Origin of the sequence: Amycolatopsis sacchari, assembly GCF_900114035.1 — a bacterium.
Classification (GTDB): Bacteria; Actinomycetota; Actinomycetes; order Mycobacteriales; family Pseudonocardiaceae; genus Amycolatopsis_E; species Amycolatopsis_E sacchari.
Genome location: NZ_FORP01000005.1, coordinates 111,711 through 165,826 on the forward strand (window position 1 = coordinate 111,711; position 54,116 = coordinate 165,826).

The 54,116-nt window shown below is 71.0% G+C and carries 59 protein-coding genes and 1 tRNA gene (2 of these 60 cut by a window edge); 26 read left to right on the forward strand and 34 right to left on the reverse strand.

What is annotated here, in order from left to right; all coding sequences use genetic code 11:
* Together BMZ92_RS10895 and BMZ92_RS10900 are read right to left on the reverse strand one after the other, a co-directional pair.
* A protein-coding gene (locus BMZ92_RS10895; protein WP_091505817.1) for an Lrp/AsnC family transcriptional regulator crosses the window boundary here: on the reverse strand, window positions 1-841 show its 5' portion. The gene continues 164 nt to the left of window position 1, outside the view; the window shows 841 of its 1,005 coding nt (coding positions 1-841); the start codon lies at window positions 839-841; its stop codon lies off the left edge, out of view.
* Window positions 842-909: 68 nt separating this feature from the next.
* Window positions 910-1,512, reverse strand: a complete 603-nt coding sequence (locus BMZ92_RS10900; protein ID WP_091505819.1) for a TetR/AcrR family transcriptional regulator — start codon at window positions 1,510-1,512, stop codon at window positions 910-912.
* 107 nt (window positions 1,513-1,619) lie between these two features.
* Between BMZ92_RS10900 and BMZ92_RS10905 the strand changes: the two genes are divergently transcribed.
* Together BMZ92_RS10905 and BMZ92_RS10910 are read left to right on the forward strand one after the other, a co-directional pair.
* The gene (locus tag BMZ92_RS10905) at window positions 1,620-2,453 is read left to right on the forward strand and encodes a carbon-nitrogen hydrolase family protein (RefSeq protein WP_091505821.1); all 834 of its coding nucleotides are present in this window, start codon (window positions 1,620-1,622) and stop codon (window positions 2,451-2,453) included.
* Window positions 2,453-3,811 (forward strand): APC family permease, encoded by a 1,359-nt coding sequence (locus tag BMZ92_RS10910; protein WP_091505822.1) that lies wholly within the window; start codon window positions 2,453-2,455, stop codon window positions 3,809-3,811. The genes BMZ92_RS10905 and BMZ92_RS10910 overlap by 1 nt, the downstream gene beginning before the upstream one ends.
* Before the next feature lie 22 nt (window positions 3,812-3,833).
* Here BMZ92_RS10910 and BMZ92_RS10915 read toward each other — a convergent pair whose 3' ends face one another.
* Window positions 3,834-4,754, reverse strand: coding sequence for a MurR/RpiR family transcriptional regulator (locus BMZ92_RS10915; RefSeq protein WP_091505824.1), 921 nt, complete (start codon window positions 4,752-4,754; stop codon window positions 3,834-3,836).
* A 79-nt stretch (window positions 4,755-4,833) separates the two neighbouring features.
* Here BMZ92_RS10915 and BMZ92_RS10920 point away from each other — a divergent pair, with 79 nt between their 5' ends.
* The 5 genes from BMZ92_RS10920 (at window position 4,834) to BMZ92_RS10940 (ending at window position 9,771) form a co-directional block, all read left to right on the forward strand.
* Entirely contained in the window at window positions 4,834-6,225 is a 1,392-nt protein-coding gene (locus BMZ92_RS10920; protein ID WP_091505826.1) for an MFS transporter, read from the forward strand.
* A complete protein-coding gene (locus BMZ92_RS10925; protein WP_091505828.1) occupies window positions 6,222-6,647 on the forward strand; it encodes a GAF domain-containing protein in 426 nt (141 codons plus the stop codon). The genes BMZ92_RS10920 and BMZ92_RS10925 overlap by 4 nt, the downstream gene beginning before the upstream one ends.
* Complete coding sequence (locus tag BMZ92_RS10930) at window positions 6,644-7,846, forward strand: metal-dependent hydrolase family protein (RefSeq protein WP_091505829.1); 1,203 nt, start codon at window positions 6,644-6,646, stop codon at window positions 7,844-7,846. The genes BMZ92_RS10925 and BMZ92_RS10930 overlap by 4 nt, the downstream gene beginning before the upstream one ends.
* 387 nt (window positions 7,847-8,233) lie before the next feature.
* A complete protein-coding gene (locus BMZ92_RS10935) occupies window positions 8,234-9,412 on the forward strand; it encodes a VanZ family protein (RefSeq protein ID WP_245782996.1) in 1,179 nt (392 codons plus the stop codon).
* A complete protein-coding gene (locus BMZ92_RS10940; RefSeq protein ID WP_245782997.1) occupies window positions 9,409-9,771 on the forward strand; it encodes a TIGR03618 family F420-dependent PPOX class oxidoreductase in 363 nt (120 codons plus the stop codon). Before BMZ92_RS10935 ends, BMZ92_RS10940 begins: the two co-directional genes overlap by 4 nt.
* Here the strand turns inward: BMZ92_RS10940 and BMZ92_RS10945 are convergent, their stop codons facing one another.
* From BMZ92_RS10945 to BMZ92_RS10990, 10 genes are read right to left on the reverse strand one after another with little or no spacing between them, the layout of a single operon-like run.
* Window positions 9,772-10,737, reverse strand: a complete 966-nt coding sequence (locus BMZ92_RS10945) for an Ldh family oxidoreductase (protein WP_091505833.1) — start codon at window positions 10,735-10,737, stop codon at window positions 9,772-9,774.
* Entirely contained in the window at window positions 10,737-11,525 is a 789-nt protein-coding gene (locus BMZ92_RS10950) for an N-acyl homoserine lactonase family protein (protein ID WP_091505834.1), read from the reverse strand. The genes BMZ92_RS10945 and BMZ92_RS10950 overlap by 1 nt, the downstream gene beginning before the upstream one ends.
* Window positions 11,522-12,277, reverse strand: coding sequence for a carboxymuconolactone decarboxylase family protein (locus BMZ92_RS38125; protein WP_091505836.1), 756 nt, complete (start codon window positions 12,275-12,277; stop codon window positions 11,522-11,524). The genes BMZ92_RS10950 and BMZ92_RS38125 overlap by 4 nt, the downstream gene beginning before the upstream one ends.
* Entirely contained in the window at window positions 12,274-13,173 is a 900-nt protein-coding gene (locus tag BMZ92_RS10960) for an NAD(P)-dependent oxidoreductase (protein WP_218153439.1), read from the reverse strand. The genes BMZ92_RS38125 and BMZ92_RS10960 overlap by 4 nt, the downstream gene beginning before the upstream one ends.
* Complete coding sequence (pcaC, locus tag BMZ92_RS10965; RefSeq protein ID WP_091505837.1) at window positions 13,170-13,565, reverse strand: 4-carboxymuconolactone decarboxylase; 396 nt, start codon at window positions 13,563-13,565, stop codon at window positions 13,170-13,172. The genes BMZ92_RS10960 and pcaC overlap by 4 nt, the downstream gene beginning before the upstream one ends.
* Before the next feature lie 11 nt (window positions 13,566-13,576).
* Complete coding sequence (locus BMZ92_RS10970) at window positions 13,577-13,969, reverse strand: cupin domain-containing protein (RefSeq protein ID WP_091505839.1); 393 nt, start codon at window positions 13,967-13,969, stop codon at window positions 13,577-13,579.
* Window positions 13,966-14,868, reverse strand: coding sequence for an NAD(P)-dependent oxidoreductase (locus BMZ92_RS10975; protein ID WP_091505840.1), 903 nt, complete (start codon window positions 14,866-14,868; stop codon window positions 13,966-13,968). The genes BMZ92_RS10970 and BMZ92_RS10975 overlap by 4 nt, the downstream gene beginning before the upstream one ends.
* On the reverse strand, window positions 14,865-15,686 hold the full coding sequence (locus BMZ92_RS10980; protein WP_091505842.1) for an SDR family NAD(P)-dependent oxidoreductase: 822 nt from the start codon (window positions 15,684-15,686) through the stop codon (window positions 14,865-14,867). The genes BMZ92_RS10975 and BMZ92_RS10980 overlap by 4 nt, the downstream gene beginning before the upstream one ends.
* A complete protein-coding gene (locus BMZ92_RS10985; protein ID WP_091505844.1) occupies window positions 15,683-16,489 on the reverse strand; it encodes an N-acyl homoserine lactonase family protein in 807 nt (268 codons plus the stop codon). Before BMZ92_RS10985 ends, BMZ92_RS10980 begins: the two co-directional genes overlap by 4 nt.
* Complete coding sequence (locus BMZ92_RS10990; RefSeq protein WP_091505846.1) at window positions 16,489-17,814, reverse strand: MFS transporter; 1,326 nt, start codon at window positions 17,812-17,814, stop codon at window positions 16,489-16,491. Before BMZ92_RS10990 ends, BMZ92_RS10985 begins: the two co-directional genes overlap by 1 nt.
* Before the next feature lie 155 nt (window positions 17,815-17,969).
* On the opposite strand from BMZ92_RS10990, the gene BMZ92_RS10995 reads away from it, so the two are divergent.
* On the forward strand, window positions 17,970-18,761 hold the full coding sequence (locus BMZ92_RS10995; protein WP_091505848.1) for an IclR family transcriptional regulator: 792 nt from the start codon (window positions 17,970-17,972) through the stop codon (window positions 18,759-18,761).
* Window positions 18,762-18,832: 71 nt separating this feature from the next.
* Here BMZ92_RS10995 and BMZ92_RS11000 read toward each other — a convergent pair whose 3' ends face one another.
* Complete coding sequence (locus tag BMZ92_RS11000; RefSeq protein WP_091505849.1) at window positions 18,833-19,129, reverse strand: hypothetical protein; 297 nt, start codon at window positions 19,127-19,129, stop codon at window positions 18,833-18,835.
* 226 nt (window positions 19,130-19,355) lie between these two features.
* On the opposite strand from BMZ92_RS11000, the gene BMZ92_RS11005 reads away from it, so the two are divergent.
* Entirely contained in the window at window positions 19,356-22,259 is a 2,904-nt protein-coding gene (locus tag BMZ92_RS11005) for a S8 family serine peptidase (protein WP_091505851.1), read from the forward strand.
* A 52-nt stretch (window positions 22,260-22,311) separates the two neighbouring features.
* Here BMZ92_RS11005 and BMZ92_RS11010 read toward each other — a convergent pair whose 3' ends face one another.
* On the reverse strand, window positions 22,312-24,441 hold the full coding sequence (locus BMZ92_RS11010) for a hypothetical protein (RefSeq protein WP_245782998.1): 2,130 nt from the start codon (window positions 24,439-24,441) through the stop codon (window positions 22,312-22,314).
* A gap of 226 nt (window positions 24,442-24,667) precedes the next feature.
* Window positions 24,668-25,354 carry a TetR/AcrR family transcriptional regulator gene (locus tag BMZ92_RS11015; protein ID WP_091505853.1) on the reverse strand — a complete coding sequence of 229 codons (687 nt, stop codon included), beginning with the start codon at window positions 25,352-25,354 and terminating at the stop codon, window positions 24,668-24,670.
* Window positions 25,355-25,454: 100 nt separating this feature from the next.
* Here BMZ92_RS11015 and BMZ92_RS11020 point away from each other — a divergent pair, with 100 nt between their 5' ends.
* The 4 genes from BMZ92_RS11020 to BMZ92_RS11035 all read left to right on the forward strand — a co-directional run bounded on the left by BMZ92_RS11020 (window position 25,455) and on the right by BMZ92_RS11035 (window position 28,083).
* Window positions 25,455-26,186, forward strand: a complete 732-nt coding sequence (locus tag BMZ92_RS11020) for an SDR family oxidoreductase (RefSeq protein WP_091505855.1) — start codon at window positions 25,455-25,457, stop codon at window positions 26,184-26,186.
* 3 nt (window positions 26,187-26,189) lie between these two features.
* Window positions 26,190-27,083 (forward strand): SDR family oxidoreductase, encoded by an 894-nt coding sequence (locus BMZ92_RS11025; protein ID WP_091505856.1) that lies wholly within the window; start codon window positions 26,190-26,192, stop codon window positions 27,081-27,083.
* Window positions 27,084-27,093: 10 nt separating this feature from the next.
* Window positions 27,094-27,933, forward strand: coding sequence for an LLM class F420-dependent oxidoreductase (locus tag BMZ92_RS11030; RefSeq protein WP_091505858.1), 840 nt, complete (start codon window positions 27,094-27,096; stop codon window positions 27,931-27,933).
* A 76-nt stretch (window positions 27,934-28,009) separates the two neighbouring features.
* Window positions 28,010-28,083: transfer RNA gene (locus tag BMZ92_RS11035), tRNA-Pro, on the forward strand.
* A gap of 106 nt (window positions 28,084-28,189) precedes the next feature.
* Here the strand turns inward: BMZ92_RS11035 and BMZ92_RS11040 are convergent.
* The 12 genes from BMZ92_RS11040 to BMZ92_RS11090 all read right to left on the reverse strand — a co-directional run bounded on the left by BMZ92_RS11040 (window position 28,190) and on the right by BMZ92_RS11090 (window position 35,712).
* Complete coding sequence (locus BMZ92_RS11040; protein ID WP_091505859.1) at window positions 28,190-29,395, reverse strand: tyrosine-type recombinase/integrase; 1,206 nt, start codon at window positions 29,393-29,395, stop codon at window positions 28,190-28,192.
* Window positions 29,395-29,571 (reverse strand): helix-turn-helix transcriptional regulator, encoded by a 177-nt coding sequence (locus BMZ92_RS11045; protein ID WP_091505860.1) that lies wholly within the window; start codon window positions 29,569-29,571, stop codon window positions 29,395-29,397. Before BMZ92_RS11045 ends, BMZ92_RS11040 begins: the two co-directional genes overlap by 1 nt.
* The gene (locus BMZ92_RS11050; protein ID WP_091505862.1) at window positions 29,568-30,908 is read right to left on the reverse strand and encodes a replication initiator; all 1,341 of its coding nucleotides are present in this window, start codon (window positions 30,906-30,908) and stop codon (window positions 29,568-29,570) included. Before BMZ92_RS11050 ends, BMZ92_RS11045 begins: the two co-directional genes overlap by 4 nt.
* A gap of 85 nt (window positions 30,909-30,993) precedes the next feature.
* Window positions 30,994-31,671: a DUF2637 domain-containing protein gene (locus BMZ92_RS11055; RefSeq protein ID WP_091505863.1), complete on the reverse strand. Its 678-nt coding sequence runs from the start codon at window positions 31,669-31,671 to the stop codon at window positions 30,994-30,996.
* A gap of 18 nt (window positions 31,672-31,689) precedes the next feature.
* A complete protein-coding gene (locus BMZ92_RS11060) occupies window positions 31,690-32,094 on the reverse strand; it encodes a hypothetical protein (protein WP_091505865.1) in 405 nt (134 codons plus the stop codon).
* A complete protein-coding gene (locus BMZ92_RS11065; RefSeq protein WP_091505866.1) occupies window positions 32,094-32,333 on the reverse strand; it encodes a hypothetical protein in 240 nt (79 codons plus the stop codon). Before BMZ92_RS11065 ends, BMZ92_RS11060 begins: the two co-directional genes overlap by 1 nt.
* A 3-nt stretch (window positions 32,334-32,336) precedes the next feature.
* On the reverse strand, window positions 32,337-32,708 hold the full coding sequence (locus BMZ92_RS11070) for a hypothetical protein (protein ID WP_091505868.1): 372 nt from the start codon (window positions 32,706-32,708) through the stop codon (window positions 32,337-32,339).
* Window positions 32,708-34,075 carry an FtsK/SpoIIIE domain-containing protein gene (locus BMZ92_RS11075; RefSeq protein ID WP_091505870.1) on the reverse strand — a complete coding sequence of 456 codons (1,368 nt, stop codon included), beginning with the start codon at window positions 34,073-34,075 and terminating at the stop codon, window positions 32,708-32,710. The genes BMZ92_RS11070 and BMZ92_RS11075 overlap by 1 nt, the downstream gene beginning before the upstream one ends.
* Before the next feature lie 102 nt (window positions 34,076-34,177).
* A complete protein-coding gene (locus BMZ92_RS11080) occupies window positions 34,178-34,360 on the reverse strand; it encodes a hypothetical protein (RefSeq protein ID WP_091505872.1) in 183 nt (60 codons plus the stop codon).
* 1 nt (window position 34,361) lies between these two features.
* Window positions 34,362-34,625 (reverse strand): hypothetical protein, encoded by a 264-nt coding sequence (locus tag BMZ92_RS11085; protein ID WP_091505873.1) that lies wholly within the window; start codon window positions 34,623-34,625, stop codon window positions 34,362-34,364.
* Window positions 34,626-34,650: 25 nt separating this feature from the next.
* Complete coding sequence (locus BMZ92_RS36835) at window positions 34,651-34,899, reverse strand: hypothetical protein (RefSeq protein ID WP_143249845.1); 249 nt, start codon at window positions 34,897-34,899, stop codon at window positions 34,651-34,653.
* Between the two features lie 450 nt (window positions 34,900-35,349).
* Complete coding sequence (locus BMZ92_RS11090) at window positions 35,350-35,712, reverse strand: hypothetical protein (protein ID WP_091505875.1); 363 nt, start codon at window positions 35,710-35,712, stop codon at window positions 35,350-35,352.
* A 104-nt stretch (window positions 35,713-35,816) separates the two neighbouring features.
* Here BMZ92_RS11090 and BMZ92_RS11095 point away from each other — a divergent pair, with 104 nt between their 5' ends.
* The 5 genes from BMZ92_RS11095 to BMZ92_RS11115 all read left to right on the forward strand — a co-directional run bounded on the left by BMZ92_RS11095 (window position 35,817) and on the right by BMZ92_RS11115 (window position 40,045).
* A complete protein-coding gene (locus tag BMZ92_RS11095; protein ID WP_143249846.1) occupies window positions 35,817-36,584 on the forward strand; it encodes a GntR family transcriptional regulator in 768 nt (255 codons plus the stop codon).
* Complete coding sequence (locus BMZ92_RS11100) at window positions 36,581-37,327, forward strand: glycosyltransferase (protein WP_091505878.1); 747 nt, start codon at window positions 36,581-36,583, stop codon at window positions 37,325-37,327. The genes BMZ92_RS11095 and BMZ92_RS11100 overlap by 4 nt, the downstream gene beginning before the upstream one ends.
* 435 nt (window positions 37,328-37,762) lie before the next feature.
* Window positions 37,763-38,032, forward strand: a complete 270-nt coding sequence (locus BMZ92_RS11105; RefSeq protein ID WP_091505880.1) for a carbon-nitrogen hydrolase family protein — start codon at window positions 37,763-37,765, stop codon at window positions 38,030-38,032.
* Window positions 38,033-38,041: 9 nt separating this feature from the next.
* Window positions 38,042-39,598, forward strand: a complete 1,557-nt coding sequence (locus BMZ92_RS11110) for a long-chain-fatty-acid--CoA ligase (protein WP_245782999.1) — start codon at window positions 38,042-38,044, stop codon at window positions 39,596-39,598.
* Between the two features lie 87 nt (window positions 39,599-39,685).
* Window positions 39,686-40,045, forward strand: a complete 360-nt coding sequence (locus tag BMZ92_RS11115) for an AQJ64_40280 family protein (protein ID WP_091505883.1) — start codon at window positions 39,686-39,688, stop codon at window positions 40,043-40,045.
* 28 nt (window positions 40,046-40,073) lie between these two features.
* On the opposite strand, the gene BMZ92_RS11120 is transcribed toward BMZ92_RS11115, so the two are convergent.
* Window positions 40,074-40,811, reverse strand: a complete 738-nt coding sequence (locus tag BMZ92_RS11120; RefSeq protein ID WP_091505885.1) for an SDR family oxidoreductase — start codon at window positions 40,809-40,811, stop codon at window positions 40,074-40,076.
* Between the two features lie 106 nt (window positions 40,812-40,917).
* On the opposite strand from BMZ92_RS11120, the gene BMZ92_RS11125 reads away from it, so the two are divergent.
* Window positions 40,918-41,511 (forward strand): TetR/AcrR family transcriptional regulator, encoded by a 594-nt coding sequence (locus BMZ92_RS11125; RefSeq protein WP_091505887.1) that lies wholly within the window; start codon window positions 40,918-40,920, stop codon window positions 41,509-41,511.
* 77 nt (window positions 41,512-41,588) lie between these two features.
* On the opposite strand, the gene BMZ92_RS11130 is transcribed toward BMZ92_RS11125, so the two are convergent.
* A complete protein-coding gene (locus tag BMZ92_RS11130) occupies window positions 41,589-42,770 on the reverse strand; it encodes an MFS transporter (RefSeq protein WP_177228640.1) in 1,182 nt (393 codons plus the stop codon).
* Window positions 42,771-42,869: 99 nt separating this feature from the next.
* Here BMZ92_RS11130 and BMZ92_RS11135 point away from each other — a divergent pair, with 99 nt between their 5' ends.
* Window positions 42,870-43,955: a helix-turn-helix domain-containing protein gene (locus BMZ92_RS11135; protein WP_091505890.1), complete on the forward strand. Its 1,086-nt coding sequence runs from the start codon at window positions 42,870-42,872 to the stop codon at window positions 43,953-43,955.
* Between the two features lie 66 nt (window positions 43,956-44,021).
* Here BMZ92_RS11135 and BMZ92_RS11140 read toward each other — a convergent pair whose 3' ends face one another.
* Window positions 44,022-46,037 (reverse strand): AAA family ATPase, encoded by a 2,016-nt coding sequence (locus BMZ92_RS11140; RefSeq protein ID WP_245783000.1) that lies wholly within the window; start codon window positions 46,035-46,037, stop codon window positions 44,022-44,024.
* 174 nt (window positions 46,038-46,211) lie between these two features.
* On the opposite strand from BMZ92_RS11140, the gene BMZ92_RS11145 reads away from it, so the two are divergent.
* The 4 genes from BMZ92_RS11145 to BMZ92_RS11160 all read left to right on the forward strand — a co-directional run bounded on the left by BMZ92_RS11145 (window position 46,212) and on the right by BMZ92_RS11160 (window position 50,254).
* Window positions 46,212-46,679 (forward strand): cupin domain-containing protein, encoded by a 468-nt coding sequence (locus BMZ92_RS11145; RefSeq protein ID WP_091505892.1) that lies wholly within the window; start codon window positions 46,212-46,214, stop codon window positions 46,677-46,679.
* 100 nt (window positions 46,680-46,779) lie between these two features.
* Entirely contained in the window at window positions 46,780-47,730 is a 951-nt protein-coding gene (locus BMZ92_RS11150; RefSeq protein ID WP_091505894.1) for an NADP-dependent oxidoreductase, read from the forward strand.
* Window positions 47,731-47,732: 2 nt separating this feature from the next.
* Window positions 47,733-48,662 (forward strand): alpha/beta hydrolase, encoded by a 930-nt coding sequence (locus BMZ92_RS11155; RefSeq protein WP_091505895.1) that lies wholly within the window; start codon window positions 47,733-47,735, stop codon window positions 48,660-48,662.
* An 80-nt stretch (window positions 48,663-48,742) separates the two neighbouring features.
* On the forward strand, window positions 48,743-50,254 hold the full coding sequence (locus tag BMZ92_RS11160) for a long-chain-fatty-acid--CoA ligase (protein ID WP_091505897.1): 1,512 nt from the start codon (window positions 48,743-48,745) through the stop codon (window positions 50,252-50,254).
* A 12-nt stretch (window positions 50,255-50,266) separates the two neighbouring features.
* Here BMZ92_RS11160 and BMZ92_RS11165 read toward each other — a convergent pair whose 3' ends face one another.
* Both BMZ92_RS11165 and BMZ92_RS11170 read right to left on the reverse strand, forming a co-directional pair.
* The gene (locus BMZ92_RS11165; protein WP_091505898.1) at window positions 50,267-51,166 is read right to left on the reverse strand and encodes an alpha/beta fold hydrolase; all 900 of its coding nucleotides are present in this window, start codon (window positions 51,164-51,166) and stop codon (window positions 50,267-50,269) included.
* Entirely contained in the window at window positions 51,163-52,182 is a 1,020-nt protein-coding gene (locus BMZ92_RS11170) for an NADP-dependent oxidoreductase (RefSeq protein ID WP_091505900.1), read from the reverse strand. Before BMZ92_RS11170 ends, BMZ92_RS11165 begins: the two co-directional genes overlap by 4 nt.
* Window positions 52,183-52,286: 104 nt before the next feature.
* On the opposite strand from BMZ92_RS11170, the gene BMZ92_RS11175 reads away from it, so the two are divergent.
* On the forward strand, window positions 52,287-53,054 hold the full coding sequence (locus BMZ92_RS11175; protein ID WP_091505901.1) for an alpha/beta fold hydrolase: 768 nt from the start codon (window positions 52,287-52,289) through the stop codon (window positions 53,052-53,054).
* A 3-nt stretch (window positions 53,055-53,057) separates the two neighbouring features.
* Here the strand turns inward: BMZ92_RS11175 and BMZ92_RS11180 are convergent, their stop codons facing one another.
* Window positions 53,058-53,645: a QsdR family transcriptional regulator gene (locus tag BMZ92_RS11180; protein WP_091505903.1), complete on the reverse strand. Its 588-nt coding sequence runs from the start codon at window positions 53,643-53,645 to the stop codon at window positions 53,058-53,060.
* A gap of 206 nt (window positions 53,646-53,851) precedes the next feature.
* Here BMZ92_RS11180 and BMZ92_RS11185 point away from each other — a divergent pair, with 206 nt between their 5' ends.
* Window positions 53,852-54,116, forward strand: the 5' portion of a protein-coding gene (locus BMZ92_RS11185) for an oxidoreductase (protein ID WP_091505904.1). Its footprint extends 506 nt past the window's final position; 265 of the gene's 771 nt are visible here — the first part of the coding sequence; its start codon is at window positions 53,852-53,854; the stop codon falls past the right edge of the window.

Consider the following 54,116-nt stretch of genomic DNA (forward strand, 5'->3'; position numbering starts at 1 on the left):
CGGCGAGGTTGAACCGGCCGGTGGTCGCGGACAGGTACTTGGTGGCGGGGTGGGCTGCCAGCTGCTGCCCGGCGGCGTCCAATGCGGACGGCAGCACCGAAAGCCACAGCATGAACTCCACCGTGAAGCCGAACAACGCCGGTTCGGCGAGCGTGCGGAACCGCAGGCAACCCCGGCGCACCAGGGACTCCATGCGACGGGACACAGTGGACTCACTCGTGCCCACCTGGCGCGCCAGGTCCTTGGCGGACATACGGCCGTCCTCGCCGAGCGCGGCGCAGATCGCCAGGTCCAGCTCGTCCAGTTTCTCGGGCGGGCTTTCCCAGTGCTGCTCCTCGAACGGCCGCGCGTCGCCGCCCCGCAGCTCCGTCACCGCGGGCTCGCCGAGTTCGCCGGAGTTCCAGTCGTGGTTGGAGGTGAACGTGCGGATCACCGCGAGCGTCTCGGTCTCCAGCAGCGAACTCCCCGCGGGCAGCCGGAACTCGGCGAGGTCGGCGTAGGAGGGCAGGACGAGTTCCGCGACGCAGTCGGCACTGCCGGCGAGCACGCTGACGTACCGGGCGTCGGGCCGCGCCGCGAACGCCTCGGCGACGTCACCGACCGTGCCGGGAGCGCACCGCGCGCGGACGAGCACGGGCACGCCGAGGCCGCAGCGGAGCACGTCGACCACGCCGATCACCCGCAGCTGCCCCGACTCGGTCAGCTGCGCGGCCCGCCGCAGCACGGTGGACTCGCTCGCGCCGACGTGCCGCGCGATCGCGCCCCAGCCGGCCCGGCCGTTGAGCTGGAGCGCCGCGGCGATGCGCCGGTCGAGGTTGCGCCCCTTGACGTCGTTCTGCACAACGCCGATTCTTCGTGCAAGAATCCGTCACGTCAAGATGCAGGATGAAGGAAAATTGCATCGCCGCGTTACGTGGTGAGGTCTACCCCCAGCGTGAGGCGGGCGTGGAGCAGCAGTCGCCGCTCCACCTCGTCCGCGGCGAGATCGCCGGTGAGCACGTCCAGCCCGTAACCGTCCTCGAGCGCGACGAAGCTGCGCGCCAGCACGGCCACGTCGTCGACGGGACGGAACTCGCCCGAGCGCTCACCGTCGGTGAGCACGCGGTGGTAGAGCGCGGTCTGCCGGTCGATGAACCGCTTGTACTCCGCCGCCGCTGTCTCGTTGCGCAGCACCACGGGCGCCAGTTCGTACAGCACCCGGCTGGCGTCCGCCGTCTCGCCCGGGCGCGGGACGCCGGACCGGATGCACGCGCGGAGCCGGTCCGCCGCCGTCGAAAACCGCGCGATCTCCTGCTCGCGACCCTCGCAGTACGTCACGCTGCCCTGCGTCAGCACGGCGGTGAACAGCTCGTGCACGTCGGGGTAGTAGTACAGCACCGAGGCCGGGGTGAGCCCGGCCTGCTGCGCGATGTCCCGCAGCCGCGCCTGCGCCGCGCCGTGCTCCAGCACGGTCTGGGTGGCGGCGGCGATGAGCTGGGCCCGGCGGGCGGTCTGGTTGCGGGGGCGCGGCATGTCCGAATCGTCGCACGGCGTTCCTGAGACCCCTGTTGACAGGCCCGAGTTCGTTATCTAAATTTCGTTTAACTTTTCCGGCTCCCTCCGTTCCGAGGACCCCTCCCATGAGCAGACCCCTTCCGCTGGCACTCGTCCAGGCGCCGACGCGGACTTTCGACGAGTACGCCGCCGAGGTGCGGCAGCTGGGCCAGGACCGGCCGCACGTGCGCCTCGTCGTCCACCCCGAACTGCACCTGTGCGAGCGGATGGAGGACGCGGAACCGCTCGACGGCCCGCGTGACCGCGCGCTCGCGCAGCTCGCGGGCGACCTGGGCCTGTGGCTCGCGCCGGGCAGCGTGTACGAGCGCGGCGACGACGGCGAGATCTACAACACCGCCGTCGTGTACTCGCCGGAGGGGCGCCGCGTGGCGTCCTACCGCAAGATCTTCCCGTGGCGGCCCTACGAAAAGACCAAGCCCGGTGACCGGTTCGTCGTGTTCGAGATGCCCGGGTACGGCCGGATCGGACTGTCCATCTGCTACGACGCGTGGTTCCCGGAAAGCACCCGGCACCTCGCGTGGATGGGCGCCGAGCTGGTGCTGAACTTCGTGCAGACGCCCACTGTGGACCGCACGCAGGAGCTCGTGCTGGCCCGTGCGAACGCGATCGTCAACCAGGTGTTCGTAGCGAGCCTCAACGCCGCCGCGCCGCACGGCGTCGGCCGCAGCCTGCTCGTCGACCCCGAGGGCAATGTGCGGGCGGAGGCCGCGGGCGCCGAGGCGACCGTGCTCACCGACGTGGTCGACCTGGCCGCCGTCGAGACCGTGCGGCAGTACGGCACCGCGGGGCTCAACCGCCCGTGGGCGCAGTGGTCGCCCGACGAGAAGCCCCTGGAACTGCCGCTGTACTCGGGGGTACTCGACCCCGCCCGCTGGGCGCCGGAAGACAGGAGCCTGTGATGGCCGCCCAGGACGCGAAACTCACCGCACGGCTGACCCTGCCCGGGGTCGTCGTGTTCGGGCTCTGCTACATGTCGCCGTCGATCGTGGTGTCGACGTTCGGCGTCATCGCGGTCGCCACCCACGGGTCCGCGCCGAGCGGGTACCTCGTGGCCACGCTCGCGATGCTGCTCACCGCGCTCAGCTACGGCAAGATGGCGAAGCTCTTCCCGGTTTCGGGCTCGGTCTACACCTACGCGCGCAAGATGCTCGACGCGCGCGTCGGGTTCCTCGCCGGCTGGGCGATCCTGCTGGACTACTTCTTCCTGCCGATGGTGGCGTGGCTGATCCAGTCGGTGTACCTCAACGCGCAGTTCCCCGCCGTGCCGGTGTGGGCGTGGCTGGTGGTCAACATCGTGCTCACCACGGGGATCAACGTGCTCGGGCTCGTGGTGGCCGACCGCGTCAACCGCGTGCTGATGGGGCTGACGATCCTCGGGTTGCTGGTGCTGGTGGGCTTCTGCGTGCACTACCTCGCGGGTGGTTCGACCGGCTCGGCCGGCACGGCGTTCTGGAACCCCGCTTCGGGCATCACGACGATCTCGGCCGGCGCGGCGATCGCGGCGTACTCGTTCCTGGGCTTCGACGCGGTGAGCACGCTGAGCGAGGAGACGCGCAACCCCCGGCGGACGATCCCGCGGGCGATCGTGCTGACCGTGCTCGCGGGCGGCGTGATCTTCGTGGGGCTGTCGTTCGTGATGCAGTGGGTGCACCCGGGCGACCAGTTCGACGACCCGTCCTCGGCGGGCTACGCGCTGTCGAACCTGGTGGGCGGCAAGGTGTTCGCGGACGTCATCAACGTCGTGACGCTCGTCGGCGGGTTCGCGTCCGGGCTGACCATCCAGGCCAGCACGAGCCGCCTGCTCTACGTCATGGGCCGCGACGGCGTGCTGCCGCGGCGGTTCTTCGGGCACCTGCACTCGAAGCTGCGCACGCCGGTGCCGAACCTGCTGCTGATCGGCGCGGCCGCGCTGCTCGCGCTGAACCTGTCGGTGGAGACGGCGACCTCGTTCATCAACTTCGGCGCGTTCCTCGGCTTCACGCTGGTGAACCTGTGCGTGATCGCGTACTTCATCCGGCAGCGGCGCAAGGGCGGGCGGCCCTCGGTCCTCACGCATGTGCTGGTGCCGCTGGCCGGTGCCGCGGTGGACGTGTACCTGCTGACGCAGCTCAGCCCGGTCGCGCGTTACCTCGGGCTCGGCTGGCTCGCGCTCGGGGTGGTCTACCTCGCCGTGCTGACGCGGGGTTTCCGCAAGGCGCCGCCGGAGTTCGACATGAGCGAGCAGGCGCCGGAACCGGTGCGGGAAAGCGCTTCCTGAGCACCGGTGCGCCCGGTCAGAGTCACTGCTGCACCGGCTTGCCGCCCGGCCGCCGGTGCAGCAGGTCGAACCGGGACCACATCGCCTCCGCGGCCTCGATCGACCTGCCGGTCCTGGCCGGGTCCACGGCCGCCAGCTGGGCCACGATCGCCTGCGCCAGCGCGATCCCGCCGGTCAGCGACGGGAAGAAGGTCACGCCCTCGGCGGGCACGATCAGCACCCGCTCCGCCGCCTCCGCCAGCGCCGGGCTCGCCGCGTCCGTGATCGCGAAGACGCGGGCGCCCCGGTCGTGCGCCTCGTTCGCGGCCAGCACCGTGCTCTCGTACAGCCGCCAGAAGCTGATCGCCACGAAGGCGTCCTCCGCGGTCAGCTTCGCCGTCGCGTTCGCCAGTTCCGCGTCGCCCGCCGTGATCGCGTGCACGTCGTACCCGGCGAGCCGCGCGTTGTGGGCGAAGGCGATGCCCACCGCCGCGTAGCTGCCGTCCGCGATCACCACCGTGCGCCGCGCGGCGGCGATCGCCTCCGCCACCTCGCGGATCTCCGCCTCGTCGAACCGCCGGTTCAGCAACGCGAGCCCGTCGAGGTCCCGGCGCAGCGCCGCCGACGCGGGGGAGCCGACGCCGTGGTGCTCCTCGGCGACCTCCGGCGCGCTCAGCGACGACAGGTACCGCGCACGCAGTTCCTGTTGCAGCGCGGGCCATCCCGCGAACCCGAGCGCCTGCGCCGTCCTCGTCACCGTCGCGACGTTGACCCCGGCGAGCCGGGCGAGATCCGCCGTCGAGCCGAACGACGCCTCACGCGGCCGCGAGACCAGGACCTCCACCACCGCAGCCGACTTCGGGCGCAGCCCACGCTCCGGCACGCGCGCGCGTAGCCACTCCTCGAACCCGTCGAGGTTCCTCCTGTCCGCCACCCGCGCACCGTATCCCACTGTTACAAGCATGCAAAGCGTATTGCAGTTTCGCGAATCTGCAGGATACGTTGTCGGAACTCCTGGTGGTCCCCTTCCGGAAGGCGTTGGGATGACGCTCCTGGCACGACTCGACCGGCTGCCGCTGGCCCGGCCGCACTACCTCCTGCTGCTCATCGGCGGGCTCGGGTACACGTTCGACGGCATGGACTCCGCCGTCGTCGCGTTCCTGCTGCCCAGTGTCAAGTCGGTGTGGCAGCTCAGCAACGGCGAGCTGGGGCTGATCGGCTCCGCGACGCCGTTCGGCTTCCTCTTCGGCGCGATCGCGGCCGGCCTGCTCGGCGACCGCGTGGGCCGCAAGAAGGTCATGATATACGCGCTGGCGTTCTACGCGGTGTTCTCCGTGATCGCCGCGTTCTCCCCGAACTACGAGATCTTCCTGGTCTCGCGCGTGCTCGCCGGGGCCGGTGCGGGCGCGGAAAGCGCGATCATCGCCCCGTTCCTGTCGGAGTTCGTGCCCGCGAAACGCCGCGGCTGGTTCGTCGGCGCGCTCGCCGGGTTCTTCTCGTTCGGGTTCGTCGCCGCCGCGCTCATCGGCCGGTTCGTCGTGTCGGCCGTGCCCGAGGGCTGGCGGGTGGCGCAGGTGATCACCGCGCTGCCGATCGTGCTCCTGCTGTGGTGGCGCCGTTCCCTGCCGGAATCGCCGCGCTTCCTGCTCGCGCACGGCCGGACCGCCGAGGCCGAACAGGTGGTCGCGCGGCTGGAACAGGCCGTCGAAAAGGCCACGAAGGCACCGTTGCCGCCGGTACCCGAGGCCGCGGCCCAGCCCATGACCGAAACCCCGAAGGTCAACCTGCTCACAGCGCTGAAGTTCCTGTGGAGCCCGGCGATGGCCCGGCGCACAGCGGTGATCTGGGCCGTCTGGTTCGTCATTACCTTCTCGTACTACGGTTTCTTCTCCTGGATCCCCACCCTGCTCGTGGAACGCGGGATCACGGTGACGAAGAGCTTCGAGTTCTCCATCATCATCTACCTCGCGCAGGTGCCGGGCTACTTCTCCGCGGCGTGGCTGTCCGAGCGGCTCGACCGCAAGCACACGATCGCGCTGTACCTGACGGGCTCCGCGGTAAGCGCTTTCTGGCTGAGCCAGATGAACGCGCCGTGGTCGATCACGCTCGCGGGAGCGGTGTTGTCGTTCTTCCTCAACGGAACCTACGCCGGGGTGTACTCGTACACGCCGGAGGTGTTCCCGACGTGGATCCGCGCCACCGGCACGGGGTTGTCGAGCGCGTTCGGCCGCGTCGGCAGCATCCTCGCGCCGACGATCATCGGCGTGTCCGCCGCGAGCCTCGGGTTCGGCGGCGTGTTCGGCCTCACCACCGCGGTACTGGTGCTGGGCGTGTTGTGCGTGGTGGTCTTCGGGTTGTCCACCGCGGGCCGCTCGCTGGAGGAACTGACCGAGTCCGGCGCACCCGTCGCCGTCACGAAGGAGCTGAACAAGTGACTGATCTGTCCACTGTGGAGGAAAAGGTGCGCGCCGAGGTCGGTGCGCGGCTGTTCACCGTGCTCGCCTGGGTGCCCGAGCGGCGCACGATGCGCCGGGTGTACACGAGCCACCCCGAGCAGTACCCGGTCGGCGGCGAGAAGAGCGTCGAGATCACCGGTGGCTGGCTGGAGCGGTGCATCGTCCGGCAGGAGCCGTTCTTCGGGCCGGACCTGGCGTCGGTGCGCGAGGTGTTCGCCGACCACGAGCTGATCGACTCGCTCGGCTGCGGCGCGGTGATCAACGTGCCGGTGGTCGACGGGGGCGAGACGCTGGGCGCGCTCGCCATCCTCGACGCGGAGGGCGCCTACGACGAGGCGTCCGTCGAGGCGGCGGTGAAACTCGCGCCGCTGGCCGTGCCCGCGCTGCGGGAGCTGCGGTGAACCTGCTGCTGCGCAACGCACTGCTGCTCGACCCGGAGACCGGCGAGTACACCGAGGGTGATCTGCGGTGCGCCGACGGACGGATCGTCGAAACCGGCCGGGGGCTGACCGCCGACGTCCGCACCGAGGACCTGCGGGGCGCCGTCGTGCTGCCCGGGCTGATCGACGCGCACGTGCACGTCACGGCGTCCACCGCGGACCTCGGCTCGCTGCCGTCGACGGCACCGTCCTATGTGGCCCTGCAGAGCGCGCGGACGATGAACGGGATGCTGTCCCGTGGGTTCACCACGGTGCGGGACGCGTCGGGCGCGGACTACGGTCTGGCCGACGCGCAGGCCGAAGGGCTGTTCCGCGGGCCGCGGCTGTTGTTCTGCGGGCGGGCGCTGAGCCAGACCGGCGGGCACGGCGACAGCCGGAGCCGCGGCACCCACCGGCACGACGACCACCCGTGCTGCGCCGGCCTCGGCCGCATCGCGGACGGGGTGGACGCCGTGCGGGCCGCCGCGCGGGACGAGCTGCGCAAGGGCGCGCACCACATCAAGATCATGGCGTCCGGTGGCGTCGCGTCGCCGACCGACCGCATCGACTCCACGCAGTACTCGGCGGAGGAGATGCGGGCGGTGGTGGAGGAGGCGGAGGCGGCGAACCGGTACGTCGCCGCGCACGCCTACACCGCACGGGCCGTGAACCGGGCGCTGGAGCTGGGTGTCCGGTCGATCGAACACGGGAACCTGCTGGACGACCGCAGCGTGGAGCTGTTCCGCGAGCACGACGCCTTCCTGGTGCCCACGCTCGTGACGTACTGGGCGCTCAAGGAGGAGGGGCGCGAGTTCGGCCTGCCGGAGGCGAGCTGGCGGAAGGTGGACGAGGTGCTCGGCGCGGGGCTGGCGGCGCTGGAGCGGGCCGCGCGCGGTGGGGTGAAACTGGTGTACGGCACGGATCTGCTGGGCGGGATGCACCGGCACCAGAACACGGAGTTCCGGCTGCGGGCGGAGGTCCAGACCCCGCTGGAGGTCCTCCGCTCGGCGACCACGGTGGCGGCGGAGCTGGTCAACATGGCTGGTGAGATCGGCACCCTCCGCGCCGGCGCACACGCTGACCTGGTCATCGTGGAGGGCGATCCGCTGGCGGACATCGGCGTCCTCGCGGACCCGAAGCACATCCGGCACGTCGTGCAGGGCGGGGAAGTCGTGGTGTGATCCAGGGGCGGCTCGTCGTGGGACGGGCCGCCCGTGGGGGCGGCTCCTGGGTGGGGGGCCGTCCGCGGGGGTGGCGTGATCGGTCCGGGCGCGTGGTGTGCCGGGTGCGCTGCCCCGGTTGGCGCGCCGTGCTCCGGTGGCTCCGCCCGCGGCGCAGAGGTCACCCCCGCTCGCCCCGGCGCGGCTGCCTCCGGGCGGCGCGGCGTGCGAGGCTTCGGCGCGCCTGGTCCCGCTGCCAGCGCGGTTGCCCCCTCACGTGGCGTGCCGGGTGCGCGCCCCGGTTGGCGCGCCGTGCTCTGGTGGCTCCGCCCGCGGCGCCGAGGTCACCCGGGCGCGCCGCGGCCGCCTCCGGTCGGCGCGCCGCGGCCGGACCCCGATCCAGGTGGCTTGACCGCGCCGAGACCGGGGTATTCCCCCGCCGTGGTCGCCACGTACCTGCTCCCCGTCCAGACCGCGCTGGTGCTGTTCCCCCTCGTCGCGCTGGTGCTCATGATCCCGGCCGCCGTCGTCGGGTACCGGCGGCGTGGCCGGGCGGGCGGCCGGACCGCCGTCGTCTTCTACGCGTTCGTGTTCTACCTGCTGGCCATCGCCATGCAGACGATCGTGCCGCTGCCCGACGGCAGCGCCTACTGCACCGAACCCACCTACGCCAGCAGCCCCCAGCTGCGCCCGTTCAACTTCCTCGACGTGATCGCCCAACGGGGGCACGGCCACTTCGGCCCGGTGGCGCTGCTGCACAACCCAGCGGTCTGGACCACTGCGCTGAACGTCGTCATGCTGGTGCCGCTCGGAGTTTTCCTCCGGTACGCCGCGAGAATGCGCTTTCTGCCCGCGGTGCTCGTCGCGTTCGGGGTATCGTTGTTCTTCGAGCTGACGCAGCTGACCGGACTGTGGTTCGTCTATCCGTGCCCGTACCGGCTGTTCAGCGTCGACGACCTGATCCTCAACACCGCAGGCGGCGCTGTGGGCTGGCTCGCCGCCGGCCCGCTGTCGAAGGTCCTGCCGGAGCTCGACGCCGAACGGGACCGCCGCCGCTACGCCGCGAAGGTGACCGTACCGCGCCGGTTGTTCGCGCTGGTCACCGACCTCGTGGCGTTCACCGTGCTGATGGCGTTCGTGTTCGGGCTGCTGACGTTGTTCGGCGAAAGCCTCGAACACCGGCGCACCCTGATCCTCGTGCTGGGGCTGGTGTGGTTCGTGCTGGTACCCACCCTGACCGGCTCCACGCTCGGCAAACGCGCGATGCTGCTGCGCGTCCGCCGCACGAACGGCCGTCGTGCGGGGCCCGTGTCACTGGCGGTGCGCAACGGGATCCTGCTCTCGCCGCTGTGGTTGCTGTGGCTGCTGATGAACCTCGACTGGAACGTGGCCGCGCACCCGGAGCAACTGCTCGTGCCCGCCGGGCTGCTGGTGTCCGTCCTGGTCGTCGTGGTGTGGTCCCCGCTGGCCATCCTCCTCGACGACGAGCACCGCGCTCCCTACGAACGCCTCACCGGCACGGTGAACACGGCGATCGTGCCGGAACCAGCACCCCGGGAGCGGGTTCCGGAAGAATCACGGGCGTGAACCGGCTGGCGGAAGAACGCAACATCTGGCTCTGCACCCTGCGGGCGGACGGCTCGCCGCACCTGACGCCCGTGTGGTTCGTGCACCTCGACGGGACGTTCTGGATCGGCAGCGGCGCGCGGAACGTCAAGGTGCGCAACATCGAGCGCGATCCCCGGGTGAGTCTCGCGCTCGAAGACGGTGACGCGCCGATCGTCGCCGAGGGCCGGGCACGGGTGCACCGCGGCACCCTGCGGCCGGATGTGCTCACCGCGCTCGCGGCGAAGTACGACGGCTGGGACGCGGCGGCGGAGCTCGAGCCGTTCGGGGCGCGGGTGCTCATCGAGGTCCCCGTGGCGCGCTGGCTGCTCCACCCCTGATCACAGCGCCCGCACCGCCGCGAGCACCTCCTCCGGCACGTCGAAACCGCCCCGTGCCAGTGCCTCCGCCCGCGCCGCCGCGGAGCGGTCGAACGGCATCCGAACCGGGGCATCTCCCGCCGGGCGCGTGGCCCGGATCGCCTCAGCGTACTGCGATACGTCCCGCTTGAAGTCCTCTGTGGACCGAAGCAGGTCGGGCCGCAGTGCGATGGCCAGGAAACCGAAGTCGGTCAGCTCACCCGGCAGGATCGGCGATCCCGCGAGCACCCCCAGCAACTGCACGACGATCGCCAGCCCGCTGCCCCGGTGCCCGCCCCACGGTGCGAACGCCCCCGCCAGAGCCGCCGCCGGATCCGTCGTCGGCGCACCCGCCGCGTCGAACGCCACGCCCGGCGGCAGGGGGTCACCGAGCCGCCCGGCCAGCACGACCTGCGCGTGCACGATCGCCGACGTGCCGACGTCCCAGATCACCGGCCCGTCCGCCCCGGGGAACCCGAAGCACACCGGGTTCGTCCCGAACCGCGCCTCCGTTCCGCCGTGCGGCGCGACCCACGGCGTCGCGTTGGACGCGAGCAGGACCACGAGGTCCCGGGCCGTCGCCTGTTCGGCGTAGTAGGACAGCATGCCTGTGTAGTACGTGTTGTGGGCACCCACGACGGCGATCCCGGCGGCGGTCGCTTTGTCGACCGCGATCTGCACAGCCCGCTGCGCGACGACGTAACCGAGCCGGTCGCCGCCGTCGAGCAGCGTCGACACCGGGCTCTCCCGCAGCACGGAAACCGGGCGTGGGGAACCGATTCCGCGGTCCGCGATGCTCAGGATCCGCGCCAGCCCGCTGTACCCCAGCCCCCGCAGCTCGCAGTCGATCAGGTGGTCCGCGGTGATCGCGGCCTCCTCGGGGGAGAGGCCGAGCCGCCGCAGTGCTCCGACCGCGACGGCCCTGGCCTCCGCCACCGGCACGAACATCAGCCGAGCACCGTCGCCACGGCGGCGGCCGGGCCCCCCAACGCCGGGAACCGGTCCCGCACGCGGCCGTCGTGCCCCGGGATCACCGTGGCGTTCCGCTCCTCGGCCAGGCGGTTGATCAACGCCAGCGCCCGCCGCATCTCGTCCAGGTCCGTGAACGCGAAGAACGGCCACTCGTTTTCGATCTGCTCGTAGAAGTGCGCCGCGTCGGCCGCCATGATCAGCGGCCCCGACCGGCTCTCGACGATCGTCAGCAGCTCGCCGGGGGAGTGGCCGCCGACCGGGATGACCGTCAGCCCCGGCGCCACCTCGGTCTCCTCCGTCACCAGCCGCAGGCGCCCCTCCTTTTCGGCCCGCCACACGGCTTCCAGGTGCCCCGCCGTCGCAAACTCGCCGTCGAGCTCCCCGCGGTGCCACTTGCCGAACCAGTACTCGTGCTCGGCCACACCCGACACGACCTCGGCGTTGGCGAACAACCCGAGGTGTCCGATGTGGTCGTAGTGGAAGTGCGAAGTGACCACAGTGGACACGTCGAGTGGGTCGACGTCCAGCAGCCGCAGGGCATCCGGCGTGGAGATGACCGGCTGCTCGCCGAGCCAGTCGCGCTCGGTGATGTCGTACCCCGTGTCCAGCAGCACGATCCGCGAGCCGTCCCGCAGCACCCAGAAGTTGTAGTCCATCTGGAGATCGCCGTCCGGCTGCCCGTAGGAGGCGTACTCGTGCAGCACGGCGCTCTTCCGCGTCACCCGCTCGCCGTAGCGGACCTGCACGACCTCGAAGCCGGTCACCGCTCCAGCTCCTCGACGAGGATCGGCACCGCGACCGTCGCGGCGTGGATGCCCACGACGCTGACGATCTCCAGCACCTCCATGATCTCCTCCTGCGTCGCCCCGTACCGCACCGCGTTGCGCATGTGCAGCTTCAGCCCGGGTACGTACAGGTGGGTCGCGGACGCGTCGAAGGCGGTGTAGATCAGCTCCTTCACCTTCGGCTCCAGCACGCCCGTCCGCCACGGCACGGACGAGAACTCCGTGTACGCCTCGAAAAGCTCCGGGTCGACCTCCAGGATGCCGTCCCAGAACGAGTGCCAGTACCCGCGGTTCTCGGTGAACTCGGCCTTGATCCGCTCCTGGTTCTCGTCGAGCGGCCTGGGCCCCTTGCGGATGCCCTCCTCCTCCAGCACTTCCAGCAGGAGCGGAACGCCGATGTTCGACGCGTGGATGCCGAGCGTGGAGGTCAGCTCGATGACCTCCATGATCTCCTCCTTGGTCGCGCCGAACGCCAGCGCGGCGCGGATGTGCTGGCGCACGCCCGGCGTGTACAGGTGGGTGGCGGCCGCGTCGGCGGCGATGTAGACGAACTCCTTCACCTTGTCCGGCAGGTGGTTCTTGCGCCACGGCACCGCGGAGAACTTCAGGTACGCCGCGAGGAAGTCCGGGTCCAGCCGGAGGATGTCCTCCCAGGCGTCGCTCCACGTGCCGCGCACCTTGATGAACTCGGCCTTCAGCTCTTCCTGCCGCTGCGTCAGACTCGCCGTCATCGTCGTCCCTTCCCGTGTTCGTTCTGCAGCCAGCGCACGATTTCCGTGTGGTCGGCGGTCGGCGGCAGCTCCTCGGCCGCCTTCGCCCACAGCTCGACGGCCGACTCGCCGAGCGCCGACGGCAGGCCCGTCTCCCGCGCGAGTTCCACCGCGATCCGCATGTCCTTGAGCATCAGCCGCAGCCCGAACCCGGAGTCGAACGTGCCGGGCAGCACGAACTTCGGCCATTTCGCCTCGGTGGACCCGCTGCGCCCGCTGGAACCGTTGACCACGTCGAGCATCACCTCGGGGTCCAGCCCGAACTCCTGCCCCGCCAGCAGGGCCTCGGAGCTGACCAGCAGGTGCGTGGCGGACATGAGGTTGTTCAGCGCCTTGAGCGCGTGTCCCGCACCGACGTCGCCGACGTGCTGCACCTTGCCCCCGATGCGTTCCAGCACCGGCCGCACGTGCTCGACGTCCTCGGCCGCGCCTCCGGCCATGACGGTCAGCGTGCCCGCCTCGGCGCCGCCGACCCCGCCGGACACGGGCGCGTCCACCATCGGCACGCCCCGGCTCGCCGCCCACTCCGCGACCGTGCGCGTCGAGTGCGGCCGGGACGAGCCCATGTCGACGAGGACCGTGCCCGGCCGGGCGGCCTCCAGGAGCCCGTCGGAGTACAGCACCCGCTCCACGACATCGGAGTTCGGCAGCATGAGCAGCACCGCGTCCGCACCGGCGGCGACCTTGTCCACTTCGGACACCACGGTCGCGCCGAGCGCCGCCACGCGCTCGCGCGCCTCGGGATCGGTGTCGTAGCCGCGCACCTCGTACCCGGCCTCGACGAGCCTGCGGACCATGGGCGTGCCCATGTTGCCGAGCCCGACGAACCCGAGCGTGGCCCCAGGTTGCAGCGTCACGGGACCTCGACCCCCTCTTCGGCCAGCTCGGTGAGCACCCGCTCGGCGACGCGGAAGGACTCCAGCGCCGCCGGCACCCCGCAGTAGATCGCGGTCTGCAGCAGCGCCTCCTGGATCTCGCTCTGCGTGCAGCCGTTGCGCACCGCGCCGCGGACGTGCACCGCGAGCTCGTGCATCCGGTTGAGCGCGGTGAGCATCACCAGGTTCAGCAGGCTGCGCGTGCGGCGTTCCAGCCCGTCCCGCGTCCAGACCTCGCCCCAGCAGTACTCGGTGACCAGCTCCTGCACGGGACGGCTGAAGTCCGTGACCTTCGCCAGCGACCGCTCGACGTGCCCGGCGCCCAGCACCTCCTTCCGCGTCGCGAGTCCCGCTTCGAACCGTGCCTGATCCATCGTTTCTCCGTTCACTGCTGGTGGGCGGCGAGGTAGTCGTCCTCGCTGACCGGCGTGTCCCACTGGGTGGTGCCGAGCGAGATCGCCACGTGGGCCATGGCGCAGTCGCTGCTCGCGCCGTGCCAGTGCCGTTCGCCGGGCGGGACCCACACGACGTCGCCGGGCTGGAGCCGTTGGGGCGCTTCGCCTTCGCTGCACACCCAGCCGCTGCCGGTGGTCACCTGGAGGATCTGCCCGCGTTCGTGGCGGTGCCAGTGCGTGCGGGCGCCGGGGGTGAAGTAGATCGCGTTGATGGTGACGCCGTCGGTGGTCGGCAGGACGGGGTCCGCCCACACCGTGCCGTCGAAGGTGGCGCCGCGCTCCTCGGTCTTCGCGCCGTCGGGACGGCCGTGCACGATCTTCATGCGTCCTCCTTGTCGTGCAGGCGGACGCCGCCCGCCGCGTCGCCGATCGCGTCCACCACGCGGTTGCTGATCTGGTCCGCGTACCCCAGTGACTGCGCCAGCGCGAAGCTCGCCATCGGCCCGGAGGCGTTGAGCGTCGGCACGCCCAGCTCACGCAGCCGGTTCACGTACAGCACGACGTCCTTCATCATCAGCGTGCTGGTCAGCCCGCCTTCGAGGTAGTCGCCGTCGACGATGTGCGGGAACCGGTTCAGCGTCGCGAAGTTGATGCCGGTGCTGGCGTTGAACACGTCCAGCAGCTGGTGCATGTCGAGCCCGGCCTTGCGCCCGGCGACGAGCACCTCGGCGGTGGCGGCGAGGCTGACGGCGTTGAGGAAGTTGTTCAGCACCTTCGTGGTGTGCCCGGCTCCGCTGCCGCCCATCGCGAACACCTTGGCGCTGAACGGTTCCAGCGTCTTCTCCAGCTGCGCGAGCGCGTCGGCGGACCCGCCGACCATCAGCGTCAGCGTGCCCTTCTCCGCGGCGGCCGCACCACCGGAGATCCCGGCGTCGACGAACTCGACGCCCCGCTCGGCGAAGGCCGCGTGCAGCTTGACGGTGGAGGCGGGCGCCGCGGTGCTGAGGTCCACCACGATCTGTCCCTCGTGGCAGTGCGCCAGCACCCCGTCCTCACCCAGCACGACCTTCTCGATGACGTTGCTGTCCGGCAGGGACAGCAGCAGGTGGTCGGAGTGCTCGGTGACCTCGGCGACGGAGGCCGCGGCCTTCGCGCCCACGGCGTCCGCTCTGCCCGCCACCGTGTCGAACCCGAGCACCGGCTGTCCACTGTCGACGATCCGGCGCGTGATCCGGCCGCCCATGTTGCCGAGCCCGATCACACCGATCCTGGGCGTACTCATGCGTTGCCTCCCCTTCGATCCACTTCCGTGGTGTCCCACGCTCCGGCGCCACCCGAGGGGCGCACCGTGCTGACGATCGCCGACCCGCCGTCGACCGACACGACCTCGCCGTGCACGTATGCCGCGTCATCGCTCAGCAGGAACGCCACTACGGCCGCGATCTCGTCCGGAGTTCCGGTGCGGCGCAACGGAACCGTCGTGCCGCGCTGGAGCATGTCGTTGCCCCCGCCCGATGCGTCCTTGGCCGCCGTGAACAACCCCGTCGGCACCAGGCCCGGCGCGACCGCGTTCACGCGCACGCCCATCGGCCCGCCGTACATCGCGGCGCCACGCAACAGCCCGAGCACGCCGTGCTTCGAGGTCTGGTAGGCGAGCAGGTCGTGGCTGCCGCGCAGGCTCGCGATCGACGCGGTCAGCACGATCGCGCCGCCGGTGCCCCGCTCGCGGTAGTGCCGGAACGCCGCGCGCAGCCCGAGGAACGGGCCACGCAGGTTCACACCCATTACGTGGTCGAACTCGTCGACGCCGAGGTCGGGCAGCTCGACGAACGGGCCCGTGATGCCCGCGTTGAGGTGGTGCAGGTCGATCCGGCCGAACTTCTCCAGCGCCGCCTGGATGTAGCGTTCGACGTCCTCCTCGTGGGAGACGTCCGCGCCCACGGCGAGCGCCGGACCGGGCAGCTCGGCGGCGACCTTCTGCGCGCCTTCGCCGTCGACGTCCACGACGACGACGCTCGCGCCCGCGTCGGACAGGCGGCGCGCGGTGGCCGCCCCGATCCCGCTCGCGGCGCCGGTGACCACGGCCACCTTGCCCTTCATACCTGCTTCCTTTCCGTGCCGGGGCTCACGCGCACCGCGAACCCGTCCTCGACCGGCTCGAACCGGTCGAGCACGAGCGGGTCGTGCCCGGCCAGCAGCGTCGTGTCCGGGGCGGCGGCGAGCGTGGCCAGCTCGTCGAACCCCCGGTACATCGCGGCGAGGTCGGCGACCACGACGAACGGGCGGTCGCGCTCCAGCTCCTCGTAGTAGTGCAGGGCGTCCGAGGCGAGCACCACCGTGCCGCTGTCCGTGCGGACGAGGGCGATGAGCTGCCCGGGGGTGTGCCCGCCGACCTCGCGCAGCTCGATGCCGGGCGCGAGGTCGTACCGCTTGGGCAGGCGCGTCACGCGGCCCTGCTCGTCGGCCTTCACCAGGTCCGCGATGTCCGGGAACTCGGCCGAGTGTCCGAACTGGACTCGCTCGGCGTACGGGCCGGTCCAGAAGTCCAGTTCCTTCGCCGAGATCAGGATCTCGGCGTGGGGGAACAAGTCGACATTGCCGGTGTGGTCGTAGTGGGCGTGCGTGATCACCAGCCGGTCGACCGACACCGGGTCGACGCCGATCCGGGAAAGCGCTTCCGGAACCGGGCAAGTGATCGTGCGCCCGCGCTGCGCGCCGACCTCGGGGGTGAAGCCCGTGTCGACGACGATCGTGCGCTTTTCGTTGCGCAGCACCCAGAAGTAGTAGTCCATCCGCAGTGGACGGTCGGGTTCGCCGTACACGTGGTAGTTGAGGTAGACCTGGCTGGCGACCGTCTCGCGGGTGGCGAACCGGACCGCCAGCACCTCGTAGGTGTCGTCCATCAGTGCGCCTCCACGCGGGCGGCCGGTGCCTCCGCGCCGATGTCGCGGCCCGCGGTCTCCGGCAGGAACTTCGCCAGGAACACGGTCGCGACGAGGGCCACGAGCACCATGTACGACGCGGGCCACACGCTGCTGCCGGTCGCGCTCGCGATCGCGCTGGCCACGAACGGGCCCGGCCCGGCGATGAACGCCAGCGCGATGTTGAACCCGGTCGCGCTGCCGCTGGAACGCGTCGCGGCGGGGAACAGCTCGACGAGCATGACCACGGTCGTGACGCTGACCAGTGACTGCGGCACGACGAGCAGCAGCATCCCGAGCAGCACGGGCGCGACACCGCCCTGGCCCATGAGCACGAACGCGGGCAGCCCGAGCACGACGTAGCCGATGCTGCCGGCGAGGTTGACCCGGCGGCGGCCGTAGCGGTCGGAGATCGCCCCCGCGAGCGGGCACAGTGCCATGTAGACGGTCAGGCCGATCGCGCTGAGCACCAGCGAATTGGTGCGGGACAGGTGCACGGTCTGGGACAGGTAGTTCACGACGTACGTGGCCAGGTAGTAGAAGCCGAGGCCCTGCACGGCCGCGATGGCGAGCGTCAGCAGCACGGGCTTGAGGTTGCGCTTCCCGGCGCTGCGCAGGGGAGTGGCGGACACCTTGCCCAGCGCCTTGAGCTCCTCGAACACGGGCGTCTCATCCAGCTTCAGCCGGACGTAGAGGCCGATGAGCGCGAGCGGCGCGGCGATCAGGAACGGGATGCGCCAGCCCCAGCTCAGCATGTCCTCCGCGCTGACCAGCGACTGCACGAGCAGGGCCACGAAGCTGCCCGCGACCGTGGCGAGCGCGGCCGTCGCCGAGATGACGCTGCCGAAGACGCCGCGGCGGGAGCTGGGCGTGATCTCCAGCAGGAACGCCGCCGAGCCGGTCCACTCGCCGCCCGCGGAGAAGCCCTGGAGGCAGCGCAGCACGACCAGCAGCACGGGGGCGAGCACGCCGACCGCGTGGTAGCTGGGCAGCGCGGCGATCAGCGTGGTGGTCACGCCCATCATCAGCACCGACAGCGACAGCGTGAACCGGCGCCCGCGGCGGTCGCCCAGCGAGCCCAGCACGAACCCGCCGACGGGGCGGAAGAAGAACGCGACGCCGAACACGGCGAGCGACGACAGCAGGCCGACTGTGGCACTGCTGTCCGGGAAGAACACCTTGCCCATGGTGGGTGCGAAGAAGCCGTAGACGGCGAAGTCGAACCACTCCATGAAGTTGCCGACACCTGCGGCGAGCGCCGCCCGGCGCCGTATCCGGCCTGTTCCGGCCGACGACAGCGTTGTCATCTCACTCGACTCCTGCGATCGGGTGGGGATGTCCACTCAGCGGACAGTTAAATCGTTGAGTGGACGGTTGAGGCTCAAGCTAGGCGTGGGTTCGGCGAGTTGTCAATGTGTCGGAGGGCTTTTGTTTTGTCCGCTGAGTGATAACCTCGTCCACCATGCGAGCTGGTTCGGAGCCACCGACGGGTACGGTCGCGAGGGTCGTCGCGGTGTTCCGCGCCGTGGTCGAGGCGGGGGAGGACGTCAGTGTCGCCGAGCTGACTGAGACGCTGGGGCTGCCGCGCCCCACGGTGCACCGGCTGTTGGACCTCCTGGCCAAGGAGGACATGGTCGAGCCGGACCCGGTGACGCGGCGGTGGGGGCCGACGGCGGAGTGCCAGCGGCTGGGGGCGCTGCTCGCGGCGCGGCAGGACCTGGTGAAGCTGGCGCGGCCGGTGCTGGCGGAGGTGGTGGAGCGCAGTCAGGAGGCGTGCCTGCTGGGGGTGTACCTGCCGAGGCGGCGCCAGATGATCTACGCCGCGGAGCACTCCTCGCCGAACCCGTTGTCGTACCGGATCGAGCTGAACACGCCGGTGCCGGTGAACTGGGGGGCGTCGGGCCGGGCGATACTGGCGTTCCTGCCGGAGGACGAGATCGAGGCGATCATCGCGGAGCGCGTGCCGGCGCCGGGTTCGGGGGAGAAGGCGCCCAGCCCGGCCGTGCTGCGCCGGGAGCTGGAGTGCATCCGGCAGCAGGGGTACGCGTTCTCGCGGGGGCAGAAGATCCCGGGTTCACGGGGCATCGGCGCGCCGATACTGGGTGCCGACGGGACGGCGGTCGGCAGCCTGACGCTGACCATCCCGGAGATGCGGTTCCGCGAGGAGGCGAAGGAGCAGCTGGCGGAGATGGTGATGCAAGGCGCGGCAAAGCTCAGCGCGACGCTCGGGTACCGAGGCGGCGCGGTGGGGTGAGCCCTTGGTGGGGATGCCGCTCAGTCTCCTCTGAACACAGGAGATCGGGCGCCCACCACCGACAAAAACCGTCAGTCCCGCGACGCCAGCCGGTCGACGGCCGCGACGGCCTCCCGCAGGTCCGCTCCCGTGCTCTCCCGGTAGGCCTTGATCGCCTCGACCCGCTTGCCCTGCCGCAGGAACTCCTCGACCTCCGGGTGCTCCTCGGTCACGTCGACGCCGAGGTGGTCCAGCACGGCGTCCAGCTTGCGCTCGACCGCCGCGAGCCGCCGTTCGGTCCGCTGGTGCCTGCGCGCGGCTTCCCACGCCGCCAGCAGCACGACTCCCAGCACGACGGCAAGCCCCAGCAACACGGTCCCGGTGTCCACGCCCGCGATCCTAGCGACCGCGCCCCGGAAAACCGAACGGGCACAACCCGTGGGATGGAAGGGAAATCGGCGCACGCGGGATTGCACTGAACGGCCTACGACTTCCGTCACGGTGACAAAAAATGGTCCGGTCAGTCACCCGAACGGTGCTGTCGAGCGAATTCTCCCGGTATTTAGCTGTCCTTCAGCCGGTGATCACCGGTTCCTGAAGTCGAAAGGGACGCTCGTGCATCGAACCCGTTCCAAGAGACATCCCCGATCGAGAGCGACGGCCGCGGCCGGTGCGGCGGTCCTGCTCGCCGCGCTCGGCCTCGCCACCCCCGCGACGGCTGCACCGGCGCAGTCTCCGGACGACGTGAGCGCGACCGCGCTCGCGCAGATCGCCACCCTGCAAGGCATCAAAGCGGGTGCGAGCAAGACTGAATCCAAAGTGGACAGCAAGCTGCTCGTCCGGCAGAAGCTGCAGTCGGGCAGGCTCACCGCGAACGCGCTGCCCGCGCTGCAGCAGGGAGCCGGGGCCACGACCGTGGTGGACATCCGCGCCACCAAGGTCACCCCGGACCTGATCTCGGCGCTGACCAAGGCGGGTGCCGGAGTCCGCGCCGTGTCCGACCACTACGCGAGCGTCCGCGCGGAACTGCCGCTCGCGGCGGTGAGCACCATCGCCGCGAGGGCGGACGTCAAGCGGGTCGAGGCGGCCGACGAAGCGATGACCCAGCGCGAGCTCGCCGTTCCGAACGTGCCGCAGGAGAGCAAGCAGCAGAAGGCCGCCCGCATCCAGGGCGAGCTGCAGAAAGCGCTTTCCGACAAGACGAAGATGCGGGCACAGGCCGGCGCCGTCACCAGTGAAGGCGACCGCGCGCACAACGCGGACCTGGCCCGTCAGCAGTTCGGCGTCACCGGCGTCGGCGTCAAGGTGTGCGCCTTGTCCGACGGCGTGGACTCCCTCGCCACCTCCCAGGCGAAGGGTGAGCTGCCGCCGCAGGTGGACGTCATCCCCGGCCAGGAGGGCGCGGGCGACGAGGGCACCGCGATGCTCGAGATCATCCACGACCTCGCGCCGAACGCGTCGCTCGGTTTCGCGTCCGCCTTCAACTCCGACGCCAGTTTCGCCGACAACATCCGTGCCCTGCGCTTCGACCGGCACTGCGACGTCATCGTCGACGACGTGATCTACTTCAAGGAATCCCCGTTCCAGGACTGGATCATCGCGCAGGCCGTCAACGACGTGACCGCGAACGGCGCGCTGTACTTCTCCTCCGCGGGCAACGAGGGCAACGTCGCCGACGGCACCGCAGCGCACTGGGAAGGCGATTTCGTCGACTCCGGCAAGCACGTGGGCAAGTTCGCGGGCACCGCGCACAACTTCGCGGGCACCGGTGGGAGCCAGATCTTCGAGCCGATCTCGGACGCCTCCTCCGCCGGCGTCCCGGTGACGCTGCACTGGTCCGACCCACTCGGCGCGGCCAGCGACGACTACGACCTCTACCTGCTCAACCGCGCGGGACAGGTCGTCGACTTCAGCCAGGACGTGCAGGACGGCACGCAGGACCCGTACGAGATCCTCGGCACGCCCGCGTTCGGCGGCAGCGGGCTGCGGCTCGCGATCGTCAAGTACTCGGGCCAGGACCGGTACCTGTCGCTTTCCGCGCTGCGGGGCCGGTTCTCCGACTCCTCGGACGGGCTGAAGGCCTACAACACGCCCGGCGTGACCGTGGGCCACTCGGCCGCGAAGGACGCCTTCAGCGTGGCGGCGGCGCCCGCGGCGGCGGCGTTCGGCCGTGCCCTCGAGCCCGGCGACCCGCCCAACCCCGCGGGCCCGTACCCGGGCTCGTTCTCCTCTGCGAGCAAGGCGGAACGGTTCTCCTCGGACGGCCCGCGCCGCGTGTTCTACCGGGCCGACGGCACCCCGATCACACCGGGCAACGTGTCGTCGACGGGTGGGGAGGTCCGCGCCAAACCGGATCTCACCGCCGCTGACGGCGTGACGACGAGCGTGACCGGGTTCAACCCGTTCTTCGGCACCTCGGCCGCCGCTCCGCACGCGGCCGCGATCGCCGCGCTGGTGCTGTCCGGCAACCCCGGGCTGTCCCCGGCGGACGTGCGGGAGGCGCTGCTCGCGACCGCGGTCGACATCGAGGCCCCCGGCGCCGACAACCTGACCGGCAAGGGGATCCTGCTCGCGGACAAGGTGCTGGCCTACACCGGCGCCAGCCCGCAGCCACTGGTGCAGGCGCAGGAACCGTCCGTCGTGCCCACTGACGGCGGCACCGCGCTCGACCCCGGTGACACGGCGAAGGTCCGGCTGCCGGTGACCAACACCGGTGACGGCACGGCGGTGTCCACGAGCGTGGTGCTGACCAGTCCCACGCCGGGCGTCACGATCACGCCGCGGTCGAAGGCGTACGGCACGATCAGCCCGGGGCAGACCGGGGTGAACGACTTCACCGTCACCGTGCCGGTGAGCCAGAAACTGGGGCAGCCCGTCGTCCTCGACGCGAAGGTCTCCTTCGCCGGGGCGTACTCGCCGACGACGACGTCGTTCTCGCTCCAGGTCGGCACGCCGTCGCCCGTCGTGCACGACTTCGCCTACGCGGGCGCGCCCGTCGCGATCCCGGACAACAGCCCGGTCGGCGCCTCGGTGTCGATCCCGGTGTCCGGGATCGGGCAGGCGTCGAAGGTGGCGTTGTCGGTCGACGGCACCACGTGCGGCACCGATCCCACGTCGACCGAGGTGGGTGTCAACCACTCCTACATCGGTGACCTGATCGGGACGCTCACGTCCCCGTCGGGGCAGAAGGCGACGGTGTTCCAGCGCAACGGCGGCAACGGGCACAACCTGTGCCAGGTCGTGTTCACCGACAGCGCGGCGACCCCGTTCGCGTCGGTGACCGGGCTGGACGCGCCGTTCACCGGCACGTGGCGGCCGGTCTCGCCGTTCGGCGGGATGGCGGGCACGGCGGCGGACGGCACGTGGACGTTCACCGTCGTCGACGCCGCGGGTGGCGACGACGGGTTCATCCGCGCGGTTTCGTTGCACGTCAACGGTTACGCGCAGCCGGCGAGCAGCACCACGCGTCCGGCGAACGTGCACCCGGTGATCAGCTCCGGCCCCGTCCGGCCGGTGTAGCCGAAAAGAGGCGGGGCCGCCACGGAACTCCCGTGGCGGCCCCGCCCTTTCGTCATTGCGTCAGCCAGTACCCGTAGGAGATGTAGTCCGGGTACGGGCTCAGCACCGGCCGCGGCTGCCGGACCTCGATGTGCAGGGTGTCGCTGTCGACGAGTTCGGCGGGAATCGTGAACGTGTACGTCTCCCAGGTGCTGTCCCTGCCCTCGCGCACCCACTTCCCGGCGGGCTTGCCGTTCACGAGCAGGTTCGCCTCGGGCACGGTGCCGTGCATGGCGACGCGGGCGGTCAGCGTCGCGGCGCGGCCGGGAACGGCGTTGTGGAGCGTGAACTCCTCGCCGCCCAGGATGTGCCTGCCGCTGTCGATCACGTCGCCCTCGCGCGCGAGCGAGGTGAACGGCTGCAGGCCGTCCTGAGCAGGCAGGAACGCGTAGTCGTGCGCCTTTTCGTCGGTGAGGTAGGCGACGTTGAGGTGGTCGCGCACGTCGCCGGGTACCGGGGCCGCGTCGCCGTTGTCCACCAGGCTCCAGTCCGCCTTCGTCACGGTGAACACGCGGAACGGCACCATGAGGAAGCCGCGCGAGTCCTCCGGCGCGTGCACGTCGAAGCTCGCCAGCGCGGGCTGCTCCAGGACGCCGACGTCCCGCATCGGCTTCATCGACGGGCCGGGGCCGGTGTCGTAGGTCGCGAAGTAGTCCGGCCGGCGCTCCGGCGGCAGGTGCCGCACCGCCTCGTACAGCGACCCGATCTCGTTGTTCGCCGCCTCCGCGAAACCGTTGGTGCCCAGGCCCAGCAGGTCGACGACGTGGTGCCCGCCGAGGTACGCCACCGCGCCGACGTCCTTGATCGCGATGGTGGCGTCCGGCGGCACGTTGCCCCTGAGGTACGCCGCGTAGGAGACGTCGCTCTCCCGGATCGCCGTCGCGGCGCGGGCGTAGCGCACCGACCAGACCGGCAACGCCACGACCGAGAACGCCAGCACCACGGCGAGCACCGAGTGCAGCGCGAGCCGTCGCGTGCGCGCACGGGCGATCAGCTGCGCCGCGCCGGTGCACCCGGCGACGACGAAGACCACGAACAGCGGGAGGAAGGGCTGGAAGTACCGCAGCTCGTGGAGGAGCGCACTGTCCAGAGTGGACAGCGAGAGCACGGCGCCGCCGAGCCCGGCGAGCGTCGCGAGCACCAGCGGCCGCAGGCGCCGGTTCAGCAGCAGGTACGCCACGCCGCCGAGGCACACCAGCAGGCCGCCGGGGAACGTGAACTCCTGGCCGGAGAAACCGAGGAAGATCCCGAACAGGGTGCGCAGGGTCGCGCCGGCCCTGTCGACGAACTGGCTGACGTAGAACTCGGGCTGGTCGTGCAGCAGGGACTTCGACTGGATGCCGTTGGCGGAGAACGTCCCGGTCGCCAGCTTGTAGAACGTCAGCTGCGCGACCCCGGCCACGGCGGGCAGCAGGCTCCACACGGCGCGGCGGACCGTCCTGGCGGGACCGGCGAGCCCGCGGCGCGTCCACAGCGTCCACAGCACGGCGCACGTGAGCGCGCACGCGAGGATCAGGCCCTCCGGCCGGACGAGCGCGAGCAGCGCGCCCACGACCGGCGTCCAGCGGAAGCGCGCGGCGTCCTGCTCGGTGACGAACGTGAGCAGCAGGCCGGTCACGAGCATCATGGCGAGGCCGACTTCCATGCCGCTCGCGGCACCCCAGGCGAGCGGGCCGGACAGCGCGACGAGCAGGCCGGCCCAGATCCCGGCCGTCCGGTGCAGCAGGCGGGTCGCCAGCAGGCAGGTCGACGCGGACGCCACGGCGAAGCAGCAGACGTTGAACCCGATCGCGAACGCGAGCAGCAGCGTGTGGTGGAAGCCGATCGCGTACGCCGCGCCGAGCACGAAGGCGTACAGCATGCTGCTCGCGCCCGCGCTGATGTCGTCACCGGTGTTGAACCGGAAGAAGTGGCCGGCGCCGAGCTGGCTGCCGTACTGCAGGTGGATGTAGACGTCGTCGAGCGGGCCGAACAGGCGGCCGTCGTTGAACGCCAGCGACACGAGGACGAAGCCGAGCCCGACGACCAGCGCGAGCGCCCCGGTCCACAGTGCCGGCGCGCGCCGAACCCCCCAGCGCCTGCCGGGGGTGCCGGTTCTCGGCAGTTCCCCCGCATCCGGTGAAACATCCACCACCTGGACCACGTTCCCATTCCTTTCCCGGCCGGAAAACGCGCGCGTCCCGGCACCGGGCCTGCGCGGCGTTTCGGCGGAACCCCCAGTACGTGCCGGACACGGCACAGCGGTGATCACCTTAGCGGGGGCCGTGAACGGCGTTCTGCCCGCATCCCTCTCGCTCGATAGGGGGAATTTCTCGTCAGTGGTCCCGAAAAAGTCACTTGCCCTTTTCGGTGAAGGGCCGCGCGCGTTTTCAGCCCCGCTCGGCGAGCCGCTCCAGCCAGTGCCGCAGCAGCGCGGTCTCCGGCCCGCCGAGCGGGCTGTCCGCGTCCCGCAGCAGTGCCGAAAGCTGCAGCGCGGTCGTCGCCACCGCCGGTTCGGCCGCCGGCGCCCGTTCCCCGTCCACCAGGACGGCGGCGAACACCGCGTCGCGCACCCGGGTGGACAGCCCGGGGTCGGTGTAGACGCCGGGCTGGCTCACGAGGTTGAGCGCGACCCCGATGTTGGCGGACATGATCGCCTGCGCCGCGCTCTCCACGCTCGTCCGCAGCTTCCCGGCCGCGGCACAGCGCTCGAGCACCTGCCGCAGGAGCCGCATCGCCTCGCGTGCCGCGGCGGGCACCTCCTTGAAGCTGGGGGAGTACATGAGCCGGTACACGGCGGGGTGGTCGAGGGCGAACGCCGTGTGCGTGTCCCAGCCGTTGTGCAGGTCGGCCACCGGGTCGGGTGAGCCCTCCGCCGCCCGCTTGGCGGCGAGGTACCGCTCGAACCCGTAGTCGACGACGGCGCTGAGCAGGCCGTTCTTGTCTCCGAAGAGCCGGTAGAGGACGGGTGCGCCGACGCCGACCGCCTCGCACACCGCGCGCGTGGCGATGTCCCGGTCGGGCGAGGCGTTCAGCAGCTTCTCCGCCGCTTCGAGCATCTGGGTGCGTGTGTCCATGGCTCCAGGATAGCGGCGTTACGGGTTGGCTGTAGCGCGAGTACGGGAAGCGTGGTAACGTCGCTAACGTCAGAACGGAACAACGTTACGGAGCAGTGGGATGAGCACGACACGAGTTGCGATCGTCACCGGTGGTTCGCGCGGCATCGGCCGGGCGGTGGCCGAGCGGCTGGGCCGCGAGGGGTACGCGGTCGTCGTGAACTACGCGAGCAAGAAGGCCGACGCGGACGAGGCCGTCGAGGCCATCGAGAAGGCGGGGGGACAGGCGTTCGCGGTGGCCGCCGACGTCGCGGACGAGACGGCCATGGCAAGCGTTTTCGACCAGGCGGAGGAGCGCTTCGGCGGCGTCGACGTCGTGGTGCACGCGGCAGGTGTGATGCCGCTCGCGCCGATCGCCGAACTCGACCTGGCGGTGCTGGACCGCGTGCTGCGCACGAACGTCCGCGGCACGTTCGTCGTGGACCAGCAGGCGGCGCGGCGGCTGCGCGCCGGCGGGGCGATCGTTAACTTCTCCAGTTCCATCACCAGGTTCCTGAGGCCGGGTTATGCCGCGTACGGCGCGAGCAAGGGTGCTGTGGAGGCGGCCACGGTGATCCTGGCGCGGGAGTTGCGCGGCCGGGACATCACGGTCAACGCGGTCGCTCCCGGCCCGACGGCGACGGCACTGTTCCTCGACGGCAAGAGCGAGGAGCTGATCAGCACGCTCGCCAAGGAGCCGCCGCTGGAGCGCCTCGGGCAGCCGGAGGACATCGCCGAGGTCGTCGCGTTCCTCGCCGGTCCCGCCCGGTGGGTCAACGGCCAGGTGCTCTACGCGAACGGTGGGGCGATCTGAGCCATGGGCAAGAGGATCCTGATCAGCGGAGCTTCGAGCGGGTTCGGCGCCCTCGCCGCGCGCGGCCTGGCGGACGCGGGGCACACCGTGTACGCGGGGATGCGTGACCTGCGGGGGCGCAACGCGAAGCAGGCGGACGAGGCCGCGCGGTACAGCCCGAACCTGCGGGCGGTCGAACTCGACGTCACGTCGGACGCGTCGGTCGAGGCGGCGGTGCGGACGGTGCTGGACGAGCAGCCGAGGCTCGAGGTCCTGGTGCACAACGCCGGCCACATGGTGACCGGCCCCGCCGAGGCGTTCACGCCGGAGCAGCTGGCTTCGCTGTACGACACGAACGTCCTGGGCACGCAACGGCTCAACCGCGCGGCGCTGCCGCACCTGCGGCGGGCGCGGGACGGGCTGCTCGTGTGGGTGGGCAGTTCGAGCACGCGGGGTGGTACGCCGCCGTACCTCGCGCCGTACTTCGCCGCGAAGGCCGGGATGGACGCGCTGGCCGCGAGTTATGCGCTGGAGCTGGCGAGGTGGGGGATCGAGAGCACGATCGTCGTGCCCGGTTCGTTCACCTCCGGCACGAACCACTACGCGCACAGCGGCAAGCCGGCGGACGAAGCGGTCGCGGCCGAGTACGAGACGTACTACGCGGGCCTGCTCGACGACCTGGCGCGGCGGATGGCGGAGCTGGAGCCGCCGGAGGCCGACGTGCGGGCGGTCGCGCAGGCCATCGTCCGCGTGGTGGGGATGCCCAAGGGCCGGCGGCCGTTCCGCGTGCACATCGACCCGTCGGACGACGGCGCGGAGGTGGTCAACGCGGTGGCCGACCGGGTGCGCGCGGAGTTCCTGCGCCGCATCGGCCTGGCGGACCTGCTGCACCCGCACCTGGAGCCACTCCACGTTTAGGCTCGGGCGCATGCGTTTCGCTTTCAAGACGAGTCCGCAGAACACCCGCTGGGAAGACATGCTGGCGGTGTGGCAGGCGGCCGACGAGATCGAGCTGTTCGAGTCGGGCTGGACGTTCGACCACTTCTACCCGATCTTCTCGGATCCGACCGGGCCGTGCCTGGAGGGCTGGGTGACGCTCACGGCGCTCGCGCAGGCGACGCGCCGGCTGCGGCTGGGCACCCTGGTCAGCGGGATCCACTACCGGCACCCGGCGCTGCTGGCGAACATGGCGGCGACGCTGGACATCGTGTCCGGCGGGCGGCTGGAGATCGGCATCGGGGCGGGCTGGAACGAGGAGGAGTCGGGCGCGTACGGCATGCGGCTCGGGCCGGTCAAGGAGCGCAGCGACCGGTTCGAAGAGGCGTGCGAGGTGCTCGTCGGCCTGCTCACCCAGGAGACGACGAGTTTCGAGGGGCAGTACTACCAGCTGAAGGACGCGCGCTGCGAGCCGAAGCCGGTGCAGCGGCCGCATCCGCCGATCTGCATCGGCGGGAGCGGGGAGAAGCGCACCCTGCGGACGACCGCGAGGTTCGCCCAGCACTGGAACTTCGTCGGCGGCACGCCCGAGGAGTTCGCCCGCAAGCGGGACGTCCTGCACCAGCACTGCGCCGATGTCGGGCGTGATCCGAAGGAGATCGTGCTGTCCAGCCACGTCCGCCTGGGCGAGGACGGCGACGTCGCGAAGGTGGCGGCGGACGCCGCCGCGCTCGGGGAGCAGGGCCTGGACCTCGCGATCGTCTACCTGCCGCCGCCCCACACCCCCGCGGTACTCGAGCCGCTCGCCGAAGCGCTCGCCCCGCTGGCGTGAAGACCCCCGGCTGAAAGGCGGTTGCCGGGACCCCTTAAGCTACGTGTCATCACCCCGCACGCGGGGCGATGACGGCCGGGACGTGGCGCAGTTTGGTAGCGCACTTGACTGGGGGTCAAGGGGTCGCAGGTTCAAATCCTGTCGTCCCGACGGTCGGCAGTCTGTTTACGCAGGTAGACGGGCTGCGATAGCTGAAGAACGAAGAACCGCCCCGGCGGCATGCCACATTCATGCCACACGGGGCGGTTCTCGTTTGTCACGCCGCGCGCCGATCCAGCAGGGCGGTACGCCGTGCGTCGAGCACGTCGGCGACCTCGTCCAGGCGGTCGGGGAAGAGGTGACCGTAGATGTTGAGGGTCACCGACGCGTCGGCGTGGCCGAGCAGGAGCTGAAGCACCTTGATGTCGGCTCCGGCCGCGATGGCGAGCGAGGCGGCGCTGTGCCGGAGCTTGTGCGGGGTCAGCCCCTCCACGTTGAGCTTGGCCGCCTTGACCGCCGCGTTGAACTCGCGCACCCGCCAGTTGTTCGCCCGCAGGGAGTGGCCTCGGGCGGTACGGAACACGAGCTCGTTGTCCGGCCGGTTGCCGATGACCCGTTCCAGCTCGGGCACCAGCGAGGCCGGGATCGGCACGGTGCGTCGCTTGCCGGTCTTCGGCAGGCCCTCGTGCTGGACGCCGTTGACCTCGTAGAAGGTGGTGGCGATTCGCAGGCGCCGCTTCTTCAGGTCCACCCGGCCCACTCGCAGAGCAGCAGCCTCACCCCAGCGCAGGCCGGTGTAGGCGAGCAGGAGGATCAAGGCGCGGTTGACCGCCGCCGAGGCAGTCGGGACGCCGTACTTGGTCTTCAAGTTCCCGGCGGCGTCGGCGAGGGCCTCAATCTGCTCGTACGTCAGATAGATGTGCTCCGCGTCGGGCCGGATCGGCAGCTTGATCCCCCGAGCAGGGTTGGTGTGCAAGCGGCTCGGTACGCACCACTCCAGGATCATCGACAGGACCCGGTAGGCGTGCCGGGTCTGTGACGGACCGAGACCGCTTCCCTCCTGCGCTTTGGGCTTGAGAAGCGAAGCAACCCAGGCGGCTATGTCTTCCCGGTGAACCGCGCTCAGGGGCATGTCGCCCCACTTCGGGTTCACGTGGTTGTCGATGATCCCCCGATACTTCCACCACGTCGAAGGCTTGACGTCGTGGCGCGATTCCAGCCACTTTTCTGCCATCTCGCTGACGGATACCTTGCTGGCAGCCGGATCGACGTACGTTCCCTGAGTGAGCGCCGACTCCAACTCCGTACGGCGGATCTCCGCCCGGGCCTTGTTGGGCGCCACTTCCGAGCGCAGCTTGCCGGTGCGGTCGTAATACTGGACGAGCCAACGTGAGGGTGGCTGCCTCCCCTTGCTCTTCGCCCGCTTGACGGCTTCCAGGTAGTCCTTCTTCTTGGTCCGGTCGTAGACCCATGCCCGCGCCATCAGGCAGCCTCCTGCCCGTCCAGCCAGGCGTCCACGTCGTCAGGTCGGTAGCGGACGTACTTGCCGACGCGGATGCCTGCGGGGCCGTAGCCCTTGGTGCGCCACTGGTACAGCGTGCCTTTGGGGACGCCGAGGTAGTCGGCGAGGTCGTCGATGGTGAGCAGCTTCTTGGTCATGACGGGTTCTCCTTGCGGTATTTGGCTTTCCGGTCATCGCGGATGCGTTCCGCGATCCCGGCGGCGAGTTCGGTTTCGGCGTCGTCGCGGTATCCGGCACCTTGGAAGGTCCAGTCGTTGACGACGAGCACGGTGTCGGGTTCGAGCCCGAGCCGGTCGAGGGTTTCGGCGAGCCGGTAGGCGCGGCGGTCGCCTCGGATGACTTTGAAGGTGGTGGAGTAGCGGCGGGACTTGGTGAGGAAGTGCCCGCGGAAGCCGAGCATGTGCGCCCAGCGGCGCAGGTGCAGCTCCGCGTACGGTTCGAGCCCACCGAGGTCCCAGCAGGTCTGGATCATGCGGCGGTGGTGCTCGGACACCGTCAGCCGCGCAATGTCCAATTCGGAGCGGATGGGGGTGTCGGCGGCTTCGGTTTTGCCGGTGCCCTTGGTGGCGTACTTGGCGATGTACGCGGCCAGGCGGGGTTCGCTGATCTGCCCCGCCTCGTCTTCCACCTCGGCAGCGGTGTCGGAGTAGATGCGCCGCACATCGACTTGGGCTCCCCAGCGGAGTGTCAGGATCTCGCCGCCCGGCCGGAACGTCTCGTACTCGACAGCAGCGGCAGCGGCGTACAGCGCGTCTTCCAGCAGCTCGGCCGAGGCCCATGCCGGGGGTGGGGTGTGGGGTCCTTCGGGGCCATCGAGCCGGACGATGGCGTGGAAGTGGACCAGGCCGCGCCGTTGGTATTCGGCCACCTTGCCGTAGGACACCCGCGCGGTGTCGGCGAACTCCCGGTTCGGGATGCCCGCGCGGCGGGCGAGTTCTCGGCGCAGACGCATGACGAAGCGCTGCCACAGCAGCCCGGCGTGGGCCTGCCACAGCACCGAGCCTTCGTAGTCGTAGGCGTCCGGATCAACCGGGGTCCCGAGACGCGGGTCCGCTTCGCGGTGGTGCTCTCCGCAGGTGCACGGTCGGACCCGGCCCCGGAGCGTGACCTGCCGGGTGTGGACCGGCCCGAACGACGGGGCGGTGAGGGTGAGGAACGCGCGGGGCCGGGTGGTGACGGCCTCGGGGACGCCTTTGGTGCCGCCGAGGAGTCCGGCGCGGATGAGGTGGAAAGCGTCGGCGGCATAGCGGTCGGAACAGGTGGGGCACACGGCGGCACGGCGGTTGCCGCACGGCACGAAGATCTCCCCACCAACGTGATACAGCACCCGGCCGGTGGTCTTGTCCTGGAGCTGATGGGCGCCCGCCAGCCGGATCGGCTTGGCGCAGCCACCGACGCCCAGGACTTTGGTTCGCCAGTCCGCGTAGTCGGCGGAGCGGAGGCGGTGGGTGATGCGGTCTTCCAGCGTCAGCAACGGAGACGGTTCCTTTCCGTGACATGACAAAGGGGCGGGAGCTGCGGTGGTGTGCCGTGCTCCCGCCCCTTTTCCGGGCAGGTGGTCAGACGGTGGAGTGGCCGTTGACCGTGGCCAGGTCGGCGACGATGCGGGCAGCAAGGTCGTCGGGGACCTTGACCACGGCTTGCACGTCGGCCGGGGTGAGTTGCCGTCCGGCCTGCCGGGCCTCGTTCGCGGCGGCGTGGATGCGCTCCGCCATCGGGGCCGGGAGCTTGAGGCGGGGCAGCACCTGCGCCGTCGTATCCGAGGCTGAGGCGGCCGGAGGTGCCGGTGCAGGCTTCACCGATTCCGGCTCGGGTGTCGGTCGTGATTCGGCCGGCGCGGGCTCGCGGTCAGCGGGTGCGCGGCGGAGGAGGAGTTTGACCACGACGAGGAACCCGAGGGCGGGCATCGCGGCCAGCAGCCACCCGGAGGGGGTGGGTTCGGCGAGGGCGACTTGGGCGGTCATCTGGATGCCGAACCCGGCAATGAGCACCAGCAGCGGGAACGTGAGTTTGCGGGGGTTGCCGCGCTGGTGGTCACGGCGGACCTCGAACCCGGCCACGATGGCGATGCCCTCGATGACCACGGCGTCGGCCCAGGCGAGCCACCCGGTCTGTCCGTGGTGGACAGCCCAGTCGTGGGTGTGGGTGAACCCCGCCGCCCCACCGATCCCACCCAGTACCACGGTGACCAGGACGCGGATGGCGTCGGTCAGCTTCGAGCTGTCCATCTTGGACATGGCGGGGTTCTCCCTTCGTCAGTAGGGTTTGAGGGCGGACCAGCGGTGCAGTAGCGCCCGGCCCTGGCGGGTCAGCCGGAGCGGGGCGACGGGGCGGCGGATGGCGCCGTGCAGACAGGAGACGGCCTCCCGGGGTGGGCAGCGCTGGACGTAGCCGCCGGTGAGGAGTTCGTGCACGGTGTCCTCATCGGTAGCCAGCCGCACCCGGTCGGTGTCCTCGAACACCACGATCCGGTCGGAGTCGTCCAGTGCCCCGTAGCGGCCCTCCTGGATTTCGGCGAGCACGTCGTGCGCCACGGTCGGGGTGACCGACGCCGCCCGGCGCGGTGACCGGGGCGGCGGACAGGCCCGGCCGGGGACGGGCGCGGAAACCGGCTGGGGTCCGAACAGGTCCAGTTGCCCGGGATCGGTGCGGCGGCCCATCACAGCCTCCGGTCCGGGCGCGGCGTGACCCACTCGGAGACTTCGTGCCGGTAGCCGGTGCCGTGGGCCCGCCACTCCCGGTACAAGCCCACGGTGACCGCGAGCCACACGACGGCGGTGATGGTGGCGGCGAGGGCGAAGCCCCAGAACCCGGTGAGCACCGCGTGCTCGATCACCAACGCCAGCAGGGTGAGGGTGGTGATTTTGGTCCAGGACCACAGGAAACGCAGCGTGAGCATAGGTTAGTCCTCTCTGTCGGGTCGGTGAGCGGGGCAGTAGACGTGCTGGTCGGTGGCCAGCCAGCCGGAGTGTTCGGTGATGTCCTCGTGCACCGCCCACCAGTCCGGGTAGGCGACCGGGTGGCCGGTAGGGAACTGGCCGCAGACCACGCAGCGCGGCAGGTAGACGGGCGTGACGGTGGTGATGCGGAACTGCACACGCCGGGCCAGGCGAGGGTCCAGACGGCGTGCGCCTTCGTCGGCCTCGGCTTCGGCGTCCGCACGGTTGCGGTGCAGCCGCCCCGAGTTCGGCGCGGTCCGCTTCGGGTTCGGGTACTCCACCAACACGAGGTAGTGCTCCGCGTGCAGCGTGTCCGGGTAGTTGATCGGGGCCATCACGCCACCACCCGGAGGTCAGCACCGCCGCGCCATCCAGCCCGCACGAACTCGACCGGCTCGTCCAGCTCGCGGTCATCCACGTAGGCGGCGCGCACGCGCATCGGGACGCGGGAGCGCTGCCGGATCACGTACCCGATACCGGCAGTGGCCGGGTCGTTCGGGATCTCGTCCGCGAGCGCACCCCGGAGGCGGGCGTTCTCCCCGAGCACCATGTCCACGTGCGCCGCGCTGGTGACGCGCAGGCAGATGCGGGTGGTGAACAGGTCCCGCACCGGCACCGTGTCCTTCGTGGGTTCCTGCACCAGGCCCACCATCGAGTGCCCGGTGGCGCGGCCCTGCGAGCCCACGAGGGCGAGCTGGCGGCGCAGGCCTCGGGCGACACTGGCGTCGCCGTAGGCGAGCAGGGCGCCCATCTCGTCGAGCACCAGCAGGTTGAGCGGCGTTACCGGCGAGGGGGTGATTTTGCGCTGTCCCTGTTCCGCCAGCATCCGTTGGGTGGCCTGCATGTCCTCCACGTACTCGTCGACCAGCTCAGCGGCGGCCTCGTCGGTGTCGGCGTAGCGGTGCGCGATCCCGGCGAGCGTGGCGAACTCCATCTGCTTGGGGTCGCACAGCCACAACCGCACCGACCCGTCCCGCACCAGCGGAGCCACACCCCGCAGCAGCGAGGCCACCACCGAGTTCTTCCCGGCCCCGGTCGCGCCAGCGGCGAAGATGTGCTGTCCCAGCAGCGGCAACCGCCACTCGCCGCCGTACTCGGTCTCCCCGACGTAGAGGTCGGTGAGGTCCACCGCGTCGCCGTCGTAGGGCATTTCCGGGGCCTCGATCACCTCGGTGAACGGCTCCGACCGCTCGACCACCAGCGCGAGCACCCGCGGCTTGACCCGCTCCAGCGCGATCCGCTCCACCTTCAACGCCTCGGTCAGCTCCGGCAGCTTGGCCTCGAACTGGCGCAGGTGCTGGCCGGGGTGCAGCCGCACGTACACCGTGTCCACGCTCGGCGAGTAGGACCGCACCCGCACCACCCGAGGGACCCGCATCTCACCGGTCTTGCGATGGGTGGTGTACAGGTCGCAGGCGATCAGGGCGTTACGCCAGCGCGGCCCGACGTAGGTGAGCCACCGGCGGCGCCAGGCGCGCATCCGGGGTGCGGCGAACCGGTCGAAGGTGTCCGGGTGCGCCCGATACCACGCCCCCAACCCGACGGCGGTGCCACCGAGGATGCCGCCCGTGGCAGTCCAGCCCAGCTCCACCCCGGAAGCCGTGACCGCTGCCGGGGTCAGGACCGCGCCGGGGTGACGTCCCAGCCAGGCGGCGGCCTTCATCTCCGCGCCCTTGGCGCGCTTGGAAAACTCGGTACCCATCGTGGTGTTTCCCCTTTCCAGGCATGAAAAAAGGGACCGGCTGCACCACCCCATGTCAGGGCGGGAGCCGATCCCCGTGTCGAGAATCTGTCGTGGTGTTGTCTAGTCGCGGATGGCGGCGCGGGAGTCCGACAGCGTCACCGTCAGCCGGGCAATCGCCTTCGCTGTCCGGTCGTGGTGATCCTTGAAGCCCTCCCGGCGAGCCGGGATACCGCGCATCGAGCGCTTGAGCTGGCGCATCGCGGCGTCCACCGCCTCAATCGCCCGGTCCACCTGATGTGCCATGTCAGACCCTCCAGTCCCGCGACACCAGCTCGGTCTCGTACTTCTTCGCCGCTGCCCGCAACCGCTCCAGCGCGTCCAACGCCTGCTGCCGGTAGCCGGTGAGTTCGTCCTGAGTCGCGACCGTCCACCCCGGACCCTCGTGCCGGTCGTCAACCTTCTCGATCAACGGGGTGAGCCCGTCCATGGCCTCCAGCACCAAATCCATCGACGTCACGAACGCGCTATAGCGCTCCTTCGCCCGTCGGTTCACCGCCTGAATCTGCATACGCGCTCCCTCTGCCTTCTATGAATCAGCCGCGCCAGTCCGCCCGACGGCTTACGTTAATTTCTTTTTCAAGTTTCGCGGCGGTTAGCCACTCTTCGTCCCACGGCGGTGGGTCCCTCACATAGATTTCGACCAGCAACATCGCGATGATCGCCGAGTCGCGGTCAAACGAGCGCCCGGGTAGCCAGGAAACTTCCCAGCCTTCCGGGGTCAGTTTGGCTGTGTGTTCGGTCAGAGTGCTCCACGCCAGATCGCCACCGGTGTAGACAGCCATAGCTGTCTCACACCTCCCACTGGCACGAGCACACCCGGCACGTCGCGATGCGTGTCGTCGCCAGGTACCAGTCACCGTGACCGTTGGGGCAGGTCATCACGCACCCCGCTTCGGCCCGTACGGATCGAACGTCGACAACCCACCCGGCGCGCGGGAGTCCTGGTCGTCGTCGATATCGATCCACAATTCCCTGTTCCGCATTCCTACCTCCCCGAGGCGTTGTGGTAGAACCCCAAAACCCCCGGAAAACAGGCCGGGGATCAAGGCGCGCCACCACACATAGGCGCGTGTTTTTGGCATGGATCGGCCCACTCTGTAATTGACAATCAGCGATAAGCGCACTGGCCCGACTCGAACGGGCCGCCGCCCACACGGGCAACGCTCCAGGGCGTTGGTTCACCAGGAACGGGGCAGTTCCCAGCGGCCGGTCACCCACCGGCGGGCTACCGGCTACGCGGCGGAGGACAGGCCGCGCTCACCGGCAGGCTTGAGCCCCAGCGCCCGGAACGACAGACCCGAACGGTCACCCATCGCCCACGCCGACACCGTCGCGTCGATCAACTCGACCCGCATGCCCTCCTCGAACTCCTCCGAGGGCTCCGTCGCCAGCGTCACGCGGATCTCCTCACCCTTGCCCGCGCGCTGCCCCTCCCGCGCAACCGGCTTCGCGAACAAGGCCACGACGTACTGCTGAACGCCGTTGTGGTCGGTCGCCACCACCAACTCCTTGTTCTCGTTCTCCCGCATCTTCAGCGTCGGCGCCTCCGTGATCGTCAGCTTGAAGCCGCTCAGGTTCACCGGGATGTTCCGCATGTCTCTCGTCCTCCTGTGGGAACTGTCGTCCTGTGTTCCTGTGTTCCAGTAAACCATAACACCCGTACAGTGCGCTACCCTTCACCTGAGGAAAGGTGGACACGATGCCGATCAACGACGCCAGCGGCGTCTCCCCGTCGTTCCAAGTCGCCGCTGACCTGCGGAAACGGATCAGCCGGGGTGAATGGAAGGTGGGGGAGAGGCTGCCGGGAGCGCGAGCCCTGGCCGACGAGTACGGCGTGGCGTTGACGACGATCGTGCGCGCGACGGACGAGTTGCGCGAGCAGGGGTTGGTCGAGACGCGACGCGGCACCGGCAGCTACGTCGCCCAGGCACCCGCCGTTCTCCAATGGGACAACGACCGCTACGTGCGAAGCGCCAGCCCCGGCGCTGCCGCGACAGACCCCTTCGATCGCGTTGACGCGTCCATCTGGACTGAGGCCGCGCCGGAACACATCGCCCGACGCCTGAAGATCGAGTCAGGCGCGAAGGTGAGCGTGGTGCGGTACGTGTGGCACGTGAACGGGCAGCCGGTCCAGGTGAGCACTCAATGGGAGCCGCTTGCCCTCACGGCTGGCACGCCGATCGAGACACCGGTGGACGGCACGAAGGGAAATCCTAGTGTCGCAGAACGGTTTCGCTCGATCGGGATCACCGTGACGACAATCGAGGAACGGACACGAGCCCGCATGCCCGATGCCGACGAAAGCAGAGCGCTCCACATTGGCGCGGGTATTCCCGTCGTAGATATCGAACGGACGCACCTAGCCGGAGACCTGCCGGTTGAAACGGCGGACATCATCGTGCGAGCCGACCGAATCGTGCTCACCTCGACCCACACCCTCCAAACCGAAGGCGGAAGCGACCAGTGAAGGTCATCAGCGTCATCACCCCTGTACACCCGCCAAGCCTCAAGTACCTCATGGAGGCGTACGACTCGCTGCGCGCGCAGGAACTCCCGTCCGGCTGGCAGTGGGAATGGCTTGTCCAGGCGGACGGCGAACCCGACTTGCTCACCGGGCAGCTACCCGACGACGCGCGGGTGCGACCAGGCCACAACCGAAAGGGCGGCCCCGGTGTCACACGATCCGTAGCCGCGGGACGCGCCCGAGGCGAGCTGATCAAGACGCTCGACGCGGACGACATGCTGCTGCCCGGGGCATTGGCGCGCGACATCGCAGCACTGGAGGGTGAACCGGCGATCGGATGGACGACCTGCAAAGCCCTGGACCTCATGCCGGACGGTGCCCGGGTCGGCTTCGACGACGACCCCGCCGAAGGCATCATCCAGCGCGGCACGGTGCTCCAGTACTGGAAGACCCACGGCTACCGGTCCTGCGTCCACGGCGCCACGCTCTGCATCCGCAGCAAGCTTCTGCTCGCACTTGGGGGGTGGTCCCCGCTCCCAGCGTCCGAAGACACCGGTCTCGTCCTTGCGGCCAACGCTGTCTCACGCGGGTACTTCATCGCCACCCCTGGTCTGCTCTACCGCAAGTGGCCAGGACAGGTCACCCAGGCACCAGCACACTCCGATCCCGAGGAGTACGCGATCCGCATGCGCATGATCGGCGACCGCGCGGAAGCCCTCATGACCGTGATCGTTCCCGGCGAGTAACCAGCTCCCAGTGAACAGCGCACATGCCGTGTTCAAAGTTTCTCTACTTGTTCAAGGCGGCCCCTGCGGGGCCGCTGATCTGGCCCTCATCCTGTCGAACCGCCAGGCGCGGGCGTGCGGCTGGCGCCGGTCCCGCGCGGCGGTTCGACGGAGGCCAGGCGGCCCCACAGCCGCCGCAAAGGGAGAAGAACATGCCCTCGCCGGGCAGGCAATACCGCTAAGTTTAGGCGAGTTTCCGCAGCTCAGAGGCGTTTGGAGGCGTCGCCCACAGAGCGGTCACACCCCGACAGAACAGTTGCCTCAATTGAAGATTCCCCTCAACCGCAACGGCGACTGTCTCAAGTGGAGAACCGCCTAACCGGCGGGAACGACTGAACAGAGCCTCCGGTAACGCCCTGACCAGGTAAAACGTACTAACTTAGCGGTATTGCCCGGATGGCCGGCCTCCGCGCCGTCGAGAACGGCTACTCGCTGGTCCGGCAGGACTACGTCGGCTGGTCGGCGGCGTTCGACAGCCACGGTCGTGTGCTGTCCACCCAGAACACCTTGGTGGACCAGGAGTTGTGGCTCGTCGACGTGCCGGTCCACGGCGTCACCACGCCCTACCGCGTGATGGGGGACGCCGTGGCCTGGCTCTGCGTCGCGGGGGCGGTCGTCCTCATCGGATTCGGCGTCTTCCGGCGCCGTCCTCCGGTCGCCCGCTAGCCGTCCACAGTGGACAACGAAAGGCCGTCGATGTACCTCACCCAGTCGCTGCACCGGGCCGTGCGGCAATCGCCCGACCACCCGTTCACCGTGTACGGCGAGCGCACGCACACGGCGCGGCAGACCTACGACGTCGTCTCCCGCATCGCGGGCGGGCTGGCCGCGCTCGGCGTGCGCAAGGACGACCGGGTCGGCCTGCTCTCGCCGAACACGGACCGGTTCTGCCAGGTCGCGCTCGGCGTCGCGTGGGCCGACGCGGTCGTCGTGCCGCTCAACACCCGTTGGAGCGGCAAGGAAAACGCCTACGCGCTCGACGAGGCCGGCGTGACCGTCCTGTTCGTCGACGACGCCTTCCTGCCGGTCGTGGCCGAGCTGCGGGAGCGGGTGCCGGGCCTGCGCACGGTAGTCCACTGTGGAGACCGCCCCACGCCCGACGGCGTGGTACCGCTGGCCGGGTTGCTGGCGGCCGAGCCGGCCGAGGACGCGCACCGGCGGGGTGACCAGCCGGCCGGGATCTTCTACACGGGAGGCACGACCGGCTTCCCGAAGGGCGTCGTGCTCGGGCACCGGCAGCTCGTCCTCGCGGCCATGGGCACGCTGATGGCGCAGCGCAGGGTGCCGCACGGCGGGGCGTGCGTGCTGGTCGCGCCGGCGTTCCACCTCGCGGGGTTCGGGTCCTGGATCGCCGGCATGCTGACGGACGCGACCGTGGTGCCGGTCCCCGTGTTCGACCCGGCCGGGGTGCTGCGGGCGGTCGAGCGGCACCGGGCGAAGCAGATCATGCTGGTGCCGACGATGATCCAGCTGCTCGTGGACCACCCCGGCGCGGGCGAGTTCGACGTGAGCAGCCTGGAACTGCTGGCCTACGGCGGTTCCCCGATCTCCGAGGCGCTGCTCGTCCGCGCCCGTGCGGCGTTCCCGTCCGCGCGGTTCGCGCAGGCGTACGGCATGACGGAGTTGTCGCCGACCACGGCCGTCCTGTGCGACGAGGACCACGACGACCCGGTGCTGCGCAGGTCCGCCGGCCGCCCGGTGCCGTACTCGCGGGTGCGGATCGTGGACGAGGCGGGCCGAGAGGTGCCGCCGGGCGAGGTCGGCGAGATCGTCGTCGCCGGTGACCACGTGATGCTGGGGTACTGGAAGAAACCGGCGGAAACGGCGGCGGCGATCCGGAACGGCTGGCTGCACACCGGCGACGGCGGGTACCTGGACGAGCGCGGCTACCTCTTCGTCGTCGACCGCCTCAAGGACATGATCATCAGCGGCGGCGAGAACGTGTACTCGACGGAGGTCGAGAACGTGATCGCGCAACACCCCGCGGTGGCCCAGGTCGCGGTGATCGGCCTGCCCGACGACGAGTGGGGCGAACGCGTGCACGCCGTGGTGGCACTGGTTCCGGGCGCCACCCTCACCGTGGGAGAGCTTCGGGAGTTCTGCGGGCGGGAGATCGCCGGCTACAAGTGCCCGCGCAGCCTGGAGATCGTGGAACGGTTCCCGATGTCGGCGGCGGGCAAGATCCTCAAACGGGAACTGCGACGTGCTTCGGGGAACCAGGCACCGGGATGATCTCAGGGGAGTCCCCGATGCGCCGGGGCCAGCGGAACCGGTTGAGTGGGCGGCCGTAACGGACCGACGACCGACAGGGCTTCCGCCATGAAAACGACCGTCGAATGGATCAGCGTCGACGAGCGGCTTCCGCACGACGGCGCCGCGGTGTGCGCCGCGGTGACCGGCCGCTATCCCCCCGACGAATACGATCCCGAACCGGGCGAGGGCCTCGAGTTCTGGCTCGTGCTCCCGATGTACTTCCGGACGGTTCATCCGGTCGAGGAGACCGGTGAGATCGTCGAAAACTGTTTCGTCGACCCGGACTACGTGGTCCGCCTGCCCTTCGGCGGGGAGAGCGACGAGACGGTGACGCATTGGACGGCACTGCCGTGCCTGCCGGGCACGGACGTGCACCAGATCCTCGGCGAGGGGGTGCGACCGGCGCTGCACGCCGTGCGGTCCTGAGGAAGGCCTCGCACCCCCCGGCCCGGGATCAGGCGGTGAACCCCCCGTCGATGTTGAGGCTGGAGCCGGTGATGTAGGCGGCCTCGGGGCCGGCGAGGTAGGAGACGAAGGCCCCGACCTCGGCCGCGGTGCCGTACCGGTCCGTCGCCATGACGCCGAGCATCGACGGTGCGAGGGGCCCGTCGGCCGGGTTGGCGTCGGTGTCGATGGGGCCCGGCTGGACGTTGTTGATGGTGATCCCGCGCGGTGCCAGTTCACGCGCGAGGCCGCGGGTGAGGCTCTGCACCGCGCCCTTGGTCAGCGCGTACACGGATTGCCCGGGGAACGGCGTGCGGTCCGCGTTGATGCTGCCGATGTTGATGATCCGCCCGCCCTCGCCGAGGTGTGCCAGCGCGGCGCGGATCGCGATGACCACGGACCGGACGTTGATGGTCAGCATCGCGTCGATCTCGTCGATCTTCAGGTCGGTGATCGGGCCGAAGCTGCCGACACCGGCGTTGTTGACGAGGATGTCCAGACCACCGAACCGCTCGGCGGTCTGCGCGACGGCGGCCTCGACGTCCTGCTCGTGCCTGCTGTCGGCGTGGATCGGGTGCGCGACACCCCCCGTCGCGGCGGCCACGGACTCCGCCTGCTCCCGGGCCTGGGCGTAGGTGAATGCCACCTTCGCGCCGTCCGCCGCGAGCCGGGCGACGATCCCGGCGCCGACGCCCCTGGATCCGCCCGTCACCAGTGCGGTCTTGCCCTCGAGCGGTCGCGTTGCCATGCGGGTGTCCTCCTCGTGAATTATGGAATGTCCGCTCAAATACACACCGGGACGCGTGCGTTTGTCAAATTTGAGGGATCGCTCCATAACTGGTAGGGTCGGCGCCGTGGCGAGGCCGAGGAAGTTCGATGAGCGGGCCGTGCTCACGGCCGTGCGGGACAGGTTCTGGCGCCGTGGTTACGCGAGCACGTCGATCCAGGACCTCACGGACGCGACGGGGCTGGGGACGCAGAGCCTCTACGGGGCGTTCGGCAGCAAACGCGCGCTGTTCCTCCGGATCCTCGACGAGTACTGCGCGCGCCAGGCCGCGGGGCTCGAGGCCGCCCTCGACGAGGACCCGAGCCCGTGGCACGGCCTCGCCTCGGCCGTGGTGTTCGAGGACGGCGGCCGCATGGAGCTGCCGCCGCAGGGCTGCCTGATGGCCAACAGCGCCGCGGCGCTGAGCGCGCAGGACGAGGGGGTCCGGGCCCGCGCGTGCCGGTCCTATTCGGGGACGCTCGAGCTGTTCGCCGGGCGGATCAGGGAGGCGCAGGAGAGCGGCGAGATCGACGACGACCTCGATCCGGAGGCGACCGCGCGGGCGCTGATCGCCGTCATGCAGGGGATCGAGTTCCTGCACAAGGCGGGTATCGGCGAGGAGGAGTTCCAGCGCGCCAAGACGGCCGCGCTGGAGATGATCGAGCGCGCCGTGGGCCGCTGACGTGACGACGATCGGCACCCAGATCCGCGTGCTGGACACCAGCAAGTACCTGCCCTGGCGTGACGGCGCCATCGCCGTCAACCGCGACGAACTCGCCCCTCACCCGCCACGGCCGAGGCGGACAGGAGCGTCGCGGCGGCGAGGCTGCCCCACAGGGTGACCGGGCCGCGCGCCGCGAGGGCGGTGATGACGGCGGGGGAGACCGCGAGGCCGAAACCCGTGGAGAGCTGGAAGCGGGCGAGGGCGCGGCCCAGGAGGTGAGCCGGAGCGACCGCGGTGACGAGTGCCGTGGCGCTGCCGGCGTAGATGATCTCGCCCAGCGTGCAGACCACGGACACCGCGGCGACGGCCGGGGCGCCCCAGCCCGACGTGACCGCGAGGAAACCGAGGTAGGACACGGCGAGCACGACGCCGCCGAAGGCGAGCACGGACCGCCGGGAGAAACGGGACAGCAGGACGGTGACCGGCACCTGCAGGGTGACCACCAGCACCGTGTTGGCCACGAAGACCGCGGCCGACCACGCCGGGGACGCGTGCAACTGCGTCACGAGCACCAGCGGCAGCGCGATTTCCGGAATGTTGAGGCAGAAGACGTAGACGACGTTGGCCGCCAGCAACGCGGGCATCCGCGGGGCCGGACCGTCCGGGGAACGCCCGGCGCCAGGAGCGGCGCGCAGGTGGACCGACCACGCCAAGGCGGCCGCGGCCAGGTAGGCGAGCCCGGTGACGACTGCCAGTGCCCGCAACGCGCCGGTGCCGCCCGCCAGGAACGCGGTCGCCAGGAGACCACCCGCGCCCAGGGCGGCGTTGCGCAGCACGCGCCCCGCGGCGAGCGCGGCGTCGCGTTCGCGGCCGTGCGCGATCGTCGCCACGACAGCCGCGTGGGCGGCCGGCCACACGGCATTGCCGACGCCGAGGAAGAGCGCCGCCGCCGTGAACAGCCAGACGTGTCCCGCCGGGGTGACCAGCAGCAGTGCCACGCCCAGCACCCGCACCAGCATCGACGCCGCCACGACCGTGCTGCGCGCGCCCCGGTCCAGCCACCGGCCCACCGCCGGCATGCACCCCAGTGCCACGACGACGCCGGCGGTCATGGCGGTGCCGGCGACCGGCGCGGACAGCCCCAGCACGGTCACGCCGTAGAGCAGCAGGAAAGGCCGCAGCAGCCCGGTGCCGAGCGCGTCCACGGCCAGGGCGACGGCGTAGCGGGGGCCACCGGAGGCGCGGACGAGGACACGCGGCTGGATCTTCGTTGCCATGGCGCCCACCGTGCGCCCGGGCACCGGGGAAGCCACGTCGATTGACGACCACCGTCAATCGACGCCGACGCGGGCCGTACTGGCGGTGAGAATGAGGGGGTGACGTTGAGGATCGACATCGGCGGCGTGCCCTCCGGTGGGCTGCGGTTCGCCGCCTCGCCGTTGGCCGAGCTGACCGCGATGCTGCACGTGCTGGCCGAACCCGGGCACCACCCGCAGCTGGCGGGCTGGGCCGCGAACGTCTGGGCGGGGTTGCGGCCGGAGCTCGCCGAGCGGCTCAAGGAGGCGGAGTTCCTCTGGCGTTCCTCGCGAGCCGACTTCCTGGTGCCCGCCCGCCCCCGGCCGACCCTCGCCGGGGAGCTGGACGAGGTGGACCGGCTCGACGACGAAACCTACGCGACCGCCGCGCTCATCACCACGTGCGGCAGCAACCGTGTCCACTTCGGACTGCCGTCACCGCTCGCCGACGCGACGGCGCGCGAGCGGGCGCTGGACCTCGCCCAGGCCCGGGGCGCGCTCCAGGAGGCCTTCGCGGAACGGCTGCTCGCGGATCCGGCGGCCGTGCGGGCGCGCGTGCGCCAGACCCTCGAATGGTGCGGCGAAGCCTTCTTCGACGCCGCCTGGGCGGACGTCACCCCACGGCTCGCCGCCGATCTGCGCCTGAAGAACGACCTGCTGAAGCGGAAAGGCATCGGCGCGGCGCTCGCGTCGATCTCCGGCGCCGTCGCGCTGGCGCCGGACGGCAACGGCATCGTCGTCGACAAGCTGCAGGACAACGCGACCACCGCCGGCGACTCCGGGGTCACGTTCCTGCCCAGCGTCTTCGGCCGCCCGCACATCGTGGCGGTCCACGCGCCCGGGTGGCAGCCGGTGCTGCAGTACCCCGTCACCGAGGCGGATGTCCCGGAACCGGTCTCGCTGGAAACGGTCACGCTGCGGCTGGAAGCGCTGGCGCACCCCGTGCGGCTGCGGCTGCTGCGCACCCTGGCCCGCGGCGCGCACACCACCGGCGAGCTGGCCCACGCGTGGGAACTCACTCCGCCGGAGGTGTCCCGGCACCTCGCGGCCCTGCGCCGCGCGGGCCTGCTCACCGCCCGGCGGCAGGGCCGGTACGTCCGGTACACGGTGAACGTGCCCGACCTGACGGCACTGGGCGCCGACCTGCTCGCTGCCGTGCTGCGCTGAGTGCGGCGCGCGCGTCAGCGCTGGCCTGTCGTCGGCCGCCTCCGTGGCCCGCGCGCCTCGCGCGCGTCAGCGCTGCCCGGGTGCCGCGGGTTGCCGGAGCAGGTGTTCGACCAGGCGTTCCTTGGCCAGGGCGAGGTGACGCCGGTAGGTGCCGTAGGGCACGCCGAGGCGCCGGGCCGCGGCCTTGTGCGTGCGGGAGGCCGAGATGTACGTGGCGGTGAGCGCTTCGTGCGCCCTGACCCCGGCGGGGTCGACCAGCAGCGCGTCCAGCGCCTTGGTGATGGCGCCACGCAGGTCCGTGACCGGGTCCGGCGAACCGGGCGGAACGAGGTGCGAGCGCAGCAGGACGTTCGTGGCGAACTCCCGCGGCGTGTGCCACGTGCGCAGCGCCTCCAGCACGCCGTCCTCGAACGCGGCGCGCGGCAGGTCGCCGTCACGCTCGTCGCCGGGCCAGGTCGCGACGGGCGGGGCCGTCGCGCGGGCCCGGTGCCGCACCCACTGTTCCACGGTCTGCCGCCGCCAGTCCCGGCCGAAGACGTGCTGTTCCCGCCCGCCGACGTCGACGACCGCGACCTCCCGCAGCCCGGCCGCGGCGAGGTAGCGCCGCCAGCGCTCGCCGTCCTCGAAGACGGTGAAGGTGACCGCGCGCCCCCTGGTCCTCATCTCCTCCGCGATCGTGCGCCTGCTGATGAGGTCCATCAGCGGCGAGCGGCGCTGGTACCAGCCGGGGTGCACCGCGAACCGCCGGATGCCCAGGTGCTCGCCGGGGCCCAGCGGAGCGGCCGCCGCCACCAGGTCCCAGACCACGTCGATCACCGGGTCCGCCGCGCGGTCCTCGGGCAGCGGCGCGCCCAGCCGCAGGATGGCCATGAACGCCACCGGCGTGGTGGAGCCCGCGTAGCGGTACACGCGGAACGCCTCCGGCTGGCGGCGCACCCAGTGCGCGACCGCGGCCGCCGACTCCGGGCCCTCGGCCTCCTCGGCCATGCGCAGCACGCCGGGCACGTCCCCGGCCCGCAGCGGGGCGTCCTCGACGTGGGGATGCGCGCGCCAGTCGTAGGGGTCTTCCGGACCGCCCTGGTCCCGGAAGAGGAACATCCACTCCGCGGCGCGCAGCAGCGCGTCGTCCTCGGCGGCGGCCCGCACCGCCCGCAGGCCCGCGAGCGAGATGCGGACGCGGACGTCGTCGTAGCGCTCGGGATCCCGCCAGCGCAGGTCGGCCTCGAGCGTCGCGCGCACCGCGTCGTGCGGGTACAGCCCTTCGGGGGTGGCCTCGATGTAGGGCTGCTGGCGCAGCCACGAGAACAGCGCCGTGGTGTCCTCGTCCCCGAGCACGGCGCGCAGCAGCGGCTCGCGCGTGACGTAGGCCTGCGCGACGACCTCCAGTGCCCGCTGGTGGACGGTGCTGGGCAGGTCGCCGACCAGCCGCTCGACGAGGGTGGTGAGCACGTCGCCGGTGGGCTGCCACGGCGCGCCGGGCGCCGCGGGCACGGACGCGGCCAGCGACAGCGCGAGCGGGCTGCCGCCGGCGAAGGCGACGAAGGCGCCGCGTTGTTCGGCGGGGACACCGCGCGCGGCGAGCAGCGCGTCGGACTGGGCGGCGTCGAGCGGCCGCACCGCCAGTGCGGTGAACAGCTGCGCCCACCCCGGGTCCAGCGACCACTCCACGTCGGGGGCGACCCTGCTGGCCAGCACCACCACCGCGTTCTCGGCGAGCCGCAGCAGGAAGGTCTCCCGCAGCCACGCCTCCAGCGGCTGGCACTGCTCGAAGGTGTCGATGAGCAGCACCGCGCCCGGGTCGGTGCACGCCGTGGCCGCGGCCTCCTCCAGCCGGCGCGGATCGGCGTCGACGAACCGGGCGTCGACGTGCACGACGGTGCGGCCGGCGAGCCCGGCCCGGCGGGCGGCGTAGCGCAGCAGGGAGGACTTGCCGATGCCGCCAGGGCCGTGCAGGTACGCCACGAGCGGCGCGTCCGCCGCACCCGAGAGCATCCGGTCGAGCGCCGCCCGCTCCCGTTCCCGGCCCACCAGTGCCCCGGCCCGTGCCGCGGCCAGGCGGCTCGCGAGTTCCGTCGCGCCCAATCCGGCTCCTCTCGTCGGGATCCATCTTGCCGCCGGAGATCGGGCCGGTGAAGCGCGTGGGTGGGCAGTGTTGGGCGTGACTGAGCACCGCGGGACGTGGATATCGGGCAGTGCGGTGACCCAGGGTCGCGGGTAGGAGGACGGCGCCGCCGTCCACGGACCCCGAGGACCGCCATGAGCATCCCCTACCTCGCGCAGCGGGAGGACCAGCAGCAGCTCGAGTGGATCGGCGGCGGCGTCTTCAGCGTCCTGCTCGACGCCGAGGCGACCGGCGGGCAGCTGACCGTGGGCCGCTTCGCCGTCAGCGAGGGCGAAGCGCCGCCGTTCCACCTGCACAACAACGAGGACGAGGTCTTCCTGCTGCTGTCCGGTTCCGCGCTGGTGTGGGCGGGCGAGGAGGAGCACGAGCTGGGGGAGGGCGGGATCGTCTTCCTGCCCCGGCGCATCCCGCACAGCTACCGGATCACCTCGGAGAAGGCGGACCTGCTGCTCATCGCGACCCCGGGCGGGCTGGAGAAGATGTTCCGCCACGCGGGCCGTGACCTGCGTGAGCCGCGGCCGGAGGGCTTCGAGATCACGCCGCAGATGCTCGCCGAGGCCGCCGAGCTCGCGGGGAACGTCGTCCTCGGCCCGCCCCGCTGACGGGCGTGCCCCACATCACTTTGCTTCGAATTCAAAGCAAGGTTAGTGTTCTTGCCAGGTGCTTCGAACTCGAAGCAACAACCAGGAGAGTGAGAGTCCGATGAAGGCGATGCGTTTCTCCGAGTACGGCGACCCGGGTGTCCTGCGGTACGAGGACGTCGAGCTGCCCGTCCCCGCCGCCGGGCAGGTCCGGGTCCGCGTCACGGCGACGTCGTTCAACGGCGTCGACGGCAACATCCGCGGCGGGTTCATGCAGGGGCCGATCCCGGTGGAGCTGCCGCACACCCCCGGCATCGACGTGGCGGGCACGGTCGACGCGCTGGGCGAGGGGGTGGACGGGCTCGCGGTCGGGGACCGGGTGATCGGTTTCCTGCCGATGGACAAGCCCGGCGCCGCCGCCGAGTACGTCCTGGCCCCGGCCGAGGTCCTGGTGCCGGCGCCCACGAGCATCCCGCTGGCCGACGCCGCCGCGCTGCCGGTGGTGGGGCTGACCGCGTACCAGGCGCTGTTCGACCACGGCAAGCTGACGGCCGGGCAGCGGGTGCTGATCAACGGCGCGGGTGGCGCGGTCGGGGGCTACGCGGTGCAGCTGGCCAAGCGGGCGGACGCGCACGTGATCGCCACGGCCAGCCCTCGCACCGGCGAGGCGGTCAAGTCCGCGGGTGCCGACGAGGTCATCGACCACACCACGACGGACGTGCTGTCCGCGGTGAGCGAGCCGGTGGACGTCGTGCTCAACCTCGCCCCGGTCGCCCCGGAGCAGCTGGCCGCGCTGGTCGGCCTGATCCGCCGGGGCGGGGTCCTCGTCAACACCACGGTGTGGATGCCCGCGCCGTCGGACGACGAACGCGGGGTGCGCGGGATCGACCTGTTCGTGCGCAGCGACACCGGTCAGCTGTCGCAGCTGGTGGAGCTGATCGACCGCGGCGAGCTGCGGGTCGACGTCGCGCGGCGGGTGCCGCTGGCCGAACTGCCCTCGGTGCACGCCCAGGCCGCCGCCGGTGAGCTGGCGGGCAAGGTCGTCATCACCGTGGCTCCGGAAGGCCGCTGACCATGGCGCTGAGCCTGGACCCGGAGATCGCGGAGGCGCTGGCCCCGATGGCCGGCGCCACCGCGCCCGCGGTGGGCGACGTCGCCGCGCGCCGCGCGCTGTGGGAGCCGATCATCGGCGCCGCCTCGGCGGCGCAGCCGATCCCGGACGACGTCAAGACCACCGACTACCACGCCACCGCCGGGGACGGTGCGCGGATCACGATGCGCTGGTACACAAAGGACGGTGCGACGCCGGGTCCGGCGGTGCTGTTCTTCCACGGCGGCGGGTACATCTTCGGCCACATCGACCTGTTCGACGGGCCCGTCTCCCGGTACGTGTCCGCCAGCGGCGTACCGATGCTGTCGGTCGAATACCGCCGTGCGCCCGAAAACCCGTTCCCGATCCCGCTGGAGGACGCCTACACGGCGTTGACCTGGCTGCACGAGCACGCCGCGGAACTGGGCGTCGACCCCGGTCGGATCGCGGTGATGGGCGACAGCGCGGGCGGGGGCATGGCCGCGGGGCTGACCATCCTCGCCCGCGAGCGCGGTGGCCCGGGGATCGCCCGGCAGATCCTGATCATGCCGATGCTCGACGACCGCACCCCTCCGCCGGACCCGCACGTGGCGCCGTACCTGCTGTGGTCCCACGAAGACAGCCGCACCGCGTGGCCCGCCCTCCTCGGCGGCTCGGCGGACGTGCCCGCCACGGCGGCACCGGCGCGGCTGGCGGACGCGGCGGGCCTCCCACCCGCCTACATCGAGGTCGGCCAGCTCGACCTCTTCCGCGACGAGGACACCGCCTACGCCACGAAACTCAGCCGGGCCGGGGTGCCGGTGGAGTTCCACCTCCACCCCGGTGCGCCCCACGAATTCGACTCGATCGCCTTCACCGCTGACGTCTCCCGGCGCGCCGTCGCCGACCGCGTCCGGGTGCTCAAGTCGATCTGAGCGGGGCGGGCCGCCGGTTGACTCGCCGCCCCGATCGCGTTACGTTTCGGGAAAAGTAACACGGCAAGCGGGAGGGCGGCATGGCGAACCTGGCCACCGTGCTGGACGTCTCCGCCGGGCGCTTCGGCGCGCGGGAGTTCCTCGTCGCGGGGACGCGTCGCCTGACGTTCGCGGAGGTGTCACGACGGGCGGCGGCGCTGGCGCGGCGGCTGGTGGATTCCGGGGTCGCACCCGGGGACAAGGTGGCGCTGTCGTGCCCCAACGTGCCGGAGTTCACCATCGCGTACTGGGCGGTGCTGCGGGCGGGCGGTGTGGTGGTGCCGCTCAACATCCTGTTGCGCGCCAGGGAAATCGCCTACCACCTGGAAGACTCGGACGCGGTCGCGCACCTCGTGCACGACGACCCGCGCCTCGTGGGAACCGCGCGCGAAGCCGGCGGCCGGGTCTGGACCATCGGTGCGGACGAGGCGGGGGAGACGACCTGGTGCGGCGAGCCGCTGACCGGTCCCGCCTCGTTCGCCACCGTGCCGCGCGAGGACGGCGACACCGCCGTCATCCTCTACACCTCCGGCACCACGGGACGGCCCAAGGGCGCCGAACTCACCCACCGCAACCTGCGGCTCAACGCGCGCGCGGCGGAGTCGGTGTACGAACTGGACCCCGCCCGGCCGGACACCCACCTGCTGGTCGCGCCCCTGTTCCACTCGCTGGGGCAGACGTGCGTGCAGAACGCGTCCACCGCCTGCGGCTCCAGGATCGTGATGCTGCCCAGGTTCGACGCCGCCGAGGCGCTGCGGCTCATGCTCGACGAGCACGTCACGATCTTCGCCGGGGTGCCGACGATGTTCTGGGGGTTGCTGCGGGCGCTCGACGACCTGCCGGAGGGAAAGCGCTTGCACGGGCGGCTCCGCGTGGCCGCCTCAGGTGGGTCGGCCCTGCCGGTCGAGCTCCACAGGGAGTTCGAGGCCCGGTTCGGCGTGTCCATTTTGGAGGGTTACGGGCTGTCCGAGACCTCGCCGATGGCCAGCCACACCAGGCTGGGTGAGCCGGTCCGCGCCGGGTCCATCGGCCGTCCCGTCGACGGCGTCGAGATGAAGCTGATCGCGGACGACTGGTCCGACCTCCCGGGCGAACCGGGGACCGTCGGTGAGATCGCGATCCGCGGGCACAACGTGATGAAGGGCTACTACAAACGGCCCGAGGCGACGGCCGAGGCCATCCGCGGCGGCTGGTTCCGCACCGGGGACCTGGCCCGCAAGGACGCCGACGGCTGCTACTACATCGTCGGCCGGTCCAAGGACCTCATCATCCGCGGTGGCTACAACGTCTACCCGCGGGAGGTCGAGGAGGTGCTCATGGAGCACCCGGCGGTGTCGCTGGTCGCGGTGATCGGGGTCCCGCACCCCTCGCACGGGCAGGAGGTCAAGGCCGTCGTCGTCCCCGCCGAGGGCCACGAGGGCGTTCGGCCCGAGGACCTGGTGGACTGGAGCCGGAAGCAGCTGGCGGCCTACAAGTACCCGCGGATCGTCGAGTTCCGCGAGCACCTGCCGATGACGTCCACCGGCAAGATCCTCAAGCGGGAGATCTCCTGAGCCGTCTCCGCGTCAGCGGGCGCGGCGCAGGTGCGCCAGGAGCGCTTCGTTCACCGTGTCCGGGGCCTGCTGGTGCACCCAGTGCCCGGCACCTTCCACGACGACGGTGCGCAGGTCCTCGAACGCCCGCGCGCCCGGTTCGGACCGCATGAACGTGGTCACCGGGTCCTCGCTGCCCGTGACGAACAGCGAAGGCTGCCGGAAGACCCGCTCCGGCGCCGCCTTGGTGTGGCGCCAGTTGTCGTCGATGTTGCGGTAGTAGTTGAGCCCGCCCGCGAAACCCGTGCGGCGGAACTGCGCGGCGATCCTGCCGAACATCTCCGGCGGCAGCCAACCGGGCGGGCACACGGGCGTGCCGGTGTCGAGGAGGTCGTAGCGGTCGCTGAAGATCGCGGCCAGTGCACGCTCGACGTCGCGCATCAGCAGTGCCTCGGCGGGACCGGCTTCCTGGAACCGGATCTGGTAGAACTGCTCGCCCCAGCGGGCGCGGAGGATCCGGGTCGGCGGGGCGGGCGCGGGCGCGGTGTACGGCACGCTGAAACCGGCGAGCGAGCGGACGGCGGCCGGGTGGTCGAGGCCGAGCTGCCACACGCACGCGGCGCCCCAGTCGTGGCCGACGAAGTGGGCCGCGTCGGCACCTTCGTGCTCGAGCAGGCCGATCAGGTCCAGCCCGACCGTGCGCAGCGCGTAGGCCGATCGTTCGCGGGGGCGCGAACTCCCGCCGTAGCCGCGCATGTCGGGAGCCAGCACGCGAAAACCCGCCTCGACGAGCACGGGGATCTGCAGCCGCCAGGTCAGTGCGAGGTCGGGGAACCCGTGCGCGAGCACGACGAGCGGGCCTTCACCCGCCGCGGTCACCGCGAGCTCCACCCCGTTCACCCGCCACAGCTCGGGCTCGATCGCGACCGTCATCGTGCCGCCTGGTTGAGCCGCACCAGCATCTTGCCGACGTTGGCGCCGGACAGCAGGCCGAGCAACGCTCCGACGGCGTTTTCGAGGCCGTCCACCACCGTCGTGGGCGGGTCGAACGAGCCGTCCTGGAGCCAGCCGCGGGCGAGCGCGATCCAGCCCGGCCAGCGGTCCAGGTGGTCCAGCACGATGAAACCCCGCAGGGACAAGCGTTTTCTCGTGATCAGCGCGAGGTTGGCAGGGCCGGGCACGGGTTCCTCGGCGTTCGCCTGGGACACCGAGCCGCACACCGCCACCCGGCCGCCCGTCCGCAGCGCGTCGAGAGCGGCCTCCAGCTGGTCCCCGCCCACGTTGTCCAGGTACACGTCGATCCCGTCGGGCGCCGCGGCGCGCAGGGCGGGCCCGACCGGTCCCGCCTTGTAGTCGATCGCCCGGTCGTACCCGAGTCGCTCCACCAGCCTCCGGGCCTTCTCCGGCCCGCCGGCCGACCCGATCACCGTGGCGGCGCCGAGGTGCCGGGCGACCCGGGCGGCCACCACGCCGACGGCACCGGCGGCGGCCGACACGAAGACGACGTCGCCGGGGCGCACGGGTGCGAACTCGCTCAGCGCCAGGTACGCGGTGAGGCCGGGCATCCCGAGCACGCCGAGGTAGTCCGAGCCGCGGACGCCCGCCGTGTCCACGCGATGGGTGTCTTCCGCCCGGACGACGGCGAAATCCCGCCAGCCGCTGTGGTGCCACACGACGTCCCCCGCACGCAGCCCCGGGCTCCGCGACTCCACGACCGTGCCGATGGCGGCGCCGTCGAGCGGAGCGCCGAGGGCGAACGGCGGGAGGTAGGACGGCACGTCCCGCATGCGGGCGCGCATCGAGGGGTCGACGGACATCCAGTCGTTGCGCACCACCACTTCTCCCGGCTCCGGGGCGGGCACGGCGCGCTCCACGATGGTGAAGTCGGCCGGGGACGGCACTCCCACCGGACGCGACACCAGGTGGACTTCTCGGCTGGTCGTGGTCATCGGTTCCTCCACTGTTACATCTTCTTGAACGTAACACACCTTGCGGCCGGGCGTTGTGAGCTGTTACACATGTCCACACGTAACACAGGGAGGGAGGGGCAACGATGCCCACCACTGCCAACGGAATCCACTACGAGGTCCGCGGCGACGGGCCGCGGACGATCGTCCTGCTGCCGGGCTTCGGGTGTTCGATCGAGTGCTGGGCCGGGGTGGCCCCGCTGCTCGACGGGTACCGGACCGTCCTGGTGGACCTCCCCGGGCACGCGGGCTCGTCCGGCGCGCGGGCCGACGGGAACCTCGCCCGTCTCGCGGACACCGTTTTCGAGGCCTGCCGGGAAATCGGGCTCACCGGTTTCGCCGTGGCCGGGCTGTCGCTGGGCGGTGCGATCAGCGTGCGGATCGCGCTGGACCACCCCGCCGAGGTGGAGGCGGTCGTGGGGGTCATGCCGTGGAACGCGGGCGGGACTTCGCCGGGTGACCCCGTCATCGAAGCCTTCTACGCCGCCTTCGGCGACCTGGACACGATCACGGCGGGCGTCGCGGGCATCTCGCACGACCCCGCGAAGACGACCGACCTGGTGCGGACCATGCCCACGGTCACCGAGCAGATGTGGCGTGGCTGGCTCGGCGGCGGCGTGTACACGAGCATGGCCGACGAGCTGCCCGGGTTGCGGGTGCCGCTGCTGTACCTGGTCGGCGGCAAGGACGTCGTGGTCAACCTGGAGAAGCAGATCTCGGACGTGCGGCAGGTGCCCGGCGGCAGGCTGGTGCTGCTGGCCGACGCCGGGCACCTCGCGTGTTACGAGACGCCCGAAGTGGTCGCCGCGGAAATGCGGCAGTTCCTCGGGGCGCCAGCGGTCGCGGCCGTGTGACGCTCAGGAGAGCAGCCGCCGGATGGCCGTCCCGACCTTGGTGGCGTCCGGTTCACCGCCGGTGATGAGGTCCACGTAGCAGAACGACTCGGCGATGCGGACCACGAGGTAGGCGAGGTCCTCGAGCGGGAGCCCGCCGGGCGGGTCGGGCAGCTCGTCGCGCAGCAGGCCGGTCACGTACGCGATGAAGTTGTGCTGGAGCTCGCTGCTGCGGGTCGTCAGGATCCGCAGCGCGATCTCGCCCTCCTGCTGCAGGAACGTGCGCATGTACGGCGCGTCGAGCACCGCGGCGATGAACCCCTCCAGCGTGTCGGCCACCGCGTCGACCCCGGTGGCCGCGGTGCGTTTCCGGCAGCGGTCGAGGGTCGGTCTCGCCAGCGACCAGTTGACCTCGCCCAGCAACCGGTCGCGGCTGCCGACCCAGCGGTTGAGCGTCATCCGGCTGACGCCGAGCTCGGTGGCGAGCGCCTGCATCTCGATGCGGGTCCCGCTGCGGAACTGCCGCCGCGCCAGCTGGACCGCGGCGTCCCGCCCCTGGGGCGCGGGCGCCGCGTCGCGCTTCGAGGCGGCGTGACGGGGCGCGGCAGGCATGCACCGCAGCCTAGTGGGTGCGCCGTCCGGTGGGGCTCGGCACGCCCGGGAGACGCGAACGCGGGCACCCGGGCACTGGCCGGCGTCCGGGTGCCAGGGGGAATAGGCGTTCCCTATGGACCCTGCTGCGATTTCGTCTTTGCTTCGCGTTCTTTTCCGGACTTAGCCTGGGGAAACCGGAGAACGCAAGGGAAAGGAAATCGTGCATGACCACGACCGAAAACGGTTCCGCAACCCGGGAACTCGCCGGAAAGCGGGCCGTGGTCACCGGTGGTTCCCGTGGAATCGGGGCGGCGATCGTGCGCCAGTTGCTGGACGCGGGCGCCGAGGTGCTCACGACGGCCAGGTCCGAGACGAGCACCGTGCCGGAGGGCGCGTCGTTCGTGGCGGTCGACGTGCGTACGCGCGCCGGGATCGAGGAACTCGCCGCCGCGGTGGAGGAGCGGCTGGGCGGAGCGGACATCGTGGTCC

What these genes read in the sequence shown, in the direction of transcription:
- BMZ92_RS10900 (WP_091505819.1), bottom strand. Translation starts at nt 1,512, where the DNA reads ATGCCGCGCCCCCGCAACCAGACCGCCCGCCGGGCCCAGCTCATCGCC.
- BMZ92_RS10905 (WP_091505821.1), top strand. Translation starts at nt 1,620, where the DNA reads ATGAGCAGACCCCTTCCGCTGGCACTCGTCCAGGCGCCGACGCGGACT.
- BMZ92_RS10910 (WP_091505822.1), top strand. Translation starts at nt 2,453, where the DNA reads ATGGCCGCCCAGGACGCGAAACTCACCGCACGGCTGACCCTGCCCGGG.
- BMZ92_RS10915 (WP_091505824.1), bottom strand. Translation starts at nt 4,754, where the DNA reads ATGCTTGTAACAGTGGGATACGGTGCGCGGGTGGCGGACAGGAGGAAC.
- BMZ92_RS10920 (WP_091505826.1), top strand. Translation starts at nt 4,834, where the DNA reads ATGACGCTCCTGGCACGACTCGACCGGCTGCCGCTGGCCCGGCCGCAC.
- BMZ92_RS10945 (WP_091505833.1), bottom strand. Translation starts at nt 10,737, where the DNA reads ATGTTCGTGCCGGTGGCGGAGGCCAGGGCCGTCGCGGTCGGAGCACTG.
- BMZ92_RS38125 (WP_091505836.1), bottom strand. Translation starts at nt 12,277, where the DNA reads ATGACGGCGAGTCTGACGCAGCGGCAGGAAGAGCTGAAGGCCGAGTTC.
- pcaC (WP_091505837.1), bottom strand. Translation starts at nt 13,565, where the DNA reads ATGGATCAGGCACGGTTCGAAGCGGGACTCGCGACGCGGAAGGAGGTG.
- BMZ92_RS10970 (WP_091505839.1), bottom strand. Translation starts at nt 13,969, where the DNA reads ATGAAGATCGTGCACGGCCGTCCCGACGGCGCGAAGACCGAGGAGCGC.
- BMZ92_RS10975 (WP_091505840.1), bottom strand. Translation starts at nt 14,868, where the DNA reads ATGAGTACGCCCAGGATCGGTGTGATCGGGCTCGGCAACATGGGCGGC.
- BMZ92_RS10980 (WP_091505842.1), bottom strand. Translation starts at nt 15,686, where the DNA reads ATGAAGGGCAAGGTGGCCGTGGTCACCGGCGCCGCGAGCGGGATCGGG.
- BMZ92_RS10985 (WP_091505844.1), bottom strand. Translation starts at nt 16,489, where the DNA reads ATGGACGACACCTACGAGGTGCTGGCGGTCCGGTTCGCCACCCGCGAG.
- BMZ92_RS10990 (WP_091505846.1), bottom strand. Translation starts at nt 17,814, where the DNA reads ATGACAACGCTGTCGTCGGCCGGAACAGGCCGGATACGGCGCCGGGCG.
- BMZ92_RS10995 (WP_091505848.1), top strand. Translation starts at nt 17,970, where the DNA reads ATGCGAGCTGGTTCGGAGCCACCGACGGGTACGGTCGCGAGGGTCGTC.
- BMZ92_RS11015 (WP_091505853.1), bottom strand. Translation starts at nt 25,354, where the DNA reads ATGGACACACGCACCCAGATGCTCGAAGCGGCGGAGAAGCTGCTGAAC.
- BMZ92_RS11020 (WP_091505855.1), top strand. Translation starts at nt 25,455, where the DNA reads ATGAGCACGACACGAGTTGCGATCGTCACCGGTGGTTCGCGCGGCATC.
- BMZ92_RS11025 (WP_091505856.1), top strand. Translation starts at nt 26,190, where the DNA reads ATGGGCAAGAGGATCCTGATCAGCGGAGCTTCGAGCGGGTTCGGCGCC.
- BMZ92_RS11030 (WP_091505858.1), top strand. Translation starts at nt 27,094, where the DNA reads ATGCGTTTCGCTTTCAAGACGAGTCCGCAGAACACCCGCTGGGAAGAC.
- BMZ92_RS11040 (WP_091505859.1), bottom strand. Translation starts at nt 29,395, where the DNA reads ATGGCGCGGGCATGGGTCTACGACCGGACCAAGAAGAAGGACTACCTG.
- BMZ92_RS11045 (WP_091505860.1), bottom strand. Translation starts at nt 29,571, where the DNA reads ATGACCAAGAAGCTGCTCACCATCGACGACCTCGCCGACTACCTCGGC.
- BMZ92_RS11055 (WP_091505863.1), bottom strand. Translation starts at nt 31,671, where the DNA reads ATGTCCAAGATGGACAGCTCGAAGCTGACCGACGCCATCCGCGTCCTG.
- BMZ92_RS11060 (WP_091505865.1), bottom strand. Translation starts at nt 32,094, where the DNA reads ATGGGCCGCCGCACCGATCCCGGGCAACTGGACCTGTTCGGACCCCAG.
- BMZ92_RS11065 (WP_091505866.1), bottom strand. Translation starts at nt 32,333, where the DNA reads ATGCTCACGCTGCGTTTCCTGTGGTCCTGGACCAAAATCACCACCCTC.
- BMZ92_RS11070 (WP_091505868.1), bottom strand. Translation starts at nt 32,708, where the DNA reads ATGGCCCCGATCAACTACCCGGACACGCTGCACGCGGAGCACTACCTC.
- BMZ92_RS11075 (WP_091505870.1), bottom strand. Translation starts at nt 34,075, where the DNA reads ATGGGTACCGAGTTTTCCAAGCGCGCCAAGGGCGCGGAGATGAAGGCC.
- BMZ92_RS11080 (WP_091505872.1), bottom strand. Translation starts at nt 34,360, where the DNA reads ATGGCACATCAGGTGGACCGGGCGATTGAGGCGGTGGACGCCGCGATG.
- BMZ92_RS11085 (WP_091505873.1), bottom strand. Translation starts at nt 34,625, where the DNA reads ATGCAGATTCAGGCGGTGAACCGACGGGCGAAGGAGCGCTATAGCGCG.
- BMZ92_RS36835 (WP_143249845.1), bottom strand. Translation starts at nt 34,899, where the DNA reads ATGGCTGTCTACACCGGTGGCGATCTGGCGTGGAGCACTCTGACCGAA.
- BMZ92_RS11090 (WP_091505875.1), bottom strand. Translation starts at nt 35,712, where the DNA reads ATGCGGAACATCCCGGTGAACCTGAGCGGCTTCAAGCTGACGATCACG.
- BMZ92_RS11095 (WP_143249846.1), top strand. Translation starts at nt 35,817, where the DNA reads ATGCCGATCAACGACGCCAGCGGCGTCTCCCCGTCGTTCCAAGTCGCC.
- BMZ92_RS11105 (WP_091505880.1), top strand. Translation starts at nt 37,763, where the DNA reads ATGGCCGGCCTCCGCGCCGTCGAGAACGGCTACTCGCTGGTCCGGCAG.
- BMZ92_RS11115 (WP_091505883.1), top strand. Translation starts at nt 39,686, where the DNA reads ATGAAAACGACCGTCGAATGGATCAGCGTCGACGAGCGGCTTCCGCAC.
- BMZ92_RS11120 (WP_091505885.1), bottom strand. Translation starts at nt 40,811, where the DNA reads ATGGCAACGCGACCGCTCGAGGGCAAGACCGCACTGGTGACGGGCGGA.
- BMZ92_RS11130 (WP_177228640.1), bottom strand. Translation starts at nt 42,770, where the DNA reads ATGGCAACGAAGATCCAGCCGCGTGTCCTCGTCCGCGCCTCCGGTGGC.
- BMZ92_RS11145 (WP_091505892.1), top strand. Translation starts at nt 46,212, where the DNA reads ATGAGCATCCCCTACCTCGCGCAGCGGGAGGACCAGCAGCAGCTCGAG.
- BMZ92_RS11150 (WP_091505894.1), top strand. Translation starts at nt 46,780, where the DNA reads ATGAAGGCGATGCGTTTCTCCGAGTACGGCGACCCGGGTGTCCTGCGG.
- BMZ92_RS11155 (WP_091505895.1), top strand. Translation starts at nt 47,733, where the DNA reads ATGGCGCTGAGCCTGGACCCGGAGATCGCGGAGGCGCTGGCCCCGATG.
- BMZ92_RS11160 (WP_091505897.1), top strand. Translation starts at nt 48,743, where the DNA reads ATGGCGAACCTGGCCACCGTGCTGGACGTCTCCGCCGGGCGCTTCGGC.
- BMZ92_RS11165 (WP_091505898.1), bottom strand. Translation starts at nt 51,166, where the DNA reads ATGACGGTCGCGATCGAGCCCGAGCTGTGGCGGGTGAACGGGGTGGAG.
- BMZ92_RS11170 (WP_091505900.1), bottom strand. Translation starts at nt 52,182, where the DNA reads ATGACCACGACCAGCCGAGAAGTCCACCTGGTGTCGCGTCCGGTGGGA.
- BMZ92_RS11175 (WP_091505901.1), top strand. Translation starts at nt 52,287, where the DNA reads ATGCCCACCACTGCCAACGGAATCCACTACGAGGTCCGCGGCGACGGG.
- BMZ92_RS11180 (WP_091505903.1), bottom strand. Translation starts at nt 53,645, where the DNA reads ATGCCTGCCGCGCCCCGTCACGCCGCCTCGAAGCGCGACGCGGCGCCC.